This window comes from Nocardia sp. NPDC051750 (assembly GCF_044453135.1).
GTDB lineage: Bacteria > Actinomycetota > Actinomycetes > Mycobacteriales > Mycobacteriaceae > Nocardia.
Map to the genome: position 1 here is coordinate 1 of NZ_JBITCK010000006.1, position 57,671 is coordinate 57,671.

General features: G+C 65.6%; 14 protein-coding genes and 3 pseudogenes (1 of these 17 running past the window's edge). 9 read left to right on the top strand and 8 right to left on the bottom strand.

Features of this window, described 5'->3' with window-relative positions; all coding sequences use genetic code 11:
• The 6 genes and pseudogenes from ACIA75_RS25040 to ACIA75_RS25065 form a co-directional block, all read right to left on the bottom strand.
• Positions 1-86 (bottom strand): annotated as a pseudogene (locus ACIA75_RS25040) (ESX secretion-associated protein EspG); the annotation flags it as partial.
• Between the two features lie 179 nt (positions 87-265).
• A pseudogene (locus ACIA75_RS25045) lies at positions 266-577 on the bottom strand (hypothetical protein); the annotation flags it as partial.
• Positions 489-1,463 (bottom strand): PPE domain-containing protein, encoded by a 975-nt coding sequence (locus ACIA75_RS25050; RefSeq protein ID WP_397108047.1) that lies wholly within the window; start codon positions 1,461-1,463, stop codon positions 489-491. The pseudogene ACIA75_RS25045 and the gene ACIA75_RS25050, both read right to left, overlap by 89 nt.
• A gap of 5 nt (positions 1,464-1,468) precedes the next feature.
• Positions 1,469-1,774: a PE family protein gene (locus tag ACIA75_RS25055; RefSeq protein ID WP_397108049.1), complete on the bottom strand. Its 306-nt coding sequence runs from the start codon at positions 1,772-1,774 to the stop codon at positions 1,469-1,471.
• Between the two features lie 16 nt (positions 1,775-1,790).
• Positions 1,791-3,038 (bottom strand): hypothetical protein, encoded by a 1,248-nt coding sequence (locus ACIA75_RS25060; protein WP_397108051.1) that lies wholly within the window; start codon positions 3,036-3,038, stop codon positions 1,791-1,793.
• Complete coding sequence (locus ACIA75_RS25065; protein ID WP_397108053.1) at positions 3,035-3,352, bottom strand: type VII secretion target; 318 nt, start codon at positions 3,350-3,352, stop codon at positions 3,035-3,037. The genes ACIA75_RS25060 and ACIA75_RS25065 overlap by 4 nt, the downstream gene beginning before the upstream one ends.
• Before the next feature lie 361 nt (positions 3,353-3,713).
• Between ACIA75_RS25065 and ACIA75_RS25070 the strand changes: the two genes are divergently transcribed.
• The 9 genes from ACIA75_RS25070 to ACIA75_RS25110 all read left to right on the top strand — a co-directional run bounded on the left by ACIA75_RS25070 (position 3,714) and on the right by ACIA75_RS25110 (position 57,318).
• A complete protein-coding gene (locus ACIA75_RS25070; protein ID WP_397108055.1) occupies positions 3,714-5,378 on the top strand; it encodes a hypothetical protein in 1,665 nt (554 codons plus the stop codon).
• A gap of 9 nt (positions 5,379-5,387) precedes the next feature.
• Positions 5,388-6,170 carry an ESX secretion-associated protein EspG gene (locus ACIA75_RS25075; protein WP_397108057.1) on the top strand — a complete coding sequence of 261 codons (783 nt, stop codon included), beginning with the start codon at positions 5,388-5,390 and terminating at the stop codon, positions 6,168-6,170.
• A gap of 117 nt (positions 6,171-6,287) precedes the next feature.
• A complete protein-coding gene (locus tag ACIA75_RS25080) occupies positions 6,288-8,309 on the top strand; it encodes a hypothetical protein (protein ID WP_397108059.1) in 2,022 nt (673 codons plus the stop codon).
• A gap of 250 nt (positions 8,310-8,559) precedes the next feature.
• Positions 8,560-8,880, top strand: a complete 321-nt coding sequence (locus ACIA75_RS25085; protein ID WP_397108061.1) for a hypothetical protein — start codon at positions 8,560-8,562, stop codon at positions 8,878-8,880.
• The gene (locus ACIA75_RS25090; protein ID WP_397108063.1) at positions 8,853-9,524 is read left to right on the top strand and encodes a YbaB/EbfC family nucleoid-associated protein; all 672 of its coding nucleotides are present in this window, start codon (positions 8,853-8,855) and stop codon (positions 9,522-9,524) included. The genes ACIA75_RS25085 and ACIA75_RS25090 overlap by 28 nt, the downstream gene beginning before the upstream one ends.
• Positions 9,525-9,530: 6 nt before the next feature.
• Complete coding sequence (locus ACIA75_RS25095; RefSeq protein ID WP_397108065.1) at positions 9,531-53,198, top strand: protein phosphatase 2C domain-containing protein; 43,668 nt, start codon at positions 9,531-9,533, stop codon at positions 53,196-53,198.
• A 1,507-nt stretch (positions 53,199-54,705) separates the two neighbouring features.
• Positions 54,706-55,962, top strand: a complete 1,257-nt coding sequence (locus tag ACIA75_RS25100; protein ID WP_397108067.1) for a hypothetical protein — start codon at positions 54,706-54,708, stop codon at positions 55,960-55,962.
• 332 nt (positions 55,963-56,294) lie between these two features.
• On the top strand, positions 56,295-56,594 hold the full coding sequence (locus ACIA75_RS25105; RefSeq protein WP_397108069.1) for a hypothetical protein: 300 nt from the start codon (positions 56,295-56,297) through the stop codon (positions 56,592-56,594).
• A gap of 37 nt (positions 56,595-56,631) precedes the next feature.
• Positions 56,632-57,318 (top strand): FAD-dependent monooxygenase, encoded by a 687-nt coding sequence (locus tag ACIA75_RS25110; protein WP_397108071.1) that lies wholly within the window; start codon positions 56,632-56,634, stop codon positions 57,316-57,318.
• A gap of 37 nt (positions 57,319-57,355) precedes the next feature.
• Here the strand turns inward: ACIA75_RS25110 and ACIA75_RS25115 are convergent, their stop codons facing one another.
• Positions 57,356-57,493: a hypothetical protein gene (locus ACIA75_RS25115; protein WP_397109132.1), complete on the bottom strand. Its 138-nt coding sequence runs from the start codon at positions 57,491-57,493 to the stop codon at positions 57,356-57,358.
• Between the two features lie 92 nt (positions 57,494-57,585).
• Positions 57,586-57,671, bottom strand: a pseudogene (locus tag ACIA75_RS25120) (suppressor of fused domain protein); its annotated part runs 307 nt beyond the window's last position; the annotation flags it as partial.

A 57,671-nucleotide genomic window follows, 5' to 3' on the forward strand; every position in this document is an offset into this window, starting at 1 on the left:
CTACCCGTTGTGACCGTCGACCAGATCTGTTGATCCGGCGAAACTGTGGGGGCGGCCGCGAGCCGGCCGCGTTCGGTGTCGTACACCGCGATCGCACCCGGCGCGCGCGTGTGGTGACACCGTCGGAATGGTCATAGGCGACTATCTCGGCGAAGCCGCGGCAGGTGCCGAGGACCGAGCTGATGATGGTGGCCTCCGGGGCGTGAGTCTCACCGTGGCTGTCGAACACTCCGTCGGCGTGCAGGTCGGCAAGGGTCTGTTCGCACGCGGCCAGCCACGTGTCATGTGAATCCTGTTGCGGGCCGACGGTCAGGACACGTGGCAGCGTCTGCACGCCCAATTTTTCGGCGACCACGAGAAGCGCGTCGTTGGACAGTGTTCTCATGGGCACGGTCCGTTTCCCGCGCTGTCCGTCGTGACCGGATGCGACCGGAACTGCGTCCCGCCCCGGTATGACGCGCGTCCGGCGGTGCCGGACTGGGATCTCCTCACGATGCCTCCACGCGGTGCACTGGTGGAGCGGCCTCGGCCGCGGCCCCTTCCGCACCCAGGACGGCGGGGGCCGCCTGGATCGCATCGGCGATCTCGGCGGGATCGGCGCGGTACTGAGCGGCGTCCCCGGCACGACCGCTGCGGTCATCGGCAGCGGAGGCGGCGGCCGCCGTCGCGCCCGGGAGCATCCGGCTGGATCCGGTATCGGCCGGGGTCGTCGCCGCGGTCGCCGGTGTGCTGGGTGCTGTGGTGGCCTGTACCAGCGACGGGGCCCGATAGGCACCGGGTTCGCGCGGTGCCGGGACCATCGGCAGCCGCGGGAACCCGGTGACCACAGCCCGCGGCGCGGTGCCGGGCTGTGCTGGCGCGGGCTGGGCACGGGCGGCCTCTTCGGCCTGCAGGGCGGTCTCCGGTGCGACCCTCGGCGGTGGTTCCTGCTGCCACGGTGTGCTGAGTGGTTCGCTGGCCATCTCGTACGTCCGCATGACCCGCGCGGCCGACGACTTCGCGGCATCCTGTTGGAGTTCGGTGTTGTCGGCGGCGCCGATCAGTGGTGCGCCCAGCACCGCACTCACCTGGGCGATCATCTGCTGTGCCGCCACCAGAGCGGCGATTTCCTCGGGATGCGGCATCGCGGTCTTCGCGAGCTCGTAGGTCGCGATGTGCTCGGCCACGCGGGTGGCGTTTGCCGCGGCGGCGCCCGCGGCATCCAGCAGCCAGTCTCGCACAACCATGAGCCGTTCGAGTGGGATCACGCTGTTGCCGGAATGCCAGGCCGCCCGCAATTCCGTGACAATCCGATCGTAATCCAGTGCCGCAGTGCCGAATTGTGCACCGAGCCGGGTCCAGGCCGCGACCGTCTCGGCCATCGGTACGGTGCCGTTGCCCGTAGCGAGGTCGTGCGCCAGCTTCTCCGCGGGCCGGGCCTCCCAGACCACTCCGGTGAAGCCGCATGCCGGTGGTTCGACCACGACGGCTATCCGGTTCTGCCGGCGGCCAGGAATGCCCCGGTATTGCCGAATTCCATCTCCAGCACCCCGTCGGCCTGTGCCCGGACCACGGCCGCGAGTTTGCGCAGCTCGTGGACAACCAGGTCACCGGAGGTGCTGTAGGAGTCGCCGACTCGGCGCAGGGTCTGCGCGGAGTGGACAGAAACCTCGTCGCTACCGGCGGGTTCGGTACTCAGCAGCGGACCGTCCGCGCGTAACGCCGCGTCCAGCCGGTCGGCGAGCACATCGAGATCGCGGGCGGCGCCCCGTGCGCGTTCGGGATCGTATTCCATGGGTTCCTCCCCGGTTTCACAAGGTGAGTGCTTTGTCCGGCGGTGGCCCGTCCGGTGCCGGGCCGGCCCGGTCGGTGACGCCGATGACCGGCGGCGTGATCTCGCCGATATCGCCGACCATCTCGCTACCGTGCCGGCCGGTCACCAAGGCCCCCTGCAAGTTGCTCGACGTCGACTCCCCGGCACCGCGTGCCATCGAACCTGCCGGCCCGGCGCCCGGCATGATTCCGGGGCCGGTTCCGCGCATGGGCGACCCTGCAGGTGAGCTTCCGGTTGTTGTCGCGCCGGCCGCCGGGGACGATCCGGTGTTGCCGGTGGCCGGCGCGCCGGACCAGGGCGCCAGCGGCCGGGGCGCGGGTGCGGGACCACCACCCGGCATCGTTACCTCGCCGCCCGGGCCGCCGCCCTTCGGGCCACCGTGCGGTCCGGTAGCCGAGGTGCGTAGTGCCAGTGCGGTATCCGACAGTTTCTGCGGGTGCAGGGCGGCGTTGCTTTCGGCAAGAGCCTTGGCTCCGGTGGTGGCGGCATTCACGACGGTCGGCAGGATCTGCATGACCTGCGACAGAATCTGCATGGCATCAGCGTCCGGTGCGTCGGTAACCGGGACCTTGGTGCCCGTTGCTGTCATCTCGGCACTGTGCGCGGTGAGCTCGGCGCGGGTCTGAGCGACCACGGCCAGGGCCTCGATCATGGTTTCGACCGTGGTGGCGGTCAGGAACACCTGCCCGGCCCCGGTGGCGAGGAACGGTGCTGCCATGGTGACCGTGGTGAGGTATTTCGCGATAATGGCGGCCATGGTGAGTCCGCCCCGCGATACCGAGCCTGCCGCGGCTGCCACACCCAGAGACGTCAGCGCGCTCTGGGTCGCAACCGCCGTCCCGTCAGCACCCACCTGGGACTGTTTGACTGCCGCTGCTTCGGCGCCCTGCCCCTGCCACAGGCCCGCTGCCAGTTGCATGGCGGAGGAACCGGCCTGCACCGCGGTCTGTAGCACCGAGGATGCCTGGGAGAGCACTTGTACCGGGTCTACGTCCGGCGCCGCGGGGAGACCGCCGGTGCCGAAACTGCTCGCCAGATCGGTCAGCGGCCGGGCCAGCGCCGTCAGATCGATGGTCGGCAGCGGGAATTCCGGTAGCGTGGGGATCTCCGGCAGGGGCGGCAGGCCCATATCGCGCAGCACCTGGTCGAGCGGCTTGTCCATGACGGGGCCGACCGGGCTCGACCGCAGCGCCTCGAGAATGGTCCGGTCGAGCGGCGGGGTCATCTGATCTCGCCGATAACCGTGAAATCGACGGCCGAACCCTTGTCGGTGCGCTCGTAGGTGCCCGCGCCCTGGTGGGCGGCGACCGCAGTGGCGGCATGGACGGCGGCGATCTCGTTGACCGACCGCATATTGTTCGCCTGCGCCACGGCGAACGCTGCCAGGAAATCCTGGCCTATCAACCCGAAAACCGGCACCACGGCCGCGATCACCGCGGCCTGGTTCGCGGCACCGGCGAGGGAGATTTCGGCGGCCATGATCGCAGAAGAATCGCCGTAGGCGCGGATCGCGTCAGGTGTGGCCTGCACGTTGTACATTTGCGTACCCCCAAACTCTCGTGTTCGAGATTCGAAACTACCGAATTCCACAGCGGTTCCGAACGGTTTCCTGCTCAAGCGCAAGTTAAGAAATAACGAGTTACCAGCACCTTTTTACATATCCATAACATTCCCAACTGAGGGAATCTGAGCGTGAGTGTTTCGGCGAGCCGGATCGGAGTTCGGTACTGCACAACGGCACGAATCAAGAGAATGTAAGCAAGTAAGCGGCTGGGAAGTACTCGGTTGACAGGTCCGCGGTTGCCCGACTGAACTGGGAGCATCGGAGATTTCGGCCGGGCCCACCGGCCGGGCTCGAGCGCGGCGGTCCGATCGGAAAGATCCGGAGGGGTTCCAGGGCATGGCAGATCAGGGCAAGGACGAGTCGGATGATGCTCCAGATATTGCATTCACCCTGGATCTGGGCGGCGGTTCGGCCATCGACGATCATCACGTTGCGGATGATCGACCGAGTGACGCCGACGAAACCGATGATGCCGCTGTCTCGGTAGTGGCCGGAACCGGAGTAGCGGAGCTCTCCGCACAATCCGCGGACGCAGCGGACAAGTCCCGCGCCGGAGCGGATATCGGTAGCGACAGCGCGGCCGCAGGCACCGCCCCCTCGGTGACCGAAGCACCCAGCCCGGCGAACGGTACGGATGGTGTCGAGCGGATCGTGGACGGACTTCTGTCCGTTGCTCCGGAAATCTGGGACAGGTTCTACGCCGAGTTCGCGTTGACCGTTTCAGCTGACTTCGCGCGGGTTATCTTCACCGCTGAGAGCGCCGAAACCGTGGCTGAGGTTCCGGCACCGGTGATCGACCTGGTTCGGGATTATCGCTCCGCTGCACCGGAACCCGAGCGCGGACCCTGGTGGCGGCTGCTGATCCACGTGACCGCAGATCGTGTCGTCGAAGTCGACTACGACTACGGGACCGATCCGTTCCCGGACGGTCAGCTCTTCGCGCCGGAAGTCTACCGCGCGGATGTGGAAGCTTATCCGCGCGAACGGCTCCCCGTATGGCTCGCCGCCTATATCGGGCACGCCGGGCGGCAGTCCCGCAGTCCGCGGCAGGCAGCTGTGGCCGCACGTGCCGACCGCGCCGCGGCAGTCTGGTCGGAACTAACCGAGAACGAATTCCCGGCGTTTCCGGTGATGTGGGCCCGATGGACGACCCTTGCTGCCGCGTTTGTCGCGAGTGGTTCGGAGTGGGGGCCGCGAATCCTGCCCGGGCTGGGCTGGTTCGAGAGTGCCCGGCGCAGCGGCGCGACACTGTGCACGCTGCCCGGCGACCGGGCAGTGCTCTCGGGCGGGGTATGGGACGCGCCGGCCCTCGACCGGAGCTACAACGGCGGCGACCCGATGCCGAAGTTCTACACAGGAGCGCCGGCATGGGTTGCCGACCCGGTGTTGAATCCCCGTGCCGCTTCCGGACTCCTCTCGTTCTGCTACTGGTGGGAAGGGGGCCGGTGGTATCGGGGCGAATCGCCGGACGCCGAGGATTGCGCGCCCGCGATACCCGGAGTGTGGACCGGTGAAACGGTGGCCGATATCGTCACGCGTGTCGTATCCAGGACCGGGCAGCCGGCGGCCCGGTCGGCGATCGCGACGTTGGTGGCCGCGGCGGAATCCGGAGCGGTCACCGAGGAAACGGTAGCCGACGCGTTCGGCGGCGGCGCAGTCGATGTGGACGGCGCGCTGTTCCAGTTCCGGATCGCCGGGCTGATGTCCGAGGTTCCGGCGGCCATGCCGGAGAAGCTGGCGCTGACCCGGGTTCGGCAGTTCGTGAGCGGGCGAGGACTCGATACCACCGGGTATCCGCTGGATGAGCTGGTGGCCGACCGGCTGGACTGCGGGTGGATGGTGTATGTCCCGGTGCCACGCGGAGAACTCGCGATCGGGCGGGCGATCTTCTATATCGCGGACGACGGCGTATTGGAGCCGTCCTCGTCCTCGGTTCCGCCGGCCCGCTACATCGCCGAATTCGAGCAGCGGTTCGAACGACGTCGGCACGCCGGGGTGTGAGGCGACGCTGTGACGGATCGGAGATGGTTCCTGACGGGGCTCGAGTTCGCATCGCTCTGGGACGATATGCGGGAGTCCGGTCTGCCCGAATCGTTCGTACGGACATGTCGGATCGCCGACTATCGCCAGTATTTGCGCGCCAAACGTGCGGCGCGATATGAGGCGGTCGAGCGGATGGGCCACGGGTTCGACGAGTTCCTCGACGTCCTCGCCAAGCCGGACATACGAATCATTGTGACTGGAACCTGTGTCAGTACCCGGAATCCGAGTATCCGGCTACAGGTGGTCCGCCGCGGCGCTGACGCCTATTCGGTCGAACAGATACTGACCGACGAGTCGACTCGCGGGGGAGAATTCTATGTGGAGACCCATCACATCCTCGACATCGGCGACTTCATTGCAGGTCGGCTACCCGCTGAAGTGCCGCGTGGGCGCTTGGGAAGTATCGACCTGTCTTCGCAACTCGCCATTTCTATGGAGTACGACTACCGTGAGTCCCCGACTCGTGAGCCGGTATACGACGAATTTTCCTCGCAAGCTGGGCGATTCCTTCGATCCTCCGTCGACTGGGTCGGATCCATCCGGATCGTCCAGGGATTGGCGAAGTACGGCTCCGGCCACCGGGCCGAGTACGTGGTTCCATGGCGGGATCTATGTGGCGACGGTCGGTATGTGATCACTTACCACAATGGAATGTTGACAGCAAAGGGGGTCGGTTCCGTGCAACTTGTCGATGTAATCAATACCGGAACGGCGGCAGTGGTGGGTGCGATCCGCGAGGAACGGCGCTGATACCGATCGGGAGATGTGCGCCCAGTGATTTCGATTGGAGGTGGTGGAACCGGTGATCAGACCGAGCTCACCCGCGGCGGCGCCACTCGTGTATCCGCCCAACCCTAGGTGCGGGAGATGACGGAACCGGCAGATACCGACGACCTTGAATTGCCTACGGATGACGCTACTCCAGTTGCTTTCGTCTGGGACGATCTCAGAACCTTCGTATCCGATCAGCTGGTTTGCTTGGAGAATGGGGTGGCACAAGACTGCGCATCGGCTGTTGCCGATACGTACGAGGATGTGACGGCAATTCGGTCGTACGCGGAACGTGAGTCGAGCGCGCTGATCAATATCTCTCCGTTCGACGAAGGTGCGGCTTTTTCCCGCAGGCTGGCCGATTGTACAGCGGACTTCATCGAATTATGTAATGCGCTGCTCGATCGATTGTCATTACGCCACGAAACGCTGGTTGAGGCAGGTAAGGCGTTCGAGCGAGTCGAAGATGTGAACGCCATGGAGTTCGGCGCCCTCTCGGAATTCTCGTACGTTCCGGATCCGCGCACCTCGGTGGGATTGGGTGCGCCGCAGCTGGATTTGGGTGCGAACTATGATGCCGATCCATTGTTTTCCGGCGATGCGCATGTTCCTGCGCCGGCCACAGATTTCGAAGACGGCGTCACCGCCTACAGCCTGCTTCACCCAGCGGCGACCGTGTTCTTCAATCCGCTGACCCTCGACCCGGAGCATGACGCTGCCGAAGCATGGGAGCTGGTCTACTCGCTAGGTGAGCACCTGACACGTGGCAGCGTCGTCGAAGGTCTGACGGCTGCCGCCGGCGCGTGGTCTCAACTGGGAGTTGTCCTTGCTGATTCGTTACTCCGGATGCAGGACCGCTTCAAGGCGCTGACCGAAGAAGCCTGGAAGGGTGAGGCGAAGGATATGGCCGCGGCTGTGGTCGAGCAGGACACAATCGATGTGATTGCAGTAGGTCCGGCAACTGATTGTATGCGCGATTTATACAGCTACTTGGCGTATTGGATGAAGGAAACGGACGCCGCCATGCCGACGACTCCGGATGTACCGATGAAGACGGTCACATGGGCATTTTCTCCTTGGGCACCCGACGGGAGAGAAATAGTGTCAGAGGGGACATCGTGGTGGAATACTCCAATTTTTACACACGAAGATGTATCGGTCGACAGCAAGAAGATCCAGGAAAAACTCGAGGCGATGGAGACGAACTATACTTCTCGGCTGGAGATTGCCGATCGAACCATCCCGGACTTTGGTGACCTGATCAATTTGATGCGCTCGCCGGGTGGATCCGGTGAAGCTACCGAGACCGATCCGCTGCCAACCGATCCGTTGCCGTTGCCGACGAACCCATCGCCATTGCCGCAACTCCCTGTGGATGAGTCACTTCCCGGCACTGAAACTGGCCTGGCCGCGGACACCCGCGCCTCGGATCCGGGCCAGGAAGCCTGGGAGGAAGCTCAGCAGCAGCAGTTGGCGCAGCAGGCGGGACAACAGGCCCTGCAACAGGGAATGGAAACACTTCAGCGGGCTGCGCAGGACGGTCTCACCGCCGCGCAGGAAAGTCTGGCGAATGCGGGACTGCCCGGCGCCTTGCCCACAGGAGGATTGCCGCTGGGTAGCGACCTGGCCAAATCCGTCGGAATGCCTGCACTGAAGGCAGGGGGACCCGGTGGCAGCCTTGCTGGTGGCAGCAGTCCGAGTACCGGCGCGCCGAAACCGGCCCTGGACCAGTCGAAGCTGTTTCCCCGGGCGAACTTGCCCGCGGGCTCTCCGCTGGCCGGAATGACGGCGTCTCAGAATGCGGGGTCGCCCACGGCCGGCTCGCCGATGGGTTCTCCGATGGGTGGCAGCCCGATGGGTGGCGGCCGAAACGGTCAGGGTGACGACAAACCTGAGCGGGCCAAATATCTGGACCGGGTCGATAACCTGGACGAGGCTCTGGGTGATCCGGTGGATATGACCCGACCGGTGGTCGGGGAAACCGGAACGCGTCAGGCGGCTCCGGAGCAGCCTCAGCGCCAGCAGATGCCGACTCCTCGGCCCGGTGCACCGCGGGAACCGGTGAGGTCGGCCCGGCCCGGCGAGCCCGTTGTCGTGCCCCGAACAGAAAGGGCGTAAGGGCTGGAGCGGTTGTGCGGTGAGAAGCCGTACACGTGAGAGTGACGGTCCGCATGATCCGGGTTCCCGGTCGGCCCGGAAATCGGCAGTGCAGGTGTACCACTAGGGTTTACGTCTTCTTGAGCGACTGCTCCTATGGTCTTGTGCCACGATGGTTTCGGATACACACTCGGGCCATTTCCGAACCTTCGAGGATCTCGGATCCGGCCGGTGGTATGGATGGCGTCACAGCGGATGAGGAGCGGGCACCGTGGCGGATATCAAGGTCGACCTCGACGCATTGCAGCGAGCCTCTGCGAAGGGCAGTGATACCCGGAATGCAGTCGGTTCCTGGACATCGCGAATTTCGGAGATTCTGTCCCGACTGCCGGCGGCGTGCGGTAACGATCAGTACGCACAGGATTTCTTCGAAGGCGTCAATGGCCAGCCGGGTATTCGAACGGCTGTGGAGGCGACGGCAGACGGCGGGGATGTTATGCACCGCTACGCCGACGATATCTGCCGTGCCCAGGCGGACCAGGTCGAACAGTTCAGTTCGGCCGAATGGGCATCGAGCAGATCGTTCGGCTGAATATCCGCGGTAGGTGTGGGAACGGCGCTGGTGGTCAGGAGTGGAGAATGTGGAAAGGGCGCCTCAACGGGGGTGATTCGCGGATGGAGGCCATTGTCGGTGGTCTTCAGCAACAGATGAGCGTGATCGCCGATCTCGAGCGGCAGCGCCGTGAACTCACTGTGAGTGCCGCGACCGAGGACGGGCGGGTGACCGTCGCAGTTGATGCACAGGGGCATCTTGTCGATCTGGAATTCTCCTCCGATATCGGGGAATTGAGCTATACCGATATTGCGACCGCAGTCCTGTATACCGTCCATGAGGCAGCCGTCGAAGCCGAGCGCCGCAGTGTTGAACTCTTCGCGCCGCTGAACGAGCAACGCGGGCAGATGCCGAAGCTTTCGGAACTGGTGGGCGGGTTTCCGGGCATGGAAGCCGTGCTCGACGCTCTGGAAGATGGGTCGGACTCGGAATCCGCAACATCGGATGAAGATTCTGCAGTCGAGGTGCCGGTCTATCGATCGGCCGTTGAGGACAACGCTTCGCTGGTGGCCGCGCACCCGGACGAGGATGCTCCGGTGATGGAATTCGGTGAGGCGGTCGATCTGGGTAACGTGTCCGGCGACGCGGAGGGGTCCGCGGTCCTGGATCGCGACTGGGTGTAATCATCGGTGGCAGAGGGATTGGGGTGGTTGTGGGCCGTCGTCGTCGGGGGTACCTGGCCGGAGGCCGACGAGGAGGCGGTCTGGGGAATTGCCGACGAGCTCCAGGTGGAGATCGACAGCGGCGAGTATGACGCCGAGGCTCTCGAGTGGGCCCGGCAGACCGTCCTGGCCTATATGGAGGGGGAGGGCGCGGAGGTTCTCGAACAGCACATTCGAGATCTTCGTTTCATCGGGGACGATCTCGCCGAGAGCGCACAGGCGCTGGTGGATTACATCGGCCAGTTCGGCAACCAGGTGTTCAGCACGAAGATGGGCCAGATCATGGCTTTGGTCTGGACGGCAAGCGAAGTTGCTGTCGCTTCGACGCTGGGTCCCGCCGGGGAGCCGTTCAAATGGCGTGCCATTGTAAAAGGCCGTGCGGCCTGCCAGGCGCTGGGCAGGGGGCTGCAGAAAGGGATTGGCTGGCTGGGGCACAAGCTGGCGAAAGCGCCCATATTCACCCGTTTCCCGAAGGCGCCGATCTACGAGGCCATCGCCAAGGGCTTTGTGTACGAAATGGTTCAGGAGGGGTTGCAGGAGATTTTCCAGGGGACTTTCGAAGAGCTCTTGATCCAGTGGACCCTGATGTTGAGAGGCCGTCAGGAGGACATCGACTGGGAACCGATCGTGAAAAGTCTGTGGCCGTCCGCTGCCGGTGGAATGGGAGGTGGTTGGGCCGGCCATTACCTGCACCGGGTGATGAGCCGCTCACCATGGCTGGCCGGCATGCTCCCCTTGGACAACAAGTGGGCGTCGATGACGCGCGGCGGGCTCCAAGGCGCCGGTGCGGGCATCGCGGGAGCTGTGTTCGGCGGGTGGGCCGCTGGAGAATTCAACTGGCTGTCGTTGACCAGCGGTGCGCTGATGGGCGCTCCATCGAGCATGATCTACGGGTACCACGGTGCCTCCGAGTTCGCGGGTATGCCGCTGGCGGATCAGCAACGCTTCCACGACATGAACACGTGGATGAGCAAAGAGGAGGCGAAAGCCCGCGCCGACTATCTCGTTCACCGGATGCACAGCGATATCGACGACACGCTCTCCCAGCCCGGCGAACTGGCGGCCGCCCACTCGGCCGTGGCCGACGCGGAGGCAGAAATCGGACGGCAGGTCACCTTCCGAGACGAGGCCCCGAAAGGGGGAACTGCCGAACCGGAGGTGAATGAGCACGCCCGGCTGATGCAGATGAAGAATCTCGCGAACAATGTTGCGGATCGCTTCGACCAGGGTGCGTCACTGGCGGGAGTGTCGCCCGAACCGGACGTGAATATCGCCGAAGTGCGTGCCAAGGCCGATGAGGTCGCCGGGAGGATCTTTCACCAGGTCGACGAACACTTCGAGGGTTCCGAATCCGAACGGGCAGTGGCGCGGCACTTGCTCGCGGAGATGCTGGTCGGTGTCGACAGCTCCGACCCGACCGGGCGGCCACTGACCGAATCCCAGCGGCTGGCGCGCCTCGAACAACTGGAGGAAGCGGTCCGGACGTGGATATCACCGCAGGACGCGCCCGGCGATTCCGAGAGCGCGGATTCTGCAGCGCCGGCGGTGGATTCCGCAGCGCCGGCGGCGGATTTTGCAGCGCCGGCGGCGGATTTTGCAGAGCCCGAGAGTTCGCCCGGCGGGATCGTTTCGAGGGTGATCGGCAGCTGGCTGCCCTACGCCGGCCGCGAGGTCGACCCGGTGTTCGCGGAGCTCATGACTCTCGCCGGGATCAGCGAGGCGGTCGACGAGGTGATGGCGCTCATCCCGGTCCTCGACAGTGCCGACGCGGCCTCGCCATCACAGCAGCAGCAGGCGCGGGCATACCGGGCCCGCAGAGAGCGGTCCCGGGAAGCGATTACCGCAGCGATCGAGGATGCGGTGCGCCGTACCGGGGCGGATGTCCGCGTGACCGCGCTGGCTACGGCCGACGGAGAACTACAGGTTCGGGTGGTCGATGGCCTCCCGGACCGGCAATTGCGGGCGGCAGAGTTGTTACGTCGTGTGCACAGCGCCCGCGGCGCGGTTCCGCCCGCTGCCGCGGCCGGGCTTCCCGGTAGCGATCTCCCGGCTGCCGGTGGGGCGATGTCATCGTTGGCACGTGCGGAGGCCGGGACCGAACCGGGCCGTTCGTACAGTCGCCGGCTCGACGCGGTCACGCAGCACGCCGACAACTGGGAAACCGGGTGGAACACCGAGGGGCTCAGCGAGGTCCGGTTCACCATTGCGTCGCGGCCACCGAGTGCGGACGGAGCCGGGCCCGCCGGTACGACGTACGCCGGATCGGCATCCGATGCCTGGGTCGGTGTTGCCGGACCCAGTGCGGGTTTCGCGGAACGGACCGGCGGGTCGGCGGATACCGGCTTCGAAGGGACCCGCCTGGTTCCTGGATCCGTCCCGGTGGGGGAGGGTGTGATCGGCCCAGTGTCGGTCGCATCGGCTCAGGTCCGCAAGAAGACATCGAGTGGTGGCCGGTCCGCTCGCACCGGCAAGTCGATCGACGAATTTCGTGAGCATCTGCACACCTGGTCGGAAGAGAAGCGGATGCCCTGGTTCGTCGAGGCGCTTCAGGGCGGCGTTTTCGGTGGTACCCCCGGGACCGACGCCGCTGATCCGAGTGACCACACGGTTCCGATGGGCGGTGACACGGGCATCTACGAGCTCGCCACCCCCGCCGACCTCGAGCTGATCAGCGGGCGGCATGCGATAGACGGCCTGGATATCGGCGACAACGAGGTGGACAGCGGCACCGGCCTCACGGCATTCGGTACGACCATCGACGGTGCCGATACCGGCCTGGGTATCGAGAGGGCACTGCGCGCGCTGGACCTGCTGATCTCGGAGTGGCCACCGGCCCGTGCGGAGGCGGCTCGCGAGTCTCTGCGTGAGGCACTCGACGACGCCACGCAGCGCGCGGGAGATCGCCGGGCTCGGATGGAAGCCGATATCGCCACCGATCCGAAGTCCGGAGAGCAACGCCTACGGGTCCAGTTGTTCGATCTCGGGGACCGGCTGCCCGACCATGTCCTGGAGCAACCGGATCCCAGTGGCCTGTTCGGTCCTGCGGTGCGCCGGCATGCCACCGGTCTGGCAGTCGATGCCGATATTGCGGACAGCGTGGATTTCGGCTGGAAGAACCGATTCCGGTTCGAGATACCGGCTCGCCCGGGGCAGTCGGCCGCACTGTCCACCCTTCCCGACATCGGTCCACGGTTCCGGCGGGCGTTGGAGAGCCTGGGCAGGGTAGCGAGTGGTGCCGGGGCCGCAGGCGGTTCCGAGGACGACGACGAGGAACTTTCGGGGGAGGAAATCGCCACCGCGTGGAAACAGGCGCTCGACAAGAAATCGTTCGACGAACTCGCACAGCTGGCGCGTACCGCACTGACCACACCCGGAGTACCGGCGGACACCGTCCGGGACCTCACCGCCACCTTGGCCGACTTCGACATCCTGCGCGCGGAGGCTGTCGAGTGGACAGCCGACCGGATTGTGGAGCAATGGGACAACACCGGACGATCGGCCACCTCGGGACACGATGCCGGGGTGCCGATCGGCCGCTGGGCGCGGATTGTCGACGGTGTCGTGCAGTTTGTGGCGCCGGCCGGTGTCGATGATCCGGTGCTCGACGAACAGGTACTTCGGACGCTCACAGCGCAGGGTGTTGCGATCGAACTGTGGGAGGTGTTCATCGATGAATCCGGCCGGCCGACGCACCGGCCGCTGCACAACAACGTCCGGTCATCGAAACACACACAACCGGCACGGCATACCGGCACGGACCGGGCGAGCGCCAGGTTGCAGCAGGAGTACGCAGTGCGGACGGCACTGGATATCCTGCGCACTCGTAACGCTGCGGAAAAGGCATCTGATGTCGTTGATTCCGCGGCCCTCGGACCCCAGGCGGGACATCCCGCTGCCGATTCTGCGAAACCGGACAGCTCACCCAGACGACGGGCGCACCTGGCAGCGCGGGCGGCCGAACTCGAGGCCCGGATCGATTCGGCCGAAAACCGTATCGCGCAGATCAAGCAGCGACTGGGCGAACTGAATTCCGAGGAGGCGGAGTACCGGCGCCGGGAACGGCAATTCCAGCAGGAAGCGGAACGCAACAGCGAAGGGCTCATACCGGCTGATGAACTGCGCGCCGAATTCGACGCAATAAGCAAGGACATCGCCAGGCAACGTGCGGAAGAAATCGGCGCGCTGGGTGAGGAACTCTGGGAGCTGTCTGCGCAGCGCGACCAGGCGCGGGCCGACCACGATCAGGTGGTCCTGGAATTGGAGCAGCTGGACGAGCACCAGGCGCAGTCCGGGCAGCTGGCCGCGCGCACCGCCCGCAGCCGGGCGATCGAGGCCCTGTCAACACTCGACCCGCGAAGTGCCGACGAGATCGCTACCGACGCCGACTCGCAATCCATCCGCGTGTCGGCACAGATGAAATCGATCGTCATCGATATGCAGGAGCGCGAGGCCCACCGGATCCGGGGCGAAGCGCTGTTGGCGGCCGACGATATCGACGGCTCGCAGGCGCCCGCCGCAATCGCTCGCCTGACGGTCCTCGAAGAGGCCCGTGACGAACTGGAATCCAGCTTCGGCGCGCCGCTTGCCGACATCGAACCCACCGCGCCGCCCCTCGTCACCGCCGAACATGCGGCGGCGGTCGAGGTGGCGCGGCGCAAGCTCGGCGGGACGCCGCTCGGGCAGTGGGGCCGGGTCGTCGGTAACCGTGTGGTGATCGTCGCCCCCACCGCTGCTGACAACCCGCTCACCGACCCGAAGATCCTGGGTGCGCTGGAATCCGCCGGGGTGCCGGTGGAACGCCGGATCGTCGCTCCCGACGGCACTGTGGCGTCGGCGTTTTGGTCTGGTAATTCCTGGCGCAGCGGCTCCGGCGTCCGCGGACAGCAATCTGCCGTCGGGAAGACCCCCGCCGCCATGCTGCGAAATGCCGATAACCGAATTCAGCGGCGTCAGCAGACAGTGCGCAAGGTGCGTGCTGTATTGGGCGCTCGCCTGTTCGGGGATATCGATCCGGCCCACCGCACCGCAACCGTGGGCGACATGATCGCCGAAGACAACGAAATCGGTACCGCGATCGCCGAGATCGACGCCAGACTCGCCGCCATTCAGAACGAACTCGCCGGACTCGGCACGGAACGCCACCAGGCCGAAGCCTTCTCCGAAACCCTCGAGGAACACTCCGACACGGGCAGCGAAACACTGCGGATGCTGCTGCAAGCGAGAATCGGGGCGCAGACAGTGCAGCGCAACCAGTTACAGAGCGAAAGCCAGGAACTGGTACAGCGCCGGCGAGTCCTGCACACCCGTCGCAACCGGCTCCCGGACTCGAACACGGTGCACGACACCGGCACACCGGGCCATCCGTCGCTGCTGCAAGCCCTGATCGACGTCGAGACCGCCGCCGATCGGCTCGCCCGGGAACGCGGCCGGATCACCGACAGGGCAGGCCGCGCGGGCGACGAACTCCTCCGGCGACTGACGCACCGATACGGTGCCGCCCCGCCATCGGGCGGGGAACGAACCGGCCATCGGGCACAACCCACCGCCGCACAAGATCTGCGCTATTTCGACATGGGACACAGTGCCGACCCGCTGGAGCGGTTGACCCGGCTGGAAGAAGCCGCGGCCCGGCAGCAACTGCTCGCGCAGGCTGCCGACGAGGAGGATGCGCGCCACCACGCGCGGCTGCGCGCAGCGAACGAATCGGAAATCGAGAATCTCGCGGAGGCACTCGGCGTCGAATCGGCCGGAAAAGACTCCGCGGAACTGCTGGAACTTGCCCGGGCCGCCGCGCAGGACGACAGCGACCTGCCGGCCGCAACGCGGCAGCGGATCGCCGCCGCGCTGACCGCATACGACACCCGGATGCAGCTGCTCACGCTGCGCAGCCGTTTGATGGCGGCGCTCGCGGAGGCCGGCGGCGATTCCGAACTCGTGTCGGCTCACCGGGCAACGAGCGACCTGGCAGCAATGGCGGGTACTCGGTCTACCGGGCGCGACCAGGATCCCGGGCAGCAGGATCCGGCCGATCTCGCGGCCGAATACGAGAAGTTGATCGCCCGGGTGGCAGAGGCGGCGAGGCAGGCGGAGCTGGCCCGGATCGGTGGTACCCCGGCCGGACCGTATGCGCGGGTGTGTGCGGGCACACTGGTGGTCATCGCGCCGGCCGGAACAGCCGATCCAGTGGTATCCACCGAGATCCAGCAGGCGATCGCCGAATACGGAATTCCGGTCGAGCAGTGGCGGGTCAGGATCGACGCGTCGGGCTCCCCGGTCTTCGAACAACGGGCCGGAAACAGATGGATCAGCGGCCGCCCCGAGATCGCGGCGCCGACGGAGACCACCGGATCCGCTCTGCGGCAGAAGTACGCGCTCCGCGTGGTCGCCGAAGTGCTGGTGGGGCACGAACTGGGCCTTGTACCTGAGGCTGCCGGCCCGGCGATCGAGCTGGTGGCCGGATTGACCGACACCGATACCGACTCCGAGCGCCTCGAAGAGATCAGATCCGGAATCGACCGGGTCGAATCGCAGTTGGCCGGGTTGGACCGGCTGGGGCCGGTGCAGATACGGACCGGAGGCGATCGCAAGTCGGCCAGGCGGCTGGCCACGGCCGAAACCGATCGTCGTAATGCCGAGTACGCCCGGCTCCGTGCTGAGCTCGAGGAACTGAAATCCGAACACGATCGGCTCAGTGCGCGCCGGGCCGAACTCGCGGATGGCCTGGGACCTGCAGAACCCGATGCGCTGGATCGGCGTCTGTCACGGTTGAAGACCTTGGGCACGCTGTGCGCGGCCGCGGACACGAGTCCGACAGTCCTGGCCGACGAGGCTCGGATCGCGGGCAATCAGGTGCGTCGCGACCTGCATCGGTCTACCCGCGAGCAGAAACCGCCGCATCGGACGAGAGACGAATACGCCGCTGTTCGACACGCTTTCGTGAATACAACGGTGGCAGCGAATGCTGTACCCGGTACCGATGCGGGTGCCGAAATCGAGCGGCTTCAGCTCCTCGAAGCCGGTCTCGACAAGGTGAAGTCCTTCGGTCCCGCCGCCACCGGCGCCGCACCTACCACCGTAACCTCTGCACCGCAGGATGGACGGGACTCGCTCGGCGACAACTCCGGCTCAGACGACTACGGCGTGACCACACCGGAGCAATGGCACGCGCCCACGGAATGGACACCCCCTAACGGCCGGGTCGCCACCGCGGTCGACACCCTCGACACCCCGTCCGGCACCGATCACGACGAGCAGTTGGATGACCGATCGACCGATGTGATGGTCGCCGGCGAGACGGCCGAGGCTGAGGCATCGGGGGAAGCCGTGGCCGAGCGGGATGCGGAGACCGCTGAAACGTCCGGCGATGCGGATGACGACAATCTCGCCGAGTCCCGTGGTGCACCGGTCGATCCGATGGAGTGCGCGGCGCGGTTGCTCGGCAACAGGGCTCTGGCCGGCGGAGTCGATCCGATGACGTTCGCGGTGGAGATGGGGGCGAACTGGGATGCCGAGCCGTTCGGGTCGCTGGCGGAGGCGATGGAGTGGGTCGGCAACACTGACAACGGGGCTGCGGTGGTGTGTGTGACGGATCCGGAAACGGGCCGTGCGCACGTGGTGATGCTGCTCAACGACGGCAGCAAGCCGAAGGCGGAAGTTCTCGTGCTCGCCCCGGAGGACATCCCCTCCGACGAGGCAGAGCAGCTGATGGACGGCGGGTCGGTGTGGCTGAATCCTGAATGGTTCAAGCCCTACGACGGCCGGTTCGGGGCGCTCGCCGACAAACCGGTGCACAGCATGCGAGTGGACGACGAGGGCTTCGCGGAACCGATCGTCCCGGGCGAGGCGCCCATCGCGGGACGTGGCCCCGACCCCGGCGTCGTCATCGGTGCGGCCTTGGACGGCCAGCCGGTTTCGCGTGGGTTGGATCCGCAGACTCCAGGCGGGATTGCAGGACAGTCGGCACCGGTGGGGAGTGCGCCTGATCTGGGTGTGATGAATGACAGGCCGGACGAAACCGATCGGCCAGGGGGACCAGCTGAGGCTGGCTCTGATTCGCCCTCCGACTCCGACATCGCTGCCGTGGAAGCGGCCCGGGCCAGAGAACTCGAGAAGACGTACGAGCAGGAACTGAGCGGTGAAGAGGCTTTCGAGCAGGCGCTGGGTGCTGTAGGGGCTGGTGGATCCGCCACGGGGACCACCGCCCCCGTGGTACCTGATTTGCTGGCGACGTCGGGTCCGGATGGAACGCGATACGTCACTGGTTACGGTTGGTCCGGATCGGGACAGGATTTCGAGGGTATCTACGGTAGGGTCTCCGGGGGAGTCCTGAACTATCGGATCAAAGCCGGACCGGGTACCCCTCGTGGTGGGGAGATGTTCCGTGCGATGCTCGCCGAGTTCGGTGACGTCGTTCAGGGGATCGAGGACTCATGGTCCGAAAAATTCGGCGGAGCCCAGCTTGTAACATTCAACAAAGCGCTTCGGTCGGGGAAATCGGAAACTCGAGCGCTCCTGGACTCGTTCACCGGAAAGATGGCCGAGCGGCTGCTCGGATTCGATCGTGCATCGCTGGACCATGACCAGTCGGTTATCGGTCCGGACGGCAGTTACATCAAAGTTGTCGCTCGCTTCTGGCACTCAGGGAATCCGCCGCTCGAAGCGCAGCGACCGGGAGCGTGGTCAGATAACGGAACCCGCGCTAGTTCTTTCATCCAGGATGCGGACACGGCCGGCATCCGATCACCGGATATGAAGGAAATGGGGACTGGGTTTCCGGAGGTTCGTGATTCATCGTTCGGGTGGAAGGTCTTCCGCCCGATTCTCCGTGCGGTGCTGCCCGGCATCACCGCAGACGCAGCGATGCCGGGGTGGGACGACGGCACCGCCCAGTACCAGGATGGGTCGGGCGGGGACCGGTCCGCGCCGCAGAGAGAGGACGAACCGCTCGAAGAGTACGGGATCACCCTCGGAACAGGGTGGGCAACGGCGTCACGCCGGCCTGCGTCAAGGCGAACGCAACCTCCCGGTCCGCCGGCGGGTGATTCCGCACCGGCGCCCACCTCGGCTCTGCCGCGACAGGCGGTGTCCGATGCCATCGGGCCGGAGGCTCTGGGGCTCCAGATCGATGGGGTCCTCCGGAATCTGCTCGGCCTGGTTGGTTTCGAGCCGACGGCGAAGCTCGGGACCGACCTGCGCGATCGTGATCATCGGGGCGAGCCACTCGGGTGGTTGAAGACGAAGCTGCTGGCGGTGGCGCCGGAGCACCGGACCGGAGCCTCCGAGTTGTATGCCCGGTTGACGGAGTATCTGAAGGAATTCGACAAGGCAGCTGCTCGGGTCGCCGCTGCCGCGAAGAGGGCCGAGCAAGGGCGATGGCCGGTAGGCCGAGTCCCGGTCGGATCAGCCGGCACAGGGGCGAGAGTCGTGGACGATCCGCTCGGCGAACCTGCGCCGGAGCATTCTCCTCTGGACGAGTTGCGCGCCGCGGTGGAATCCGCTGTGCTGGCGGTCCCAGGCGTGGACCTGGATATCGTGTTGGACCCGCGGGCCTGGCCGACGGAGCGGGACGCGCTCAAACGCCGCCCGCGAAACTTGATGCGAAAGGACGCCGACCCGGTCGATCTGCTGATCGCGGCGGCGGACCGCTACCACAGGGAGTTGGCGGCCACCCGTACGGTCGCGACCCCGGTGCCCGAGTCGACATCGGCGCAGCCCCGCACCGAGGCGGCTTCCACGGTCACGGCACACCAGCCTGCCCTGACCGTCGATGCAGCCTCGGCGCAACTGCGTGCCGTGCTCGAGCAGCAGTATCCGGACGAGGTCGACACTCTTTTCGAGATCTGGACAACGCCCGCTCAGATGGCGGCGAAGCTTCGTGAACTGTCGGCTGATTCGGCACCTGCCGCCTACAACAGTTCGCTCGCCGAAGCTGTCCGTGACTACTACAACGCTGCTGCCGAAGGACGAAAGCGGGATGAGCTGCCGGGGAACTCGCCGAATTTGGCCGGGGGCACGCTGAAGGGTTCGCGGGAGTTCAACCAGACCTACGTGTGGACCGGTACTGTCGTCCGCGACAGCGGTCCGGTCACACTGATGATCGCCGCCGACGGCGCCGGCGGACACGAGGAATCCCACCTCGCCTCGTGCATTGCGATGTCGGTGACGAGCGAGTATCTGAGGCAGGCTGCCGCGGCCGGCGAACCGGGCGCCTTCGACGCCGAGACGGCCATCGAGACCGCGATCGCGAAAGCTCACCAAGCGGTGCGGGACCTGCGGTGGCTGTTCCCGGCGGATCAGCAGAAACTCCCGCTGAGCACCATCGCGATAGCTGTCACCGAGCCAGGCCGGGTCACGGTGGGCAGTGTCGGGAACGCGGTGCGGTGTCTCGACCTGGAAACGAAGACGCTGCAGGACGTTCCACTGATGCCCGCGTTCTATTTCGTCGACGATCGTCCGGTGCGGGCCCGTCTGGGGGACGAGCTCCCGACGACCGACTGCGTCATGACCTGGACGGACTCGGCCGACTCGTCCGCACCTCTGGCCAACTCCCTCATTTTCGTGGCCACGAACGGATTCGGCGCGGTCGACGACGAGACGATCCTCGAGTGCTACGGCAAGTACGGCCACGATATGAGCAAGCTGGTCGTCGCCCTGCTGGACAGGGCACGGTTTCTCGCCGACGACGATGTCGCCATCGGATTCACCCACCACACTGCCGGTGTCCCAGCAGTTGCCTCGAATGATGAACGCGTGAATCCGGTAGGGGACGATTCGGTTTCGCCGCCGGAGCTGGCCGAGATCCTCGAGGGTGACCCTGCCCGCCTCCGGGAACTGCGGCAAGCGCAGGAATGGCTGGTCGTCCGGACCGGCAACGTGGACGGAATACCCGTGCAGTGTGGTTCCGGCTTCCGCATGGTTCTGGTCGATGGCAGCCGAGTCTTGGTGCGGGGTTCGAAGGGGCAGTGGTATGGATCCGACGGCACGGTGGGGGAATCGGACGAAATAGATCAGGTCCGGACCTCCATTCGACGGGCTGCGCAACCTCCTGGGCCGAGAGGTTCGCTGAATCGTCTCGGGACGAGCTGGAGCGATCCCGGCCCGCGCAAGACCATCGGTTCGCGAATGGCTCGGGTCCTGCCGAATGGCGACCAGAGGGCAGTATTGGCGACGGCGTCGGACGATCTCATCCGCCGGGCGGCGCAGTCGATGGACGAGGCGTCGTACGAGTACCAGGTGCTGGACGCGAAGTACTCGAGTGACCGGGACAGGTCCGACGAAGAACTCGCCGGTGCGCTGGATATTTCGCCGGAAAGGTTCCGCGAGCTGGAGCAGTCCGCGCTGATCCGGTTGGCGGGTGCGGTAGCCGACCTCGCCCCGTGGAACCTTCCGCTGCGGGCCCCTGATCCGGCTGGGTACGACAATTCCCTCGCTTTCACGACATCCGACTTCGCTGTGGGAGAGGATCCCGCCCTCGCACCGGTGCGGGAGGTTGCCGCCGAGATCGCGGGAAAGGGACCGATCCGGGCTGATCAGATCCAGCTGATGCCAGGTGATCACAACAACGATGTGTATCTGGTGACGTTCCCGGACGGCACACAATGGATCTACAAGCTGTGCGGTGAGACCGAGAAGCATCGTCGAGAGGTCAGGGCATATGTCCTGGCCGAGTTTCTGGGGTATCACGGGCTGGTTCCACCGACGATCATGTGCGAGGGCCCGTTCGGCGAGGGAATACTTCAGAAGTACAGTGACAGCGGTCCCGGGCGCCCGGCTTCGGATTATCCGCTGTCCGAACACGATACTCTGGCGTTCTTCGACTACTTGGGCCCCAACGGGGACCGGAGCAAGCGGAACTACGGCTATCCGCTCGTCGCGTACGATCACGAGTTCTGGGGTGCGCCCAGCGAAAGCGATGACCCCGCGCCCATAGTTTCCCCGCAAGTGACCACTGCCGTTCTGCGAGGCCGACGGGGAGAACGGCTGCACCCGGATGCTCTGGCCGGGCCACGCCGCCGAAGTGGGGCCGAGCTGGAGCGATTGCTCGGCGTGCTGGAGACTCCGCCGGACGAAATCCCGGGGTACCGGGCACGGTTCGAGGAGATGGTGCCAGACGGCGAACTTACTGGACGTGCATGGCCGTACTCGATCATGTCGTGTCCGGATTACGGTCCTGCGCTCGAGCCGCGATTCGAAATGGTGCTACCCGCAGAACTCGGCGATTCGGTCCTCGATCAAGCGGTGGCGTCGGTGCGGTTGGTGCTCGGTGGCGACTTTGTTGCGGTAGCCGCCCGATTCGCGACTCTGGTACGGGCCGCGTTCGAGGCAGGCCACCGGACTGCGATCGTCGATCACCCGCAGCCCGGAGTTGTGCGGCTCGACCTGCCCGACGGGCCGAATCCGATCACTGTCTTTGCCTCGGCTGTCGAGGGTCGGGTCACCGTCGAACATGCTGCCGCAGATGCGCTGCCGGTATTGCACGAGATGTTCGAAGACTGGATCGAACTCGCGCCGGCCGATCCGGCAACCCGACGGCGCACTCTGGTTCAGCTGTTGGGCTCTGTTGACAATACCCTCGAGTCGCATGCCAACGAAGCGGAGACAGCGCGATTCGACATCCGGTTGCCTGCATTCGATTCTGTCGGTCCGGATCAGGCGCGATCCGACCTCAGCGCCGCCGATCCGATCGAGAACTTCCTGGCCGGTGTGGGCACCGCGGGTCCGGAGGGCGTCGAAACAGGGGAGTCCGGCTGGAATCCTCCCACCGCGGCAGAGGAACCGCCGGGCAACTGCGCGCAGCACGGCTGCCGGTTCATCGATGAGGTCCAGCCCGGTCTCGGCGTGAATACCGAGCCCCGGCCTGATACCGGGCTGGCCGGGGAATATGTGTCGGATATCCGCGGCCGTTTCCCTGATTCGGACGAAGACATCTTCTCCGGTTTCCGCAGCGACGAAACCCGGACCGCGCACGACAAGATCGCGGATACCTTGCAGGAAGGTGACGTCGCGCTGGTGGTGGACCGTTATCACGGCGGACTGCCGGGTGCGGATGGCCACGCCTATGCCGTGATGAAGGTCGCAGGCGGCGCCGTTGTGGCTGTGGAATGGGTGAACGGTCGCTGGGTTCGGAGCCAGCACACCCGTGGTGGTTGGTTCGGTGATATGAGCGGCGATGAGATCGCAGGCTCCTGGGCGGTGGTGGTCCGTGACGGTGTGGTGGTCACCGGTGTCGGAGATGCGGATGCTCCGGCTATTCCCGATGATCTGATTATTGCGGGAAAGGATCGGTCGAGGGAATCCCAGCCCGGCGCCGGGCGGGCCGGCCCGCCCGGCGGTGGCGAGCTGGAACTCGATCGTGGACCCGTCCGGATCGGATCCGGTGGCACATCCCGGCGAAGCATTCTCAAGCTCGCCCCATGGGTCCTGGTGCCGATTACTTGTATGGCCCCAGGGATCTACGACGTCGTACGTGACGCCGTCGCCCCCGACACGTCTGTTCCGGAGGCCCCGCCCTTGCCGTTCGGGACGGAGATCGATGAACTTATTTCGGCGTCAACGACCGCGAGGACACAACTCCACGAACTCGTTGTCGAACAGAGCTGGACCGTCGAGAAGACATCGACCCCGAACGGTTACGTCGATTTCGAAGACCGGAAAATCGGGATCGGCGAAAACCTGATGAACAACCCGGCCGAGGCCTTGTATGTACTCACCTACCTGCTGGGTATCGCCACCTACGGTCCGAATGCCTCCGACGATCTTCCGGCGCGGTTGGAGCTCATGGACGCGGTCGAAATTCTGCGTACCAGGTGCCGGGTGGATGCCCACGGCCTGTTGAATCACGCCCGGGTGCGAAGCGAGATCCGCGCCACCGGCGAGGACATCGGCAGTTTCAGCGAGCGGTACTTCGGCGCCGTCGGCGGGTTCGGCGAGCATGAGTTGTACGACGATGTGGTAATTGACCGGGAATCGGAGGTGGATCCCCCGTTCACCGAGGAAGACGCTGTCGACCAGTTGGTCGAGAACATGCTGGGCGACCCCGAAACGCGATACATCCAGTACCTGGAATCCGTGGCTGACAATGCGCCGTCGAAGGACGTGTACTGGCTGTGGCCGGTGGACGACAGGTCCGGGCGCGGCTACCTTGCCCCCGCTGCCGCCATGGCCGCGGGTGGCGCGGCCGCCGGAGATTCGGCCACGGGCAGCGACATGGTGGTTGATAAGCCGAACCGGCGTGTGCGGGTCTCTCAGGTGGGCGATGCCGGGGCGCCCGATGGTCCGCTGGTCCGCGAGCTGTCCGGACCTGGATGGGGTTTGGACCCGCGTCAGGTCGAAGCGGCGCGAACGGTTGTCGAGTGCGCTCTGAGGGCGCACGGTGGGCGGGCGTTCCTCACAGTGCAGGATGCGGCGACCGGTCCCGTCTTCCGGGTGAACACCACGGACGACGACGGTAACAAGATGGCGTTGGTGGTGAGCTTCGATGGCAGCACACTGTCTTTGACGCTGAAGCTGCGCTGGGAGAGCGACTGGGCCGGGGACGACAGTGAAACCTTGATCAACCTGGCAGGCGAGCTGGCCGGCAGCCCAGAGCTGTTCGGCCTGAACGAGGGGGACAGTGCTGACCTGCAGTTGAGCTTGGACAGGCAGTTCGAGAACGGCGTCGACGAAGTCCCCGGCAAGACCGCCGAGCTGGTCCTGAAACGTACCGGCATCGATGTGACGTCGGCACTGCGGCCGACCGGGGACGCGAACGACGAACGGACGTGGCGTGCGTATGAGGCCGTCGCCGCGGAACCGATTCCCGAGGATGACAGTCCGGAGGCCGAGCTGGCCGCTTGGGAGAACGAAGTCCGGCAGGCAGCGGAGGCGCTGGGTGAAGACCCGGAGCAGTTCTCTGTCCAGAATTTGCTGGCGGCACCCGACGATGTGCTCTCGAGACTGCGGGCCGCCCTCGATCCCGCCACGACCCGGATGACCGCCGACGAGCAGTTGTGGGCTTTCGCTGAAGCCAAGCCGGACCCGGTGCAGCGCTTGCGCCGCGCGGTCCGCAGGTATCTGGAGCTGGCGCTCGTCCCCGATTCGATGTCCGTTTCGCTCGGCGCGGCAGAATCGTCGGCCTCGATCACCCAGATGGGCAGCCGCCTCGGCAAGGAGCGCAACGAGGATGCGTGGGCGCACGACGAGGTCGAGCGCAATGGCACGCTCTGGCAACTCGGTGTGGTGTGCGACGGCATTGGGGGGACGACCTGCTCGCATGTCGCATCGCAATTGGCGGCGCGGGCCGCGCGATCCGGCCTGGTGCATGCGCTGGGGCGTGGACGGGCTGCGCACCTGGCGATCAAAGAGGCTGTTGCCGACGCCGAGAAGATCGTGCAGACGGTGAGCGAACTCCTCTACTCGCACAAACCTGATCCGCCGGGGACCACAATCGCGATCGCCGTCTCCGAACCCGACGAAGTGACAGTCGGCTGGCTCGGTGACAGCCGCGTGTACGCTCTGGGCCCCAACGGTGCAGTGGCGAGGTGCACGCGCGATCACGGGGTGGGCAATATCGTCCTGAAATCCATCGGGGACGGTATCCCTGCCGATGACACGGAATACATCGACTCCTTCGGCAATGACGATGAAAAACCCATCCGCGCGGACGAAATCAGCGAAGTGCTCGTGGTCAGCGACGGGGTGACGAAGACGCTGAGCGACCAGGAGATCGCACAGATCGTACGGAACGCGGCCACCGCTCGGGACGCCGTGAATGTACTCGTCCGTACGGCGTTGGAAAAAGGCGAGACCGACGACATCACGGCCGTCCTGATCGATCGGCGAACCGGACAGCGTTACTTCGGCGAAATTTCCGACTCTTCCTCAACGGGCGACCACATATCCAGCGTTACAGCGGTGGAACCGCCGCCGGTGCCCGGGCCCGTGATCGAGCTCGACGCCGTGGACGCGGATGCCGCGATGCACCTCTTGGCGGCGCAGCTGCGGCAGCACGACATTCACGCGGTACTGGCCGATGTTGTGGACATGATCGTGCCTGCTGTCGAGGCGGGGAATCTACCGCGATTCGAGTCGCGATGGAGTCCGGACCCGGACATCGACGGCGAGGGCGAGTTGACTGTCGCCGTCGTGGACGCCCAGGGCAATCAGCTCGAGGTGACGGCCCGTGTGCAGGACGGTGAGGTCGAAATGACCGTTGCCGTCAGCAGTAGTGCGAATGGGGGCTGGCTGAACGCGGCACATCGTTGCGTCGCCGTCATGGAGACCCGCGCCGGAGTGGGCCACGATGTGCGCGCGAAGCGCGGTGTGCGTCACTTCCTCGACCGCACCACCGACGGCACATTCCGAATGGTCGTCTCCAGCGGTCGGACACTCGGTGATCCGCTGTCGGTCCAGATAGAACACGGCAGCCCGGAGCGCCCCGGGTCGCTGCGTCTGGACCAGGTCGGCAGGGAGTTGCGGGATGCTCTGGGCGAGTCCGCTTCGGTGAGAAGACTGTACGATCACGATCCCCGGGATGCCTACGGGCTTTCCCTCGCAATCTTCTATTCGGAGGGTCCCGCCGAGCCGGATCCGCTGGAGGATCTGCACGAGCCGCTGGACACCGACTACTACCGCAGTCATCTCACCTGGGCGGGCCTGGATCCCGCCGCCATCTGGGCGGCGCAGACCGGCTATGACATTTCGGAGCCGGGTACCTGGGCGCATCGGTGGACCGGTCGGTCCCTCCGGGATATCACTCCAGAGGACCGCAGTAACGCCGTGCTTGCCAGATCTCGATACGAGGAGATCCTTTCCCACAGGTTGCGGCTCTCCGGGGCCGAGCAGCCCAGTATCCAGGACCGCGTGGAGGCATGGCAGGAACTGGATTGGCGCGCCAAATGGCGGTGGACATGGGCAGCCCCGGACGAGGTGGCAGCCCTGCCCGGGATCACCGGCACGTGGACGGACCTGGCGAACCGATACCGGACCCTGCGTGAAATCCGAGCACTGGAGCAGAGCGCCCATGTAGCCCACCATGCTCTGCAGTTGGGTGTGATCTCGCCGGAGGAGGCGCTGAGCCGGCAGCTGGAAATAGAAGATCGGCTGCTGTGGTGGCAGTCGGTTCTGCGGTCATGGGTGGATCTCTGCGAATGGGGGGCTCTGGCGAATGTGCCGGTATACCTGGACCGACTGGATCCCGACTCGAGGCTCGCCCAATTCCGCCTGGGCAATGCGGAGACCGCCGACGAGATCGACAACTACCGGGCCGACGCATCGGTACTGGACATCTCGCCCGCGTTGGCCGTTGCGGCGGCGCGGCATATGGAGCGGTCAGCGCAGGGGGCACCACGACGACTGTCCGTTGTTCAGGTCGGACTCAATATCGGTAATCCTGATTCGCCGATCGCTGAGCGGGCGAATGAGAATTTCGCAGAAATTGTCGCGACCCGCGAGTGCTTCTCGGCGTCGCCCACAGACTCGGGTGACGCGGCCGGAGAAAACGGGTTTGCTGCGGCTGCCGCGGCCGCGGGAATCACGAATTTTCGAGGCGACGCTCATACTGCCGAGTTCTGGATCGGCGATGGTGAAATACAGCAGATCGTAGAGGCATCGGGGCTGCCGGAATCAGGAGGCGGTGAATTCCGTCCGCCCGCCGGTGGAATTTCGTCGACGGAGGAAGAACGGCGCTTCCTGGAAGCGGTGATGTTCACGCCGCAGCGCTGTGCGCTGGTGGTATGGGGCGCGGTGTCCGGGTTCTCGCAGCAGATCGGCGATCTCGGCGTCCAGGCACCGGAACCGCATCGGTTCGACACGCAACTGGCCGGAGTCGTTCTGGCCGACGAGGTGCACTCGGCGTGGGTGAGTATCTCCCGTGGCAGGGATCTCGTGCACTGGATGAACCGGATGGAGAACAGATTCGCGGCCGTCGCGATGGAGGGGCACACCATTTTCCTGCGGAACGTCGGCGGTGAAATCCGAGTACTCGACCCCGCGGACCTACCCGGAACCGATATCGATTTCGTGGCAGGCCATTCCGATCCGGAACGGGCGTACCGAGAACTGTTCGACCGGCACAGCCGTCCACTCGGTAACCTGCTCGACGACCAGGAGGATGTCGATGCGCTGATCTTCGAAAGCGACGGACGTCCGCTGGTTCGGCACGCCGGTGACAGCCATCCGACCACCGCGATTCCCGGGCTCAGACTTCTGGCCGGCGACGAGATCCCGGGATTGCTCAGGGGTGTCTCGCCCCCGGGCGACGAACTTGGTCCCGGGCAGGGGTCGCTGGAGTCGGTAGCGGCCGATTCCTTTGCCGGCCAAGCGCAGAGCGACGGCTTGACGGTTGAACCACCCGACAGGGTTCGTATCGACCGGGCAAAACTGGAGCTCGCGAAGACGCTCGCGAAGTTCGAGGCAGACGGGCGGAGCGAAATCGAGCTCGAGGAGTTCCATCAGCGGGATATGTCGCTGCTGGAGCAGTACGCGCACGTCGACAGGGCGATAGACGAACTGGCGGCCCGGCTCGACCTGGACAACAACGTTCTGCGATCCATGCTGCAACGTGAGCTGAGCATGTTGCTACACGACAAGCCGATAGCCATCAGAGTCGATACCAAGACACTGATATCGGTTCTCGAGGAGGGGCGCTATCGGCCGAATCCGGGCGAAGGAAGGCGAGCTCTGGAGAGGGAATGGTTCGGTCCCGGGCGGGAAGTGGTATACGGATACGTTGCTGTCGATGGAATTCGCCCGAGCGGCACAGTCGGGTCGTACCACACCGATATGTTGAGCTTCTGGGGCGAGGTGCAGATCGTTCTGAAACCGGAGGTTCGAGAACGTTCGACGTTCACGGTCGGCGATTCGATGGTCGACAAACATCGCACGATACCTTCGCCTCTCCGCGATCCTCGCGAGTGGTCATTCTGCGTTTCCGCGGACACGAACTCCGTGGCAATCGACCCTTCGGGGCAACCGTTCCGGCGATCGAATTTCGTAGAAGCGCAGATACACGGGGCCGTCGCACTCGACGACATCGATTTCGTCGTCTTGCCCGACGAGCCGACCTGGGAACTGCGCTCGGCCTTGGAGCTGTCCGGCGTCGACTGGCGTGTTCTGAACAACGCCACCGTCGCCGCGAACGGAAATCTGGACGAAATCGCCGCCGCAATCGACCGCACCGAACAGGACCTGGAGGTCTGGCGCGGCGCTCTCGGATCTCGGTCGGCAGGTCGGCCGACAAACATCACTACCGCCTGCACGGAGCTATTGCTGTTGCTGGATATCTCGAGACTCGAGGACGCTCGGTCTCTCGGCCGGGAGGAAGCCGAGCCCGGATTCGGGATGGAAACGGTGTGGCTTCCGGAACGGGTCGCCCCATTCGGTGGTGCATCGGGAATCAGTTGCCGGGTGACAGCGGAGTTGACCTCTGACGGGGTGCCGATCGCGGCCGGGCCCGTCAGCGGCGGATCCGGGCAGAGGACGTTCGCCGAGCTGGAATACGCGATCCGAAATAGCTCTACCCGCGAAGGGGATGTTCCGGGAGCGCTGCTGCCTTTCGGCGAAATGGCCGAGCTGGCCGCTCGTTCGGGGACGGCACTGACAGTTGTGCCCGAATCGGCGGAAGCGGTGGCGGAGTCGTTCATGGCGGTCGAGCGGTGGGGCACTCGATGCCGATTCGCCTCTGCCGACGACGAAGTGATGGCGGCGATAGCCGATGTGGTTCCCGACGGTATCGACCGGGTGTGGCTCGGTCTGGACAAGAACCCGCAGCAAGCTCTGGACGAGGCAATCCGATGTGGCGCGACGGCGGTGCTGGTCCGTGGCTCCGAGATCACCTCCGAATTCATGGACACTGTCGAGGACATGACAGTGATCGCCGGCTGGGACGGTCGCGATCCGCGTGAACTGTCCCGCCTGGTTTCCCTCGGTGTTTCCGCCTTCGAACACGGCGGGGAGCCGACAGCCCGAGACGTTGAACTTCTCGCCGCCAGTCGTGACGCCGCACGCTTGGCCGCGGCCGGTGACGGTGCGTCCGGCTTGGTCGAAGCGGAGGCGGAACTGCGGGAAGTTGCAGGGCTGGTCGGAGCCCTGCCCGGAACCCTGCTGGATCCGGAGCGAGCGTGGGATCACTTCGAGACCGTGCGGGACGTTCGGTATCACCGCTTCCTGCCGGAGGAGGGCCGGCAGCGATTCGACCGCGCTGATGATGAGGACGGAGATCCGTATGCGCGGCTCGAACGGGCTGTGCTCCGGTATCACCTGCTGGCCGGGAACCGGCTGGAATCGAGCGCGGATGAGCGGGCTACCGAGAATCCCGGTAACTCGGATGCTCCGCACCCGGGCGGCCCGCCCCGCCGGAATGTGCTCCTCGGTGCTGCGTTGCTGGCCGGCGGCGCCGGTGCTGTCGCACTGACATCTGCCCTTGGAGAAAGTGGTGCCGACTCCGCCCCCCACCCCGGTAGGGACTTGGGGGATCAGATCCGGATACCGGTGTCGACCGGCTTGGGACCGGAAGTCGACGAACTGGTGAATCGGTCGGCGACCCTATCGGAGCAAGTGCGCACCCTTCAGACAGACACGCACCAGGACCCGGCTATGCCTGCGCCCGGACGTCGGACGTGGCGGATAGAGTACGGAGACCGCAGCGATCTGATAATCGAACGTGATGGAACCTGCCGCCTCGTCATCGATTCGGATCTGCGCGGTGAACCTGAGATCGTGGTCCAAGAGTTGGCGGTTCTCGCCTTACGCACTCGGCCGTTCGAATCCGATCAGCGGTCGGCGCCGCCCTCGGACGGGATGAGTTTCGACGAGTGGTCCCACCATATGCTGAAAAGCCGGCTTCGTCCTCGGGCCGCCGAAATCCTGTTCGTCGAACAGATTCGCCGGCAGGTCCGTAGCACCGAAGAAAATATCGATATCGGTTCGTATACCGAGCGGGAGTTCGGTGTCGCCAACGCATTCGGCGAGGAGGACGCTGCGGCAGATTTCGAGTCTGGCCGGATTACTCGAAAGGAAGCCCTCGAGCACATATTGGCTCAGATGCTTCAGCAACCCGATATGGAGCCGATGGCTTCCGAGATTGCCGAACTGGAAGTCGTATATTCGGAATTCGAATCAGTCGACAGGCAGGGCCCCGGTGGAAACAGTCTGCCCACTACGGATTCGGCTGCACCGGAAGCGGGGATAGCGGGAGCTGCTGCGGCCGCCGATCCTCCCATTGGGCGCCCCCTCGCCGCTGCCACCGACTCGACGGCCGCTCCCGTCGATAAAGGCAGTGCGGCGGGGCCGAAACCGGCAATGTATGGGCGGCGCTGGGCGGCGGGTCCTGTTCCGGAGTGCTATCGGTTCAGTGACAGCAAGAGCCATCACGGAATGGATTGGAGTGCCCGGGTGCCCGGGGACTTCGACGACCTGACTGCGGCGCCGTACGTGCTGAAGGCGCAGTTCCGGCTAGGTGATGAACGGTTCCGATCGGTTCAGGACGTGGTGGGGCATGTGAAGTCCACCGGTGATGTGGTGCATCTGTTCATGCCGGATGGTCGTGTCCTGTCGCTTTTCATCATGCCCCCGCGGTTTATGGGCGATCGGCGGGTGGGGGTGCATGAATGGAACGAGAACGAGGCCCAGATCCCACTTCCGGATCATCACCGAGTGGCGATCCCCCATGTCTACGAGTATCCGTTCGAGTTGCTGGGGCGGTTCGCCGACATTCCGGTCGGGGAACCTGTAGAAGCGTTGGTGTTGTGTGGGGGCGGGAGCAACAACGGTCAGCCATTTCTCGTCGCGGAGTCGAGGTTCGATCCGGATTCCCGGCTGGATTCGGATGCGGTCGCAGCACGGCATCCGGTGAACCAGCGGGATGCCGGTGTCTCGGAGCCCGAGCCCGGAGAGCAGGTCGGCACGGCCGGTTATGTGCGGCCGGATGTAGCGCCCGGCCCGGGCGCGAACAGTTGCTCGCCGCGGGTGCATTTCGAGTTGAACAGGGTCACCGGTAACCCGGATATCGAGATTCCGCCGTCGGATGAGCTCTCGGGCACTACGCAGGAACAAGATGAAGCGGCGGGTAAGGCGCCCTTGCTCGAGACCGATTCGGTCGAGGATATCGTCGTGGGGTTGGCAGCGGCCGAAGAGGCGCAATATGCGAAAACCGTTGTGGACAACGGAAGCCGATTGGCGCACGAAGTGTTGTTCACGAACGATTTGGATCATGCGCTCGCGGAAATGTATCCGGGTGGCACAGGACGTCCGCATGGCGAGGTGTGGGTGTTCGACCCGGAGCGTCCGGGCGCTGACGAGCGCTTCGGATGGCGCCGGTACGAGCCGGGCGAGTTCGGCGATGCCGAGCAGGTTCTGTACTCGCGCTACGACGCCCAGGGTGTGCCGCAGCAGGATGATGCTCGGCGGGGCGAACTCAGGCGTGTCGGTATTGCCCGGACATCCGAGGCGTCAGCCCAGGACATGGCCGCGCCGCACCTCGGCGAGGAGGACATCTCACTGGATGGTGCCGAATCACGACCGGACCAACCAGTGGCCGGGCGGTATCCGGGTCGCGAGGGTACTCGGCCGGATGTCTACGTGGATCGTGACCTTATAGCCGACCGGTTCGAGAGGTTCCTCGAAAAGTTTTCAGCGGAAAACCCGAATGTGACACCCCGCCAGACGGAAGCCGCGTTGGGTGCTCATTTCCATCCGGGTGGTTTCGGTAATGCCGGCGATCCCGACGCCGACCCCTACGGTGAAATCGAAACGTTGCTGCTATCGGAGGAAATGGGTCCCGGATCCTGGGTGGTGGCCTTCGAACAGGCCCCGGACGATCTGAGCCGGGACACGGGCACGCCCGCCCGGCCGGTGATCATCAGGAATGTGGGCGGCCGGGTGTTCGTGTGCGAGATCTGGGCCGGCGAGGGGTTGGGCAGCGATATACCGTTCGCGCGGTGGCGGCGGAAACCGGCTCTGCCATGGGTTTCCGGCATTGTGTTCTCGGACGTCACGAGCCCCGAATATGCACGGAAATTCTGGACCGTGGGTCTGCCGGGGATTCGGGGTACGGATTACCCGTGGGCAGGCATCACGGTGCCGAGTAAGCCGGCTTCGGAGGGTGGGACGGCCCAGGATCCAGCTCCGCTGGAGGTCGGATCCGGCGGCGACGGGGACAATCTGACCGGAACCGGTGACGGTACGTTCGGCCGGGCCGAGGCCGAGGCGGAGCTGCGGGAAGCCGCGGAGCTGGTGGGGGCACGGCCGGCGCCGCTGATGGATCCGGAGCATGCGCTGCGGTACCTCGAGACTGTCATAGCGGACCGGTACCACCGGTTCCTTCAGGAGGAAGGGCACAGACGATTCGAGAACGCTCGCAAGCACGGGGATCCGTATGAGCGGCTCCGATCAGCAGTGCAGCACTACCACGCGCTGGCCGGGAGTCTGCTGGAAGCGAGCGAGACCGATCCGGTCACCGGACATCCGGATGACCAGGTTCCCGGACCCCGCGGTTCCGACGGCCGGACCCGTCGAAAAATCCTCAGAGGTGCCGCGACGCTGGCCGGCGGTGTAGGAGCTGTCGCGGCGTTCGCGGCTTTGGGAGAGGACGCTTCCGATTCCGCCGCCGACCACGGTGGCCCTCCGGGCCCCGGGCTCCCGACACCGGTGGTGACCGGTCTGGGGGAGGACGTCGACGATCTGGTGAACCGTTCGGTCTTCCTGTCGAAGCAGGTAGTCGCGCTCCAGGACGACACCCGCCGCGACGGCGCACTGACTGTGCACCAGCAGCCGTGGCGGATCGAGTACGGCACCCGCAGTGAGCTGACTGTCGAGCGCGATGGCACCCGCGTCCTCGTGATCGACTCGGATCTGCGCGGCGAACCCGAGATCGTGGTACAGGAGTTGGCGGTCCTGGCGACGCGTGCTCGCCTGTCCGGGCCGGATAGCGAGCCGGCGCCGCCCCGGGAGGCGATGACTTTCGACGAGTGGTCCGAGCAGGTGCTGAGACGGCAGTTCAGGCTGGTGGCCGCCGAAATCCTGGATGCCGAACTGGTTCGACAGCAGATCCGCAATGCCGAAGGCAAGGTCGATATCGGCTCGTACACCGAGCGGGAATTCGGTGTCGCCGACGCCTTCGGTGAGGAGGACGCCGCGGCCGCCCTCCAATCCGGCCGGTCGGTGCCGAAGAAGGCCCGCAACTACGTGTTGAACCGGATGCTCACGCAGCGCGATATGGAGCCGATGGCTTCCGCGATTGCCGAACTCGAGCAGTTGTGGTCCGAATCCGAAGCACCTGACGAGCGCAGGACCGGTGGGAACAGCCTGCTCACAACGGATTCTGCTCTACCCGAAGTAGTGGCAGCCGCGGGGGCCGCTGGTGGGTTCGGTGCCGAGGGGTGGCGTGCACCATGGCCTGGCCCCGTTTCGGGCGCCGAGGTTGTCGGTCGGCTCGCGGCGGAGGAAAGCACCCCTTCTACGGTGATCCGATTGTCGGACGGGGATGCGCTGGAACAGGATCGGGATGTTGTCGCGGCGGCTCCGCGGGGACGGATGGTTTCCGACGACGAGGTACGGTCGATACTCGCTGATATCGCTATCGGCGAGGAACCCTCCCCTCTTGCTGGGTGGCGTACGGACGACTGCCTGGTGCTGCGGGGCAGCCAACTGCCGGCCGGCGAGGTCTTCGAGCACGGATTGTGGCGGGGAACATCCACCGAACCGTTTCCGCGGAAATGGTCGTGGCCGTCGACCACCCGGCAGTTCGGCGTCGCTGGAGCATATGCCCAGGGCGGCGGTTCGGTGCGCCGTATCTATGTTATCGATGCGCCGGGAGGCTTCGTCAATGCGGCCGAAGCTGAACAGCGGCCGTTCCTTGTGTCCTTCCCCGGTGGTATCGACCGGCGATTCATTGCGGGTTGCTTCGAGATTCCAGAGCAGGATTGGAACAGCCTGAAGGTACACCGCGAGGGTGTCGCCGGTCTCGCGGACACACTGGCGGGCTACTGGTTGGCGAATCCGAACTTCGGAGAACAGGCCCCGGGCCTGAATCCATCCGGACCATCTGACACGGCACAGCAGGAATCGGCGAAGGCCGGCGGAACGGCGACTGGCTTGCCGTATCCACAACCCGCGCGAGCGTTGCTTCCCGCCGGAAAACCGGATAACGAAACCGATCGGCAGGTCCGAAACGTGCTGCCCGGATGGTTCACACCGGAGCAGGTGGCCCGTGCGCTGAACCGGGTGAGGTTGGTGGCTTCGGCGCCGACCCGGTCCGGGGATGTCGAGGTCGAGGTGGCCGAGTTCGTTATCGACGGTAAGTGGAGCGCCGAGCTTCGCATCGTCGAACGCCGCACCGGATACGAAATGTCCCAGGCGGTTCATTCGATTCGATGCGACTTTCACGACTACCGGCCATCGCAACTGAGTGAACAGCATTCCTGGACAAGCGGGTCGACCATTCTGCTCGGTCCGCTGCTGGCAACCCACGGGTTCGACGACGTGCAATCCGACTTGCTGGCCATGGTGCAAGACGCCCGGGCAACCGGTGTCACTGTCACTGTCAGCGGAGATCCCGACAACCCGCCACTGACTGTGCAGTTGTCGAGTGATGACGCCACGCTGACTGTGCGTATCGATGTTGTCGGCCGCCACGGCGATCGGCGCTTGCGGGTCGCACTGGAGCAGGCCGGGGCCTTCGACGAGGGCCGAAACCTCCGGCAACAGATCACCCATCAGGTCCAGAACTTCTGTACAGCATCATCACTGGATCCGGCTGCGATCGGTGAAATCGTCGAATACGCAGTCACGGTGTGCGCAGAACACGGGACGGTGGTGCTGTACGGCGGCGATACGGGTGGGGTGGTCACCGTCAGTGGCCCGCGCGGGGCCAGGGACCGCCGGTTTCCGCAGGATTTGGCGGTGGGGCTCGACATCTATGCCGCACTGGGCGACGGTGTTCTGTTCGAAGCTGATATCCCGGGTGGCGTGGGGATCGAGACCTTCCTGGAAATTCCGGAGATCCTGGCGGGCGCCGGATATCGGGATATCGCGACGAACGGACGTCCCAGCAGGGAGCCTGTGTGGATTGCGGAATGGCTGGCCGAACAATTGGGCGCCGAGGGCGGCCGCATTCGGATCGCTCAGTCGGACGGGATTCTCCGGATAGAGATTCTGCACAGTAAGGACGGATCCGGTCTACCCGCGCACACCTTCATCGACGTGTTCGGTGAGCGTGGGATGCGGCGCGTCCACTACCGCTGGGAACGGGTCGGAAGCACATCTGGTGTGCGCGCCATCAGCTATCCGGACGGCGTGCTCGAATACACGGTCTCACCCGGACCGGGCACTACTTCCGAGCAGATGCTGGCCGCAATGCTCTCTACCTTGGGAGACCGAGTCGCGGAGATCCACTGCCGATGGGATACCGAAAACAACACCGACGAACTGGATCGGTTCAATAACCACACTCGTACTACCGGGCTTCTGGACGATGCAGTACGCAAGACGGCCATCGTTGCGGTAGCCGGCGACCACGGATTTCGGCGGGTTCGTGTTGTCGAGGTGATTGGGGAGCCCGGGCTGGTCACGCAGGCACTCGTACTGATCGACAGGGTCGGCGATTTGCCGGACGATGACGAGGTCGTGCCGCGCGACCCGACTGGTAGCGGCTCGTCGCCGGTATCCGGAGGCTCAGGCCGATGGCGTAATCGCCGCCGTGGTGCCGAGGAAGAAATCGATACCGCCGAGGAACTCGGCGATGGCATCGACCTTCATGCACCGTCGGGCTCCGACGGGCCGGGGAGCGATGTGGTCGACGACCCCTCGACGAGGATGTTCGACACCGCTTCCGGCACCGTCGCCGTGGACGAGCCGGCGCCGTCGATGGGTCCGGAGCAGAATGCGCATCTGGCTCTGTTCGGTGGTCACGGGGACAACGTGTGTTTCACGACGGAGGCTGCTTTCATCAGCCAGAATCTGTCGGGGTATCTACGGAATCGGCGGAGGAGCCCGGATCTCGAGCTCGAGTGGGCATATGCAGCGTTGGCCCACGATTTCGGTGTGAACTTCCCGACTGTGTCCCGGTTGTTGGGGGCGAATGTCACGCATGATGGGCCGGTTGCGCTGTCGGGGATCGCGCAGGCGCTCGATGCTGATCCCGAGGCCGGCTTCACGGTGGTTGCGGTGCCGCGCGCGACGGTGCCCGGGAGTGGAATGGTCCCGGGCGAGGCTGGCTGGCATGTGGTCACGTTGTATCGGCGGGATGCGATGCCGGGGGCAACTGCCGGGGATTCCTCCGATTCTCCGGTGTGGATTCACGAACTGAGCTATCCGGTCGATGAGTTCGGCAACAGGGTGGCGGGCCCGCCGGTGGTTCGGGACGAGCCGTTCAGTCCGGTTAAGCATTATCCGGGCTTGTCCGGTTATCGTTGGGAGTTCGACCGTGCCGGTGATCCGTTCGACGGGCTTGCCGACAATGAGCAGCCGTCGGGTCGGCCGGACGTGGATTATCCGCGGTGGGGCCGGGTCGGTGCACCGCCGAGCGATGGCGGGAACGGCGGCATCGATAAGTCGAAGAACCCCGCTGCTGCCGCGCGACGGCTGGTGACCGCGGCGCGGTTGCGAGTGCCGAGAATATTGACGCAGTTGGTCGGCCAGTCATCAGGGCAACGCGGTGCTTACATCGCTGAACAGGCCGCGCGCAACTGGGTGCACGGCGCGGGCGCGGTGCCATCCGCGGGGGTCAACGGGAGGACCAAGTATCTGCTGGCGGACTGGCTTGTCTCCGGTTACCGGCACCAAGATCCGCCCATGACTCGCCTTTCCGCCGCAATTGTGCGTGACGACGGTTCGTTCGAGGCCGCCGCTCGCGCTTGCGCGGTATCGCCGGAGAATGCCTGGCTGGTGCGGGAATATCTGCGGCTTCGGCGCCGGGGATCCGGGTCGGTCGATGCGCTGGCCGAGGTTGCGCGAACAATAGAAATCAACGGCAAGTACCCGAGTGCGGAGGCGGTCAAGCAGCGAGTTTACCGCGCGGCTCGCAAGATGGCCGACACTGTGCCCACGGAAGAACCCGTCGTGCTGGGAAATCTTGCCGCGAAGATCGCCGACCGTAATCCGGAGAGTGTGCGCAAGTGGCTCGACAGTCTCGCCGACCCTGTGGAGAAGGCGTGTGCCGTGCATCGGGTTCTGCACGGTGGATCGGTACGCGAGGTAGCGGTAGCTGCTCACTGTTCGGTCGAGAAGGTCGAAATCGCGCAATACGACGTCCTGCGAAAGCTGCTCGAATCTCTCCCGGAAGACATCGAAGTGGATATCCCGGAGCCGGGTGTCGACGCGCCCGGGAAAACCCCTGCCGGGGACGCATCTCACGCCGATAATTCTGCCGGCACCGTCACCGACGCACCCGCGGCGCCTTCGGAGAGCCCGGCTCGGAAAGGGTGGCGGCACTGGCGCGTGCATGATGAGGTCGATTTGGCGCGGCGGCTCTACAAGAGCGACGAATGCCGGGCTGCGGTACTGACCGTGCTGGACCGATTGCGGAAAGTTCTGGCGGAACTGCACCCTGCGGCGCCCGAAGCGGAGATTGAGGCCGCATTTTTCGCGTACAGCGAGCTCGGGTGGGACGGCATGGTCCGGTCGACAGTGACGCTGAACGAGTTGAAAACCCACGGCAATCTGCGGGAGCTGATGTCGGCGGTGTACAGCGCCATGCTCCGCAACCGTGAGTCCGTCGATCCGGTGGGCATGACGCTGGACGAGGGCCTGGCGAAACTCCTGAACCAGGACGAGTGGGAAACCAGGGCCCGTGGGATGGGGCTGGACGTCGACCGGCTGGTCGCGGTCCGCGCGTCGATCGTCGGTCGCGGGGCGCAGATTACGGCAGCGGAGATCCGCGACGCCCAGCATGCGATTCCGCCCGGCCCCGAGGCGGCTCGGCGGGCCATCGAATGGGATCTCGGCCGTGCTGCTCCCCGGCGGCCGCTCGAGGAGGTGGCGCGCTGGCATCTCACGATCCAGGACTTTGCGCTGCTGGGTATGGAGTTGTCACGCCGGGAGCTCGAGGCGTTCCCCGACGGCGCACTGCACAAGTTCGGCAAGCAGCGACTGGATCCCGGTGAGTTCCCACTGCTGCCCCGCGACGACGAAGGCATAGTCGATATCGTGGCACTCGAGGCCGCGCTACAGGCCGACGACGACACGGTCAGCTACGCCCTGCCCGTCTACCGCTACGACCCGCAGGGCCGGCGATTGCGGGACGACACCGGGAACGCGGTTGTGCGCACCGTGCTGGTCTATCGCGACGAAGGACCTGTCGACGTCGACACCGCTCTGGCGCTCGATCCTGACCATTACGCAGTGCCTTTGCCGTATCCACCCGGCTCGGTCACCATCGAATTCGATACGTCGGGGCAGTGGTTCCAGCCCGTTGCCCTGGCCGGTGGAATCCCGCTGACTGCAGGAATTTCGGGCATGACGGCTCGAATGATGGCACGTTTCGCCTGGCTGAATCTGCCCGACAACTCCGCCCGCGATCTGGGGCGCGGTTTCGCTGGGGCCTTGATCGCAACCCTGCTTCCCCAGCATCATTCACTGTACGAGGTCATGCAGGCAGCACGAATTGTCGGTGTGACGATAGCGGACGAATCCGTTTTCTCCGGTCCTGATGTGGACGTTGAGGAGCTGTACCGCGCCGCGGACGAAATATTCGGAATTCCACCGTTTTCGACCGACGAAGAAGCCCCGGCCGGGGTGCGGACGGGCCTGCCGGACGACGATCTGCGCTCGAGTTCGTGGGACGATGGCACGACCCCGGGCCGCGCGGGGACGGTGCCGGGGGGCGAGCCGTCGACCTGGAAGGCGCCGGGTGGTTCGGTGGGGAACGGGACCGGTGGCCCGAGCGGGAGGCAGACCGGGACCGCCGGGCCGGGCCAGCCTCTTGGGTCGGAGGCCATGGATGGTGCGGCGGATTATGTTGCCCCGATTCCGAGCACGGCTGTGAACAATTGCTCGGTACAGGTGCACCGGGAACTGCAGCGGGTGACGGGTAATCCGCTGATCAAGGATCCGCTTACCACCCCGCTCGGCGGCACCTTGCTGGCCGATGACGAAGAGGCGGGAGGCTGCCGGTTGCAGGGGGCTCCCGGGCCGCACGCTGTCGTCGAATCGCTGAGGGCGCGGGATGAGGTTGCGTATGTCAAGACCGTTATCGACAACGGCGGCGATCTCGCCCACGAGGTCTTGTTCACGAACAATCTGGATCATGCGCTCGGGCGTTCCGGGCCGACCAGTACGGGTGTCCCACATGGAGAGGTGTGGGTATTCGACCCGGAGAACCCCGGACCTCAGGAGTACGGCGGGTGGCGTCCGTATGAGGACGGCGAGTACGACGGCGCTGAGAAGACCGGCATCGCCACCTATGTCGGGGGCAGAGCGGTGCCGGTGCCGGAGGATGCTCCAGAGTTCTTGTTGGATAAGGAGATCGCTCGCACCGGGGACGGCGCGAACGAGCTACGGCCGGATTCCGCCGGCGCCGGACTCGCGGGTCCCGAGGCAGGATCGCCGGTGGCCGTCGCGCCGGAGGCGCAGAGTTCGGGGATCTCGCGATTGCTGACGGCCGCGAAGGAGCACGCACCGGAACTGCTGTCACTTGTGTCCATGGAGCTTCGGAAGCGAGGGGCCGCGGGCGCGGACGCATTCGATCAATGGTGTAACGGTGAGCTGACGCTGGACCAGCTGGCGACTACCTCCGGCTCTGCCGGACAGAACATCTCGGCGGGCGGCGACATCATGAAGAGTGCTGCGGACCTGTTGTCCGGGCGGGACTCCACGCCGGTGAAAGCCGGCCATGTGGTCGAGGCAGCCAGCCGCCGCCCGACCGGCACCTACCCGGCCGCATATGCTCAACTCTCGCCTGCCCAGCGGGATCAGCTGGCAGGACGACGTCCCGGGCTCAATTTCGCCGTACAAGCGATGGCGAAGCGACTTCGTACGCCGGGCCAATTCGAGAGCATGGCTGTCTTCGGTCCCGGCTCCCGGGATGCCGAGTCGCTGAGTGAGGAAAGGCGCGCACTCGCGGAGACCGAGGGGCGCTCCGACCTCACCGACGACGACTCGGCGTCGATCGATTACGCGATCGCCCGGAACTATCTGGTCGACTCGGCGGGTGAGACCGAGGAACGGTCCGGGCAGGCGCCGGGCCGTACGTCGCCCGGGAATGCCGTACTGCAGGTGTGCCGGCTGATCGAGGCTGTTCATCCGGGCGTCGTGCACACCGAGCACAGCGGGGATCCGGCGAAGGTCGGGGATGTCTACGCTGCGTTCGGTGCGACCGACCCGTTCGACGGGTTCTCCAGCGACGAGATCGGAATCGCACACGACAAGATCGCGGCGGCGCTCGCGGTAGGTGATACGGCGGTCGTGGTGGACAGCTACGAGCGGTCCGCCGACCCGGCGCGCGACCTCGGCGCGGATGTGCGCGTATACGCGGTGATGAAGGTCGCCGGGCCCGCGGTGGTGGCGTGGGAATGGTGTGCGGGCCAGTGGGTGCCCTATGAGCATGTCCCCGGTTCGCCGTTCCGCGGCGCGGCGCACGGAGTGCCCACCGGTACGCGGGCGGCGGTGATCCGCAACGGCAGAGTCGTGGCCGGACTGGGTGATGCGAACGCGCCGGCGCTGGACCCGGACCTGGTCGTAAGCGAGCCGGAGGCTGCTGGGCCCGCGGACGGAGGTGTGAACTGGACGGCGACCGGGCTTCGGGTGATCGGGCTGGATCCGGACCCGACCGATTATCCGGCGGCGGGGCGGCCGGACACCGGAAACGCCTACCTCGACCTCATTGCCAATCTCGGCGAACAGCAGGTCGATGTGGTGCTGGCACACGGCACGGTGCAGGAATTCCGGTGGCTGGATCGGTGTCTGGGCGAGGTCGTTCGTTCCTTCACCGAGACCGGCGACGAATACAAGTTCGTGCGGAGACGAGTCGATGCGGCCGTGCGCCATGTGGTCGCCACCCGAGGGAAGGCACTCGAGGTCCGCATCGCCGCCGATGATCAAGGGCTGTCGCTGGTAATCGGGGACGGTGTCCGTCCGTGGTGCGAGCTGCGGGCGAAGCGGCAGCCGCGGGGTACGTCGCTCGGTCCTGACAGGCCGGCCCACCGCGCCGCGGACCGCCCTGCCCGGGTGCCTCGGGCCGATTGGCCGTTCGAGGACGTGATGCGGTCGGACGAAACGCAGTTGCGGATCTGGGGCAGGGAAATCGGAGGCAGCGGGGGCCATCTGGATCGTGCCGGTGAGAACTGGACAGAGCCGTTTGCCGCAACACCAGCGGCGATGTCCTGGACAGGAGGTGTTCCGGTGCGCCTCGAGGCCGGCCGGATCGCCGGACATCAGGCCCTGTCGGAGATCTCGGCCGCGCGAGCGGGATTCCAGGCGTACGACGTGGAGCCGTTGTCGGAGTGGCAGGGTCCGGGTCCGCGGCCCGCACAGTGGATATCGGTGCATGGAGACGGTTCCGGCGACACCGCCGCGCAGATCGGCGGGTGGCTGCATGATCGTGGTTTCACTACTGTGAGCGCAGAAGCCGAAGCTGTTCTGACCGACCGGCCCGACGCCGCGGTAACGGCCTCGGTATGGGATACCGGGCACGAGCAGCTGCTACTGGTCGAGATCGATGATCCGCGCGGCTCCCGCCGGATGACGCTCGCGGCAGTGGGTCCGGCGGACCCTCCGCGAATTGTCCGGTCGGTTCCGGCGGCCACAGTTCCGGGTGCCGGCACCGAGGACCTCGCCGATCTCGGCCGGCAGCTGGTCCGGCTCGGAAAGGCCGGGATCAAGCGGCCGCGTTTCCCTCACGGCGATTTCTCCCTGCCAGGAGGTATATCCACATGTCTGTTGCAGGCAGCTCCGCTGTCCGGCGGGAATACCCGGATCGCCGCTCAGACGCGGAATGGGCAGGGGCTGTGCGTCGAAGTCTCCGACCCGGCCGGCGGCACGGGGGACTGGCTCCGGTTCGAGGAACGGCCGTGGCAGCAGTCGGCGACTCCGGCGGAGAAGCGGCTCACGCCGGCGCACTGTTTCGACGGGGCTCTCGGCCCCGCGATGGAGCCCGAAGACCGTGGTCGTACCGCCGCGGCCTTCGCCGCGAAGCTGGCTGTCGAGCCCCCGGAAGGGGTGACGTCCTGGCTGGGCTCGGTCGTTGCGGCGCAATCTGAGCCGATTCGGGTCGGCGTGAACCGTGGCGGGGAGACAGTGTGGTTCCGCAACGGAGCCACACCGGAAACGGCCACAATGTCGATCGACCTCGACGGTAGTACCGCGAAACTCAGCGGCCGGGTCAGCGAGAGAACTACTGCACAGGACCTGTGTTCGTATGCGGAAATGCTGTTGGAGGCCCTCCCCGGTAGAACCTGGCCGACACGGTTGACCGAGTGGCTGATGGTGGCGATCACCCCGGACACTGCGGTGCAGATCACTGTCGATGCCGAGGGCACGGTGACGATCGGTCTGCGCCGCCCCGGAGGGCCGGTATGGCATTCCGTGACACTGCCGGCCGCGGCCGGCTCCCGCGGCGACACCGGCGGATCCGGGGATTCCGGGGCGAACACCGGAAACGACCGGTGGCTGGCGACGTGGTCCGCGGAGACGGCCGATGGAGTTGCCTTTGCCGTTGACATCGCACAGCGTCAACTGGCCGAGATCTGGGGTGACGGCGCACTCGTCGTTGTCGACGAATCGGATCCGCCACTGCCGAAGTTTCTTCCCGGCCTGATGGCCGGCCGGGGAGGCAAGGTCCATGCCGAGTTGATCGACGGCCCGCCGAAATACCGGCGCGACGTGACTCTCGGTGGCGCGGGCGGTGACGCCCGGCGTTATCATCAACCACCACCCACCGTGCTCGCCTTGGTGCAGGACGAGCTGGCGCTGGCCGAAGAGGCACTCGAACTGGTGGCCGGCGACGCGTCCGGGGAGGCACGGGAATCGGCCGAGTTTGCGGTCGCCAAGTATCGTCGCATGCTGGAATTCGTGCGGGGACACAAAATTCTTTGCGACGCACCGGGACTGAAGCTCGACGAGTTCACCCGGATGTATGCGCCGCACTGGCCGGAAGATGACGCGGACGACGAACTGGCATCACCCGAACCGGCGGACCCCGTCACTCTGGGTCTCGATCCTGAGGCTGCGGAGATGGCCGCCCTGGTCCACGATGCGTCGACCGGCCGGAAGAACGGCATTCCGTTGTATCGGACGGATCTGGCCGACCCGCACCTCGACCGGTTCTACGAGTGGTCGTCTCGCGGTCAACAACACCGGCCGGAACAGTACGACAGTATTCTCACGCGGTCGGAATACATTCTCGGGCCGATCGGGTACCGGGAGAAGGCGGAACAAGCCTGCCGGAAATTCTTCGACCGGGTACCCAATGGTGACCAGGCAGGCGGGAAACGTCCGGAGCAGGACGGCTCCAGCGGAAAGAATCGCCGGGGCAAGAAGGCGCGGGGAGGCGGATCGTCCGAAGACCTGCACGGTCGTCAGCGGATTATCGATGAACTTCGCACAGCGGTGTCCGACCCGCGAAGAAGGTCCGAGATCATCGGTGCGGCAATGGATGTCATCAGGGGCCGCGGACCGGATGAACTTCTGGGCAGACTGGACGACCCCGATCGGATGGCCGGATATGTAGCGAACTGGTTCACCGACGGGGACATCCTGTATCCCGACTCTGTCAAGAACCCGGGTGAGAATCTGTCGAGGAAGCAGCGTCAGGAGCGGAGAATTCAGGAAAAGGCGTGGGAAGATTCGGAGAGGGAAAAGCGGAAAACTCAGGCTCAGGAATTTCTCGACGCCGGCGACATCTACCGTTTCGTGCACGCAGTCTTCGTCGAACAATGCGTGAACGATATTCGTAAGACACCCACCGGAAATCTGCTGAAACCTGCCGAGAACGCTATGTCGGTCGACTTCGATGCGATCGAAGCCCACCTTCTCGCCGCGCTCGGGGACCAGGGCACGGTAGACACCTGGATCGGCGAATCCATCGACACCGTGAGTAAGAAATACCTCGGGGCGGTACAGGCACACGACACCGGCGACTGGGATCAAGCGTGGTCGATGCGCGTAGCGAAGGAAAAGCAGCAGGAATTCATCGGCAAGGTCATAAAGCGCCGCGAGTACGTCGAGAGACGTCGTGCGCGTTACGAGTACTTGCTCTACCGGGCCGCCGCTGGGGACGGCGAATTCGACATCGAACAATGCCTGGCAGCGCTCGGGCTCGAATTGGACGTGGTGATCGGTAACCAGCCCCTTCGTCAGATCGTTCTCAACTACCTGCTGGCGGCGAAACAGATCGAGATCGAAGGGGCCGGCCCGTACACGTGCAAAGCGATGCGAATCGATGAGAACGGCACCATCACGATCAACCTCGCGGACGCGCCACTCGACGAAATAATGGGTGCCGTGATTGCGGCGACGATCTACGAGATCCTGTCGGGCAAACGCATCCACATCGTGTACCTGCAGGACCATATGCACCTGGATCCCGGGCGGACGGCGCTGATGGAGCAGCACACCGAACTGCGTGAACCACACAGCGAACTGCTGAACGAGCACCCTGCACTGGACGGTGTCCTCCTGGACCCTGCTCTTCGTAAGGATATGGAAGAAGAAGAGGGAAAGCGGCTTCTCGTCAAGAGCAAGGTCGATGGGAAGCGCGACTACACCGATCGAGCCAAGGCGTACTCGCTCCAACTGCACCTCTTCTACACCTATCTGCTGAAAGTGGCGCCCCAGCATCAGCTGGAGGTCGACGAGGGGAACGTTCCCATCGAGTCGATCCTGCAATACCTCAAAGATGTTGCAAAAATGGCAGATCCCGAAGTGTTCGAAGTCTATTACGCGTGCGCCGAGCATTATTCGCCGGACACGGAACACCCGGCATCGCCGAAATCGAACGATCCCAGGGCCTGCGGTGCACGACTCGACGATGCGGACGACAAGAAGAAATGCACAAGGAACCGGAGCTTCTATGTGAGATTCGGAGACATGCATATAGAGATTCAGAACGAAGGAGGGGATGGTACCTGCGAGGGTCTCGACATCGGCGCGTACCTGCTGAATCCATTGGCACTACTGCGAAACCTCAATATCTTGACGGTGGTCATTCTCCGGAACATGCAGGAGCAGATGATTCCGGTTGCCACCGCGATGCAGTACTTCGGATTCGATTATCACGCCATGAATTTCGATATGAACGAAGAAGCGCCCCGGATGCAGTTGATTTCCGGAATGCGGTACCTCGTGTGCGACGAATTCATACGTGAGCTGCGGCTGGCAGAGGAAATGGCTCGCGATCTAGAGAAGTTCGCCGAGATGATCAGGGAGGTAGCTGTATCACCGAAGCCGATGGACAAAGAGGGACACAAGAAGGAGTATGAGCGGCTCCGGAAGGAGGTGGCAGAAAAGCAGGAGCAGATAGATGCCGAAGAACGTATTGCCCGGCTCGAGGCGTCGAACCGAGCCAAGGACGAGGTCATCGAGGCACTGCGGCGGCAGTTGGCGGAGGCCCAGCACCCCGGACCGATGCGCCGCTCGGTGCCCGCATCAGGCCGACCGCGGGACGTGCCGCGTGACGACCGAGTCGAGGACCGCAGCAGAGCTGTTCAGGTACTGGTGACATGGTGGAACAGGCTGGATTCCGCCGGCCGTACGGTGTGCGCTCAGGAACCCGCCCGCCTGCTGGCCCTGGTCGGTGCTCAGCGGGCGGACGAAGTTACGGCCGCACTCGACCAGCTGGCGCAATCCGGGGCGCCGGACGACATCGGACCCCGGGGCGGTCCGGCAGATATCGAGTGGCGGGAAGTCATGCGGGCTCGGCGGGAAGCCCTCGAGCAGTGGCGTGAGGTGCTCGCGACAGCATCGAGGACCGCGCCCGGTGCGTCACCGCATTCGGCGCAACCAGCGGGCGATACCCCGGATACCCCGGAGCCGGACTCGCTGGACAAGTACGTCGGCGACCCCACACCACCGAATTCATCGGGTTCCGTAGCTCCGGTGACCGGACGGTCGGGACGCGAATCCGACGAAGACGGTGTGACTTCGAAACCCTCCGGTGTGACCTGGGATGACGGATCCGTGCCGTCGTCCCAGGCGACACCGGAGGGTTCCGGCCTGAGCAATGTCTGCGCCCCGCGGGCGTTGGACGCATTGCCTGTACCAGGTATATCGGGAGCCGACCTCCGCAAGGATGATCCGACACTGCCCGGACACGGACAGGCGCCGCTCGAGGTGGCGATGGGCGGCCGGGAGCTGATGGAGTATCCCGCTGCTGACGGTTCACCCGGCACCCGCACAACGCTGGCCGACCGGATTCCGATCGGCGGATGCGCCCTGGCCGTGGACGTGTACAGGACGGAGCGGAATGAGGTCGGTGCACATGCCTACGTCATGGTCAGGGTGGGTGCGGACGAAGTACGGCTCTACGACACCGTGCGGATGGAGTGGCTGAGCTGGGAGGACTTCGAAGCCCGGGAGAACGACCGGAACGGACCGGTACAGGTGGAACGCACCGTCGGTACGGTATTCCCGTCGCCCCGGGACTTCGCCGGGCCGCCGGGCCGCCGGGCCGTTTTGGGTGATATCCGGATCGGTCTGACCGACAGCGATGAGCCCGCACCGTCCAGGAGGCGGGACGTAAAAGGCCAGGGTCTCCGCAGACACGACCGGCAGGGTGACATGGACGGGGAACCGGACGTCGCGGCGGAGCAGATTGTCGACAGATTGCGGGAGCGCTTCCGGAAGATCGTGTTCACCGAGTTCGGTGCCGTGTCGGCCCAGGTGGCCGGGCGCGCCGCCGGGACGGTGCAGGAGATGCTCGATCAGTATGCCGGCCTGCTGAGCCTGAGGAAGATCGAATTCGACCGGAACCTCGCGGTGTCGAGGAACGCCAGCGGGGTAGCTGTTCGGAAGCCACTCGTCATTGTTGACGCCGAGTACCGTTACGGGAAGCTTCGCGCGACCGGAATCCGGATCAGCCCCGACATCACCGTGGACCAGGTGGACACCGAGCTGCTGAACGCTTTCTGCGACGCGCTCGGCTATGCGGGGCGCTGGCGCGCCGAGACCGGCGCGCAGGACGCATTGCGAAAGGAATACGCGGACAACCATCACCGGCCGGATGACGACGCGGTCGACGAGGACGAGCGCGAGTACCAGTTCGAGCTGGGGTTCCAGGACTGGATGGAAAGCCGGTTGGGCTCCAGCTGCTTCCATCGCAACGGAACCTTGGACGGCCGGTACGCTTTGCGATCGGCATTTCGGGAATATCACCGGCTCCCGCCCGGCACCGATATCGACCGTGTCCTTCACTCTCTGCTGATCGAGCAGGCGCAAGTGTGGAGACGCCGTCGCGTCGGGAAGCCGCCCAACGCCGCGGAAAGGGAGGCGCGTCGCGAAGCCAGGAAAACCCTGCGGGGTCTTCATGTCGCTACCCGCGGATTCGCCGGGCCGGGCCTGGACAGGGGCATCTTACGCAGGATCGCCGAAAGCTTTCGTGACAGCGTGGACGGGTATCCGTTCGTCGATGTGTCCGCCGTCGTGATCGAGCCGATACCGGATGACAGGAAGACCGGCGTACCCGTGGTCGCCATGGTGCGCGTGGACTCGGCGGGTGCGCGGACCCTGGTGTTCAATGAGCGATTTGCCCGCGACGCGGAGTATCTGCGGGCCTCGTACACCGATGCAGTCTGGGACGGATTTTCCGTCGACAAGGAACTCGAACCGGTTTCCGCGGGCCCACATACCGGGTTCCATCCAGGGGTGCCGGGTGACGAAGTGGCCTTCTATATCGACCACGAAGTCACCCATTTGCTGATCCTGTTCTCGGATGAGGACCGGGAGTTGGACAAGCTGCTGGCAATGCCGCCCGATGAGCGGGAGGCACGCTACGGTCGAATGTCGGCGCTGCAACGCTCACGCCTGAAGCGGCTGGCGATAGTGCGTGCGGGACTACTGTTCGCGCTACATCACGCTTACCGGGGCGTGGTCACCGATCCCGCAATGACGTTCGGGCAGTGGCTGCGCAGCCAACTCGGTGGATACAGCTTCGACAACGGGCGCCTGGTGCTTCGTGAGGCAGTAGCCGAAGCCCGGGCGGCGGTACGCCGCCGGGGGGACAAGGCCAGAGTCGCCGAGCAGGTATTGGCAGCGGCCACTGAACATTACGCCGGTTATGCCCGGAGGATCGACGTTGGCACCGACTCGGAACCGGGGCTGGGCGAATCCGATTTCGAACTCGATCGCGAGGAACCGCAGCCGGAGATTGCCCCACACCAGATGTATCGACCACGCCCGCTCGCGGGCGCCCTCGAGCCGGTAACCGTGGACGGTGGTCCCGAGGCCGCAGTGCCCGGTTTCTCGCAACCGACCGTGCCAACGCCCCACCCTGACGGCCACCCCGGCGGTGCCTCGACAGCGCCCGGAAGGAACGAGCCGACAGAGATGTACATCGGTGCTGACCTGGTTCGGGCTCCGGAACCGGCGGTGGCAAGCCCCTCGATGGTGGCCGGGCAGCCAGGGGAAGTGCCGGCGTCGAATTTGCCCATGCCCAACGCGACTCGGCCCAACGGAACACCACAGGGTCCGTTGAGTCCGATGGCCGCTGTTCCGCAGTGTCTGTCGGATCCGAATGCCGGGACCGTTCAGTTGGCCGTTGCCGACCTGGGCGCCTCGGGTCCGGGGACGGTGGACCGTGGTCCTGAGGCAGCGGTGCCCAGCGTCTGGGAACTGGTCGCGTCACCGGCCGTCTCTGATGTCGATGCTGCGGTCGACAGTAGCGGCCGGCGTGTGGAGGCGTTGATGACTGAGCACGAGGAGGCGTTGCGGGCGCGGACAGTAGCGGAACTGCAGGCGCGGACCAGGGGGTCCGAGGTGAGCGTTGATGCAGTGCTGGCTGAGATTCGGGTTCGCGTCAGCGGCAGTGAGTTTCCCGCCGACCCAGCTGAAGCCGGTGATTGGCTGAAGTACACGGTGGCCCCAGCTGTTTTCAACGAGTACCTGGGCCCCGTCGACGGTCGGCACCGTGGCCCGATCAGTCCTGGCTCCGGTTCGCGTGGCAGGGCGGGAAACCGCAGACGCCCGCTTCGCGGACCCGATGCGGGCGACCACCGCGATCCGGTAGTGGTCAGCGAGACCGCACGTGCTGCGTCCGGCCCTGGTGGTAACAGTTGGACCGGCAACTTCTCCGCGGACCTTTCGAGGGATCGGATGCTGACGGGGTTGCTCGAGGTACACGGACTCTCCACAGGTGTGGTCTTCGAGACCATCGCGCGGGCCTCAGCCGCCGAAATAGGCGCCGCTTGCGGTCTGATGGATCCGCATTATCGCGGTGTGCTGGAATCTCGCTTCGGGCCGGCCCCGACGGAAGTAGAAGCCGCCGTCGCCTCGAACGGCTACGATCCCGGGCCGTTGGGCACCGCCGAATACTGCGCTCTGGAACTCCGCGCCCTGGTCGATCTGACGGAAACGGTGTTGAACGGGCGCGGCCCGTGGGGTAGGAGGGTGGTACCCGCACCGTGGGCAGACGAGGCCGTCGAACTGAACGAGTCCGAATTCGCTCCCCGGGCAGCACGCTCGAACTCCGCAGATCTCGGGTGGAGGCCGGTCCCGGTCCTGCCCATCGTGGCGGGTGAGCGATGGCAGGACCTCCTCGAGTCCGCGGCCACCGGCGGGGCCGAGATCCCGGTTTACCTGGCGGCGGATGGCCGTGTGCTGCTGCGGGGAACCACCGCGACGGTAACCGAGGTCGCGCACTGCGCGGCGGCATACGGAGTGCGCTCTCTCGTCGTGCGCGTCGATCCTGATCCGTCCCGGCGTGCGGACTCCGGTGGGCAGAAAACGGATGCCGCGATAGCGGCGTGCGTCAGCGCGTTCGGCGGCATCGGGGTGGATGTCGGCTTCACCAGCGGCGACCCGGCCGTACTGGAGGCAGTGGCGGCGAGAGCTCCCGGGGCGCCACGGTCGCTGCGTCTCGACCTGCGGGCATTCGGTGCGCAGACTCCGGCCGTGGCCTATGCCGACCTGCTCCGCGCCCGCCGGCACGGTATCGCGGTGGTCGCGGAAGTCGCCTCCGAGCCGGACCTGGATCTCGCTGTCGCGCTCGGCGTCGACGGGCTCGTCACCGGCTGCCCGGATGCCGTACTCGGGGCGGTCGATCGGTACCAACGCACCGATCCGGGTACTCTCGATCCGCCGTCCGGTGCCGGGGCGGCGACACTCCTGGACCCCGCTCGCCTGGCGGCGGGACAGCTGGCTCCGTTCGAGAACGGATACGCGCCGCAGGCGATCACGGCCGATATCGTCGGTGCCGCGATCAGCGCGGGGGCCAACGTGATCGGTGCGCAATTGTGGTGGTACAAGGGGGTGCCGTGGGTGTCACCCCTTGTCGGAGACGCGGCCCGGCCGCGCCTGCTCTACGACGACCAACCCCATGGGCTGGTCTCCTCGTTCGGGAATATGCCGTTGGACGAACTGGTGCGACTGGTGGCCGGGCGCGGAGCCGGGCTGGCATTGCGTTGTGCGCCCGGCGATTCACTGCTCGACGGTGACTTTCCCGGTGATCTGTTCCTCGGCGCCGCAGCCGTGGCTCGCAACCTCCAGGTGCCGGTGCGATTCGAGATCCCGGAGTCCCAACCGGAGATCATGAGCCGGGTGGCCGCGGACGAACGGCTGGCCGAGGTGGGCATTGCCTGCGTAGCGGCCGCCGGGTCCACAGACACACTCGCCTGCGCCCGGGCGTCCGGGGCGACCATGGTGGTCACCGGGAAACTCCTCGACCACAGTGCGTTTCGCCGAATTCGCTCCCGCCGGAAGGGCCCGCTTCTGGTCGTCGTCGAGCGCGAGGTATCCGTGGAAGGAGCCCGGAAACTGGCGAAGGCAGGTGCTGTCGGGGTGCGCACCTCGCGGCCTGCCGAGATGCGCCCGCTGGTGGGTGGCGCCGAGGTCATTGCGAAACTCGCGACAGGGGAAGCACTGGAACAACCGACGTATGACCGGGGAGCATTTTCCGGTCAGGAGCGGCCGCGGCATCCGGCGGCCGTTCTCGGCCTCGACCGGGACTCGTGGATATCGCCCCGCACCTATCCCTTCGACCTCCGCGCCGAGGTCGGCAGCATTCCCGAAATGTTGCGTGCCCTCCGGGAGGGAACGACATCTATCGAGGTGGGTGTCGTTCTCACTGCCGAAGGAGTGCCAGTGGTGTATCGGGCACCGGCGACCGTGACCACGGCCGAGGTCGCGCGGACCGTTTTCCGGTACTCGGCAGCCGATCTGCACTTCCACGGTGTCGGTCATCGTGGCCTGCCGGGCACCCTGCAGTCGGTGCCGGTCGGCGATACCGGTATCCGAGTGGTAGGACTGCGGGAGCTCGCCACGCACCTGGACCGACCGGCGAGCCTGTGTGTCCGGCTGGACGTCGACTCCGAGATGAGTGTCGCGCGCGCTGGTGCTTTCGCGGTCGCGGCGGATCAGGCAGTCCGGGACTCCGTCGTAGACTATCGGCTGGCAAGCCGCCGGTGGGATCTCCTGGCCCGGACAGCCCAGGCCCTGCCCGGTGTGCCACTGGTGGTGATTGCCGACGCGTTTCCGCACAAGAATAGTGAGGCCGCGCGAGCGATCGGCGCGGAATGGTCGGCGAAGGTACGTCGCAGGGGTATCGTGCGGGCCGCCCGTGAGCTCGGCGTCCGCGAACTCTCGCTGCCGGGTGAGCTGATCACAGCGGACCTGCTTCTGGCAGCTCGCGGATACTCCGAGGAGGGCGTATCCGCGCTGGCGGTGTATGGCCGGGCCGGTGCGAGCGAGACGGCGGTCGGTCGCCAGCTCGCCCTGGCGGTCGACGGGATCACCACGGGCGATCTGGAATCGACGCAGCGGGCCATGGCGTTCGAACCTGCTTCCGCGCCGCGAGGCGAGCGCGACTGGAGGGAGCTGCAGGAGGCCGGAGCCCGGCTCAGCGAGATTCTCGGTGGGCGTGGTCCCGGCGATTCACCGGATACAGTGCGCTCTGGTTCGCGCCGCATTCAGTACCGGGGCAGGTATACCTGGGATTCGCTGTGCGCGATTCAGTTCGGCGCGACAGAACTGGTGCTCGAGATCGATGTGACCTCCGATGGTGTGCCGGTTGTGTCGAGATTTCCTTACTTCCACCAGATGGATGAAACGGAACGCCGCTTCAGCACCGGATATACCACGCTGGAACAGGCGATTCGGCTCGCGGGTGCGGGAAAGGTGACCTGGCTTCTCGATATCCGGAAGCTGCCGGAGCGCGCAACCAGGGCTCAGGCGGAAGCAGCACAGGATGCGGTGCGGTCCATCGTGGCCGTGATGGATCGGGTCGGCGCCGATTATGGGATGCGGAGCCGATTCGCGCCGGTGGAGACGGCGATCGAGGCCGTGGCCCCGGACCGGATCGGAGAATTGGATTTCACGCGGCTGAAGGACCTGCCGGTCGGTCTGCCGATTCTGGCGGGGCAATGGGCGCAACACAACCGGCAGCGAATCGGCCAACCCGAGGAGAACTCATCCGGTGGTCGGCCGGTGGCGGAGCCGGATATCCGAGGAGAGGAGCCGGGGCTGTCTCCGGACAGCCGGCTGGACGGTCCGGCCGGGAATCCATCCGGTGATGCGAGCTAGGCGGTATCCGGGCCCGTTTCTCCGGTTCCGGCTGTGTCCGGCCACGCTGTTCCCGGCTCGGACGGCACTTACCTCGATCCTGAGTTGTCCGCGGCACCGGACAGCACGCTCGCGTACTCGACACCGGTGAGTCGTTCCGATTCGGCCCACAACCGGCCTGCGCTCCCGCATCCTGAGCCTGTGCGGCCGACGCGACCCGCTTCGGGTATCCCTTCAATCCGAAGAGCCCGGTCGGCCCGTAGAACTCACAGCCCTTTACCTCGTCTCCGACCGCGGCCCGCAGGGTGGACAGCGCCCCCATGGCGGCAGACTGCTGGCTCCAGGACACGAGCAGATACCAGGACATTCTGGTGAAGGTTCCTGAGATCGCATTCATATGCTACCGAACGCGGACTGGACCGAACCGGGGTGCGCTGCCACTGCTCGGGTCGCGGCACCGGATGCGGTGAGTCGCCGCTGCAATTCGAACGTGAACAGCAGGTTTGCCAGCTTGGATTGCCGGCTGCGGGAGACCACCACCTCCCGAAGAGCCCCCGGCTCCGGGGGGCGGTGGTCGCGGTGACAGACTATCCACAACGGACCGTCTTGTGCATTTCCGCAGGCAATCTTGACTATCCTTTGACTTTATTCCAGGGATTCCGGGCCGGGATTTCCGGGGCGGTGGACAATTGTGATACCTCGAAATATTATGATCGACGGCATAATTCGCCCGACGCAAGCCGAGTATATTGATCGACAGTTGATTACGCATTATTCGTTGTTGTATATCGGACACTCGTGGCTCGATGAGCGCCGGCCCGGTGTTGCGGGCCGTGGGAGGGTTTGCGACGGACCCCCGGCAGGCCGTGCTTCCGGCAATTCCGAAACAAGTGCTTTGTACGGATACGTGCCGTGTGAAATTAGCTGGCAGGCAGGAGTATTGGGGCTATTCCGCGGAGCGGGAGTCATGATCGCCAGCACCTTCGTTGTCTCGGATTTGCGCCCTGTCGTCGATGTCGGCAGTGGCCGGGGGGCGGTTGCTGCTGCTGGCTGGCTGATCCAGTCTGCCGTCATCGATGTACTGCCGGCCTCCGAGGATCGGCGTCGAGGTGGTCGCGGGATTGCTGCAGTACTCGTTGACCGACCTGGTTCCAGGCTACGAAGAGCGCGAAGACGGCGGTGTGGTGGGCTCGGCCGGCTTGCCGGTGTCCGGGACTCCGCTCGATCCATATATCTGAATTTATGGTTTTCACAATGTCTGGCAATCGACCGGCCAACATTTTCTGCGGTAGCTCGGCTCCGTGGAGCGGCCTCGCTTCCAGCGTGGATGCGGATAATGCCCTGCCGGCGGGATTTCGTAGCGGATGAACTGCCAACATCGCGCAACTCCCCGAGCGGATGCTGAATTGTCAACAGCTGTTAAGTTCTGGTTGATTTGCTGTCGAACGGGCCGGATAGGTGATCGAATGTGCTGCATCGCACCGGCGAAACGTTATAGTCCGGACCCCGGGCCGAGGAGGTCGTTGCTGTGACCGAGACGAGCGGCCCGACGCTGCGTCCGTCTCCACTGGACCGATTGGCCGAGCCCGAGGAGAACAAGGAGCTGTCCGTCGAGGACGTCCGGTCGGCGTCGCGAAGACCGGGGATGCCCGAACCGGCACTGCGACAGTGGCTTACCGGGCGCCCGGCGCCCGGTGCGGGGGTTGCCCGGAACCAGCCACCGGAACCCGGTACCCGCCAGATGGGATATCGCGACGCCGGACGTGCGTCTCGCATCGAGGTAGCGATGACCACCGGCGATCATCTACTGTCCCGCATCCCCGACAGCGACGTCGCCACATTCCGCGCCGACGCGTACCGCCGTCTGACACCGGAGGAGTTCGCGCGCGTCGACGCCGTGTACGCGGCGGGTCTCGAAGCGACCTGCCGATGGTTCGCCGCACGCACCGGTCACCCCTGCCGGCACGACCTGGATCGCCGGGTCGACCCCGTCTGGCTGACAGGTGAGGAGCGGGCGCAGGCCGAATACCTGCGTACCGTGCTGCGCCCGCGGCGCCCGCTGCGCCCGTCCCGGCGTTTCCTGCCCGGGGGATCCGGGCCGGGCCGGATCGACGAATGGCTGGATATTGTGGGCCTCTATCGCTTCCTCGGCGCTTTCGTGGCCGGCAGCCCGGGGCGCGGTCACACGGTTGTCCGGTTGCGTGGCGCGCAGGCGGCCTTCCTGTTGCACGGGATGCGCTTGGATCTGCCCGCGGACCTCAATGCTTCGGTGGGCCCCGGGATGAGTACCGTGCGACTCGACGAACGGACTGTCGAGTGCATCCGGAGCCGCGTTTCCGATCCGGTCGATGCCGCAGCCCTGGCCACGGCGCTCTTCACCGGTGCTGCCATGGTCGAACTCGCTTCTGTGCCGCGCACGGCCCTGACCGGCGATGCGCTGATCTTCACCGGGCCGGTCGGCTATGCCCGGGCCGCCGATGCGTACGTGTGGGTGGTACCGCCTTCGGCCCAGGCCTTGCTGCGCGAGGCTTACCTGTATCAGGAGAACCGGGCGGAGCGCGGTCCGAAACTGTTCGCCGGTGCCATCGGAGGCGCCGGCCGTGTGCTCCGCGCTACCGCCGCGCAATGTGCTGTGGCTCTGCCCGAGCAGCACCATTGGCATCGGAGCTGGATCTGCCGGGCGGGGCTGCTCCGTGGCGTCGAACAACCGGAGTACGTTCGCAATACCGACCTGCTGTTCGCGCTCCGGCTGGCCCCGCGGCCGGGAACGGTGCGCGGTGAGTGAGTCGATCCCTGTCGGTGAGCGGCTTCGTGGTGCCGTCACTTCCATCGGACCGGGTACAGCCGCGCCTACCTCGACATTGCGCGGGACGGGGTTCCGTGCCTCGTGGTGGAGGAATCCGATCGGACGCTGACCGTCCCGGCGGGCCAGCTCGGTGAGTGCAAGGTCGATGGAACATTTCCGTCGGCTGGGAATTGCCGAGCGACTCCGCTCGGCCGGGCTGCCCGCGGATTATCCGACCGATGTCAGCTACCGCACCCGGATCAGCGGCCCGGAGCCGTACCGGATCACGTTACCGTCGTAGGGGCGTCGGCACCGACACCGTACTCCGAGCGGTGTCGGTGTATTTCCGGGCGCCGGAACTGGGTGCCGTCATCCAGCCGCACACCTGGATGACCTGGTCGGTCAATCGTGACGTGCTGGGCGTCAGCGTCGCCATCGACGGCGAGGACTTGTGGCTGCTGCATGCCTTTCTGCCCGCTGGAACGGACACCTCTCTCGTCGATCCGGGCAGACTGATCACCCAGGCCGCCGGCGTCCCGGTGCCGTTCGAGATCCTCGGCGTCGAGCGGTGGACCGACCGACGGCTCGTCGCCGACCGGTACGGCAGCGATCGGACCCTTCCTCGCCGGTGACGCCGCCCACCTGTGGATACCCATGGCTGGAATGGGGATGAACACCGGAATCAGCGAGGCGGCGCATCAGGCCTGGATGCTGGCCGCGGTGTACGACGGCTGGGCGGGCCCGGGATTGCTGGCGGCCTACGAGGCCGAACGGCGCCCCGTCGCCGAAGCCATCTCCGGTTTCGCCACCGGTATCGGGGAGGCGTTGCTCGGTCTGGTGACAACCGATGTCGACGAGGAAGACACCCCCGCCGGTGCTGCCTTCCGCGAACAGCTCGCACGCGCCGCGGAGAAAGCGGATCAGGACCAGTACAAACCCATCGGACTGAGCTTCGGATATCACTACTACAGTTCGCCGCTGCTCGCCGACGATCGGCCACCACCCGACTTCACCATTTCCATCTACCAGCCCTCCACGGCACCGGGAGCCCGGCTGCCGCATCTCACCTTCGCCGACGGCGGCTCCGTCTACGATCACCTGGGCCGGGATTTCACGCTCCTGCGCATCGGCCCGGATCTCCCCGATGTCGGCCCGTTCGTGGGCGCGGCCGCCGATCGTGCCGTGCCGGTGGACATCCTGGATCTCCCGTCCGATGCCGCGGTGGAGCGGTACGGGAAACGGCTGATCCTGGTCCGTCCCGATCAGCGCATCGCCTGGCGTGGCGATGCGCTGCCCGCCCGGCCGGACTCGCTGGTCGATCGCGTCCGCGGCGGGACGGTTCCGCGGCCGGAGTAACTCACGGACGGGACAGCCACTCTGTGCAGAGGGGACCTCAGTCCGCGGTCATCCCGGAACGCCTGGTGAATACGTCGACTTCGGCCATGAGCTCGGTGACGAAGTCGAACGGGCGCATGGTGCGGGCCCGGGCCCGCTCACCGTCGGTGAGGGGCACGACGTTGATGATCTGCACACCTGCCTGGTGCGGGCCTGCCAGGAGGACCGATCGGCAGCCGGGAAAGGCAGGAAACTCGGTATCGACGTCGAGGGTTTTTCCCAGTCGAGCTGATTTCCGGTGGTCCACGGGTGTGCGGCGATATTGGCCAATTGTTTCGCGATGGCTGCTTCTTCGGCCTCGCTCACCGTGCCAC

Coding starts and splice junctions, on each gene's coding strand:
- ACIA75_RS25055 (WP_397108049.1), bottom strand. CDS start 1,774: ATGGAATACGATCCCGAACGCGCACGGGGCGCCGCCCGCGATCTCGAT.
- ACIA75_RS25060 (WP_397108051.1), bottom strand. CDS start 3,038: ATGACCCCGCCGCTCGACCGGACCATTCTCGAGGCGCTGCGGTCGAGC.
- ACIA75_RS25065 (WP_397108053.1), bottom strand. CDS start 3,352: ATGTACAACGTGCAGGCCACACCTGACGCGATCCGCGCCTACGGCGAT.
- ACIA75_RS25070 (WP_397108055.1), top strand. CDS start 3,714: ATGGCAGATCAGGGCAAGGACGAGTCGGATGATGCTCCAGATATTGCA.
- ACIA75_RS25080 (WP_397108059.1), top strand. CDS start 6,288: ATGACGGAACCGGCAGATACCGACGACCTTGAATTGCCTACGGATGAC.
- ACIA75_RS25090 (WP_397108063.1), top strand. CDS start 8,853: ATGGGCATCGAGCAGATCGTTCGGCTGAATATCCGCGGTAGGTGTGGG.
- ACIA75_RS25110 (WP_397108071.1), top strand. CDS start 56,632: ATGAACACCGGAATCAGCGAGGCGGCGCATCAGGCCTGGATGCTGGCC.